The 45,514-nt window shown below is 41.6% G+C and carries 46 protein-coding genes and 1 riboswitch; of the genes, 21 read left to right on the top strand and 25 right to left on the bottom strand.

Annotated elements, in window-relative coordinates:
* The first annotated feature begins 109 nt into the window (after positions 1 to 109).
* Together VXQ92_RS14090 and VXQ92_RS14085 are read left to right on the top strand one after the other, a co-directional pair.
* On the top strand, positions 110 to 451 hold the full coding sequence (locus tag VXQ92_RS14090) for a hypothetical protein (protein WP_104472901.1): 342 nt from the start codon (positions 110 to 112) through the stop codon (positions 449 to 451).
* A 115-nt stretch (positions 452 to 566) separates the two neighbouring features.
* Positions 567 to 1,163, top strand: a complete 597-nt coding sequence (locus VXQ92_RS14085; RefSeq protein ID WP_064095446.1) for a hypothetical protein — start codon at positions 567 to 569, stop codon at positions 1,161 to 1,163.
* A gap of 432 nt (positions 1,164 to 1,595) precedes the next feature.
* Here VXQ92_RS14085 and VXQ92_RS14080 read toward each other — a convergent pair whose 3' ends face one another.
* The 3 genes from VXQ92_RS14080 to VXQ92_RS14070 all read right to left on the bottom strand — a co-directional run bounded on the left by VXQ92_RS14080 (position 1,596) and on the right by VXQ92_RS14070 (position 5,030).
* Complete coding sequence (locus VXQ92_RS14080) at positions 1,596 to 2,645, bottom strand: 3-deoxy-7-phosphoheptulonate synthase (RefSeq protein ID WP_416682210.1); 1,050 nt, start codon at positions 2,643 to 2,645, stop codon at positions 1,596 to 1,598.
* Between the two features lie 522 nt (positions 2,646 to 3,167).
* Positions 3,168 to 3,698 carry a hypothetical protein gene (locus tag VXQ92_RS14075; RefSeq protein ID WP_416682209.1) on the bottom strand — a complete coding sequence of 177 codons (531 nt, stop codon included), beginning with the start codon at positions 3,696 to 3,698 and terminating at the stop codon, positions 3,168 to 3,170.
* A gap of 219 nt (positions 3,699 to 3,917) precedes the next feature.
* Complete coding sequence (locus VXQ92_RS14070) at positions 3,918 to 5,030, bottom strand: S-(hydroxymethyl)glutathione dehydrogenase/class III alcohol dehydrogenase (protein WP_064095363.1); 1,113 nt, start codon at positions 5,028 to 5,030, stop codon at positions 3,918 to 3,920.
* A gap of 122 nt (positions 5,031 to 5,152) precedes the next feature.
* Between VXQ92_RS14070 and VXQ92_RS14065 the strand changes: the two genes are divergently transcribed.
* From VXQ92_RS14065 to VXQ92_RS14055, 3 genes are all read left to right on the top strand, one after another.
* The gene (locus tag VXQ92_RS14065) at positions 5,153 to 6,709 is read left to right on the top strand and encodes a phospholipase D family protein (protein ID WP_416682207.1); all 1,557 of its coding nucleotides are present in this window, start codon (positions 5,153 to 5,155) and stop codon (positions 6,707 to 6,709) included.
* 273 nt (positions 6,710 to 6,982) lie between these two features.
* Positions 6,983 to 7,420 (top strand): hypothetical protein, encoded by a 438-nt coding sequence (locus VXQ92_RS14060; RefSeq protein WP_416682205.1) that lies wholly within the window; start codon positions 6,983 to 6,985, stop codon positions 7,418 to 7,420.
* A gap of 158 nt (positions 7,421 to 7,578) precedes the next feature.
* The gene (locus VXQ92_RS14055) at positions 7,579 to 8,055 is read left to right on the top strand and encodes a pyridoxamine 5'-phosphate oxidase family protein (RefSeq protein ID WP_416682203.1); all 477 of its coding nucleotides are present in this window, start codon (positions 7,579 to 7,581) and stop codon (positions 8,053 to 8,055) included.
* Positions 8,056 to 8,149: 94 nt separating this feature from the next.
* Here VXQ92_RS14055 and VXQ92_RS14050 read toward each other — a convergent pair whose 3' ends face one another.
* The 7 genes from VXQ92_RS14050 to VXQ92_RS14020 all read right to left on the bottom strand — a co-directional run bounded on the left by VXQ92_RS14050 (position 8,150) and on the right by VXQ92_RS14020 (position 14,938).
* Entirely contained in the window at positions 8,150 to 8,734 is a 585-nt protein-coding gene (locus VXQ92_RS14050) for a uracil-DNA glycosylase family protein (RefSeq protein WP_416682202.1), read from the bottom strand.
* Positions 8,735 to 8,766: 32 nt separating this feature from the next.
* On the bottom strand, positions 8,767 to 9,477 hold the full coding sequence (locus tag VXQ92_RS14045) for an SGNH/GDSL hydrolase family protein (RefSeq protein WP_416682200.1): 711 nt from the start codon (positions 9,475 to 9,477) through the stop codon (positions 8,767 to 8,769).
* 206 nt (positions 9,478 to 9,683) lie between these two features.
* Positions 9,684 to 10,742, bottom strand: a complete 1,059-nt coding sequence (locus tag VXQ92_RS14040) for a fatty acid desaturase (RefSeq protein WP_416682198.1) — start codon at positions 10,740 to 10,742, stop codon at positions 9,684 to 9,686.
* Between the two features lie 292 nt (positions 10,743 to 11,034).
* Positions 11,035 to 11,778, bottom strand: coding sequence for an SDR family oxidoreductase (locus VXQ92_RS14035; protein ID WP_064102935.1), 744 nt, complete (start codon positions 11,776 to 11,778; stop codon positions 11,035 to 11,037).
* A gap of 47 nt (positions 11,779 to 11,825) precedes the next feature.
* On the bottom strand, positions 11,826 to 12,524 hold the full coding sequence (locus VXQ92_RS14030) for a histidine phosphatase family protein (protein ID WP_064102936.1): 699 nt from the start codon (positions 12,522 to 12,524) through the stop codon (positions 11,826 to 11,828).
* Positions 12,521 to 13,642, bottom strand: a complete 1,122-nt coding sequence (locus VXQ92_RS14025) for a phosphotransferase family protein (protein ID WP_064102937.1) — start codon at positions 13,640 to 13,642, stop codon at positions 12,521 to 12,523. The genes VXQ92_RS14030 and VXQ92_RS14025 overlap by 4 nt, the downstream gene beginning before the upstream one ends.
* Positions 13,643 to 13,696: 54 nt before the next feature.
* Positions 13,697 to 14,938 carry an acyl-CoA dehydrogenase family protein gene (locus VXQ92_RS14020; protein ID WP_416682196.1) on the bottom strand — a complete coding sequence of 414 codons (1,242 nt, stop codon included), beginning with the start codon at positions 14,936 to 14,938 and terminating at the stop codon, positions 13,697 to 13,699.
* 94 nt (positions 14,939 to 15,032) lie between these two features.
* On the opposite strand from VXQ92_RS14020, the gene VXQ92_RS14015 reads away from it, so the two are divergent.
* Together VXQ92_RS14015 and VXQ92_RS14010 are read left to right on the top strand one after the other, a co-directional pair.
* Positions 15,033 to 15,950: a LysR family transcriptional regulator gene (locus tag VXQ92_RS14015; protein ID WP_416682194.1), complete on the top strand. Its 918-nt coding sequence runs from the start codon at positions 15,033 to 15,035 to the stop codon at positions 15,948 to 15,950.
* Positions 15,951 to 16,178: 228 nt separating this feature from the next.
* Positions 16,179 to 16,733, top strand: a complete 555-nt coding sequence (locus VXQ92_RS14010; RefSeq protein WP_416682192.1) for a thermonuclease family protein — start codon at positions 16,179 to 16,181, stop codon at positions 16,731 to 16,733.
* 89 nt (positions 16,734 to 16,822) lie between these two features.
* Here the strand turns inward: VXQ92_RS14010 and VXQ92_RS14005 are convergent, their stop codons facing one another.
* From VXQ92_RS14005 to VXQ92_RS13995, 3 genes are read right to left on the bottom strand one after another with little or no spacing between them, the layout of a single operon-like run.
* On the bottom strand, positions 16,823 to 16,930 hold the full coding sequence (locus VXQ92_RS14005) for a DUF2474 family protein (protein WP_144724873.1): 108 nt from the start codon (positions 16,928 to 16,930) through the stop codon (positions 16,823 to 16,825).
* Between the two features lie 9 nt (positions 16,931 to 16,939).
* The gene (gene cydB, locus VXQ92_RS14000; protein ID WP_416682190.1) at positions 16,940 to 17,944 is read right to left on the bottom strand and encodes a cytochrome d ubiquinol oxidase subunit II; all 1,005 of its coding nucleotides are present in this window, start codon (positions 17,942 to 17,944) and stop codon (positions 16,940 to 16,942) included.
* Positions 17,941 to 19,386 carry a cytochrome ubiquinol oxidase subunit I gene (locus VXQ92_RS13995; RefSeq protein ID WP_064095351.1) on the bottom strand — a complete coding sequence of 482 codons (1,446 nt, stop codon included), beginning with the start codon at positions 19,384 to 19,386 and terminating at the stop codon, positions 17,941 to 17,943. The genes cydB and VXQ92_RS13995 overlap by 4 nt, the downstream gene beginning before the upstream one ends.
* Positions 19,387 to 19,642: 256 nt before the next feature.
* On the opposite strand from VXQ92_RS13995, the gene VXQ92_RS13990 reads away from it, so the two are divergent.
* Positions 19,643 to 20,083, top strand: coding sequence for a MarR family winged helix-turn-helix transcriptional regulator (locus VXQ92_RS13990; protein ID WP_416682189.1), 441 nt, complete (start codon positions 19,643 to 19,645; stop codon positions 20,081 to 20,083).
* Entirely contained in the window at positions 20,083 to 21,285 is a 1,203-nt protein-coding gene (locus VXQ92_RS13985; protein ID WP_416682216.1) for an MFS transporter, read from the top strand. Before VXQ92_RS13990 ends, VXQ92_RS13985 begins: the two co-directional genes overlap by 1 nt.
* A 6-nt stretch (positions 21,286 to 21,291) precedes the next feature.
* On the opposite strand, the gene VXQ92_RS13980 is transcribed toward VXQ92_RS13985, so the two are convergent.
* Positions 21,292 to 22,272 carry a GlxA family transcriptional regulator gene (locus VXQ92_RS13980; RefSeq protein WP_416682188.1) on the bottom strand — a complete coding sequence of 327 codons (981 nt, stop codon included), beginning with the start codon at positions 22,270 to 22,272 and terminating at the stop codon, positions 21,292 to 21,294.
* 78 nt (positions 22,273 to 22,350) lie between these two features.
* On the opposite strand from VXQ92_RS13980, the gene VXQ92_RS13975 reads away from it, so the two are divergent.
* On the top strand, positions 22,351 to 24,174 hold the full coding sequence (locus tag VXQ92_RS13975) for an acyl-CoA dehydrogenase (RefSeq protein ID WP_416682214.1): 1,824 nt from the start codon (positions 22,351 to 22,353) through the stop codon (positions 24,172 to 24,174).
* A 54-nt stretch (positions 24,175 to 24,228) separates the two neighbouring features.
* Here the strand turns inward: VXQ92_RS13975 and VXQ92_RS13970 are convergent, their stop codons facing one another.
* The gene (locus VXQ92_RS13970) at positions 24,229 to 25,443 is read right to left on the bottom strand and encodes an alkane 1-monooxygenase (RefSeq protein ID WP_416682187.1); all 1,215 of its coding nucleotides are present in this window, start codon (positions 25,441 to 25,443) and stop codon (positions 24,229 to 24,231) included.
* 188 nt (positions 25,444 to 25,631) lie between these two features.
* Between VXQ92_RS13970 and VXQ92_RS13965 the strand changes: the two genes are divergently transcribed.
* Complete coding sequence (locus VXQ92_RS13965; protein ID WP_416682186.1) at positions 25,632 to 26,582, top strand: AraC family transcriptional regulator; 951 nt, start codon at positions 25,632 to 25,634, stop codon at positions 26,580 to 26,582.
* Between the two features lie 5 nt (positions 26,583 to 26,587).
* Here the strand turns inward: VXQ92_RS13965 and lpxB are convergent, their stop codons facing one another.
* Positions 26,588 to 27,757 carry a lipid-A-disaccharide synthase gene (lpxB, locus tag VXQ92_RS13960; RefSeq protein ID WP_416682184.1) on the bottom strand — a complete coding sequence of 390 codons (1,170 nt, stop codon included), beginning with the start codon at positions 27,755 to 27,757 and terminating at the stop codon, positions 26,588 to 26,590.
* A gap of 387 nt (positions 27,758 to 28,144) precedes the next feature.
* On the opposite strand from lpxB, the gene VXQ92_RS13955 reads away from it, so the two are divergent.
* The 3 genes from VXQ92_RS13955 to VXQ92_RS13945 all read left to right on the top strand — a co-directional run bounded on the left by VXQ92_RS13955 (position 28,145) and on the right by VXQ92_RS13945 (position 30,843).
* Positions 28,145 to 29,035: a sulfite exporter TauE/SafE family protein gene (locus tag VXQ92_RS13955; RefSeq protein ID WP_416682182.1), complete on the top strand. Its 891-nt coding sequence runs from the start codon at positions 28,145 to 28,147 to the stop codon at positions 29,033 to 29,035.
* A 127-nt stretch (positions 29,036 to 29,162) separates the two neighbouring features.
* Positions 29,163 to 30,254, top strand: coding sequence for a 3-deoxy-7-phosphoheptulonate synthase (locus VXQ92_RS13950; protein WP_191731298.1), 1,092 nt, complete (start codon positions 29,163 to 29,165; stop codon positions 30,252 to 30,254).
* A gap of 64 nt (positions 30,255 to 30,318) precedes the next feature.
* Positions 30,319 to 30,843, top strand: coding sequence for a protein tyrosine phosphatase family protein (locus VXQ92_RS13945; RefSeq protein ID WP_416682181.1), 525 nt, complete (start codon positions 30,319 to 30,321; stop codon positions 30,841 to 30,843).
* Between the two features lie 2 nt (positions 30,844 to 30,845).
* On the opposite strand, the gene ispF is transcribed toward VXQ92_RS13945, so the two are convergent.
* Positions 30,846 to 31,334 carry a 2-C-methyl-D-erythritol 2,4-cyclodiphosphate synthase gene (ispF, locus tag VXQ92_RS13940; RefSeq protein WP_064095367.1) on the bottom strand — a complete coding sequence of 163 codons (489 nt, stop codon included), beginning with the start codon at positions 31,332 to 31,334 and terminating at the stop codon, positions 30,846 to 30,848.
* Positions 31,335 to 31,434: 100 nt separating this feature from the next.
* On the opposite strand from ispF, the gene VXQ92_RS13935 reads away from it, so the two are divergent.
* Entirely contained in the window at positions 31,435 to 32,088 is a 654-nt protein-coding gene (locus VXQ92_RS13935) for a hypothetical protein (RefSeq protein ID WP_416682179.1), read from the top strand.
* Between the two features lie 287 nt (positions 32,089 to 32,375).
* On the opposite strand, the gene VXQ92_RS13930 is transcribed toward VXQ92_RS13935, so the two are convergent.
* The 7 genes from VXQ92_RS13930 to VXQ92_RS13900 form a co-directional block, all read right to left on the bottom strand.
* Positions 32,376 to 33,620, bottom strand: coding sequence for a D-amino acid dehydrogenase (locus VXQ92_RS13930; RefSeq protein WP_416682177.1), 1,245 nt, complete (start codon positions 33,618 to 33,620; stop codon positions 32,376 to 32,378).
* 135 nt (positions 33,621 to 33,755) lie between these two features.
* Positions 33,756 to 33,843, bottom strand: a riboswitch (glycine riboswitch).
* Between the two features lie 320 nt (positions 33,844 to 34,163).
* Positions 34,164 to 35,072, bottom strand: coding sequence for an AEC family transporter (locus VXQ92_RS13925; RefSeq protein WP_064095340.1), 909 nt, complete (start codon positions 35,070 to 35,072; stop codon positions 34,164 to 34,166).
* Positions 35,073 to 35,228: 156 nt separating this feature from the next.
* On the bottom strand, positions 35,229 to 35,663 hold the full coding sequence (locus tag VXQ92_RS13920; RefSeq protein WP_416682176.1) for an Imm44 family immunity protein: 435 nt from the start codon (positions 35,661 to 35,663) through the stop codon (positions 35,229 to 35,231).
* 70 nt (positions 35,664 to 35,733) lie between these two features.
* A complete protein-coding gene (locus VXQ92_RS13915) occupies positions 35,734 to 36,234 on the bottom strand; it encodes a GNAT family N-acetyltransferase (RefSeq protein WP_064102949.1) in 501 nt (166 codons plus the stop codon).
* Between the two features lie 64 nt (positions 36,235 to 36,298).
* On the bottom strand, positions 36,299 to 37,393 hold the full coding sequence (aroC, locus tag VXQ92_RS13910) for a chorismate synthase (RefSeq protein WP_144724904.1): 1,095 nt from the start codon (positions 37,391 to 37,393) through the stop codon (positions 36,299 to 36,301).
* Positions 37,394 to 37,405: 12 nt separating this feature from the next.
* Positions 37,406 to 38,416, bottom strand: coding sequence for a 50S ribosomal protein L3 N(5)-glutamine methyltransferase (gene prmB, locus VXQ92_RS13905; protein ID WP_004647103.1), 1,011 nt, complete (start codon positions 38,414 to 38,416; stop codon positions 37,406 to 37,408).
* A gap of 204 nt (positions 38,417 to 38,620) precedes the next feature.
* Positions 38,621 to 39,007, bottom strand: a complete 387-nt coding sequence (locus VXQ92_RS13900; protein WP_064102951.1) for a lysozyme inhibitor LprI family protein — start codon at positions 39,005 to 39,007, stop codon at positions 38,621 to 38,623.
* A gap of 200 nt (positions 39,008 to 39,207) precedes the next feature.
* Between VXQ92_RS13900 and VXQ92_RS13895 the strand changes: the two genes are divergently transcribed.
* The 6 genes from VXQ92_RS13895 (at position 39,208) to VXQ92_RS13870 (ending at position 45,117) form a co-directional block, all read left to right on the top strand.
* Positions 39,208 to 39,516 carry a hypothetical protein gene (locus tag VXQ92_RS13895; protein WP_064095336.1) on the top strand — a complete coding sequence of 103 codons (309 nt, stop codon included), beginning with the start codon at positions 39,208 to 39,210 and terminating at the stop codon, positions 39,514 to 39,516.
* 160 nt (positions 39,517 to 39,676) lie between these two features.
* On the top strand, positions 39,677 to 41,053 hold the full coding sequence (locus VXQ92_RS13890) for an ABC1 kinase family protein (protein WP_064102952.1): 1,377 nt from the start codon (positions 39,677 to 39,679) through the stop codon (positions 41,051 to 41,053).
* Between the two features lie 242 nt (positions 41,054 to 41,295).
* On the top strand, positions 41,296 to 42,582 hold the full coding sequence (locus VXQ92_RS13885; RefSeq protein ID WP_416682212.1) for an acyl-CoA dehydrogenase family protein: 1,287 nt from the start codon (positions 41,296 to 41,298) through the stop codon (positions 42,580 to 42,582).
* 23 nt (positions 42,583 to 42,605) lie between these two features.
* Positions 42,606 to 43,805 (top strand): acyl-CoA dehydrogenase family protein, encoded by a 1,200-nt coding sequence (locus tag VXQ92_RS13880; protein WP_416682173.1) that lies wholly within the window; start codon positions 42,606 to 42,608, stop codon positions 43,803 to 43,805.
* Between the two features lie 112 nt (positions 43,806 to 43,917).
* Entirely contained in the window at positions 43,918 to 44,409 is a 492-nt protein-coding gene (locus VXQ92_RS13875) for a GNAT family N-acetyltransferase (RefSeq protein ID WP_416682171.1), read from the top strand.
* A 126-nt stretch (positions 44,410 to 44,535) separates the two neighbouring features.
* Positions 44,536 to 45,117 carry a lytic transglycosylase domain-containing protein gene (locus tag VXQ92_RS13870; protein WP_144724910.1) on the top strand — a complete coding sequence of 194 codons (582 nt, stop codon included), beginning with the start codon at positions 44,536 to 44,538 and terminating at the stop codon, positions 45,115 to 45,117.
* 113 nt (positions 45,118 to 45,230) lie between these two features.
* Here VXQ92_RS13870 and VXQ92_RS13865 read toward each other — a convergent pair whose 3' ends face one another.
* The gene (locus tag VXQ92_RS13865) at positions 45,231 to 45,440 is read right to left on the bottom strand and encodes a hypothetical protein (protein WP_416682169.1); all 210 of its coding nucleotides are present in this window, start codon (positions 45,438 to 45,440) and stop codon (positions 45,231 to 45,233) included.
* Positions 45,441 to 45,514: the final 74 nt, after the last annotated feature.

Genomic DNA, 45,514 nt, shown 5'->3' with positions numbered 1-45,514 from the left:
ATGGTATGAGCCCAGAAGCATTCGAGACAGCTTCAAAATGAGGCTATCTCATGTCTAAGATACTGGGAGCAGTCCATTATGTTAATTTTAGGGAAATTAAAGAGTAGAAATGAACTTAAATCTAAATAATAAAAAATTTGTAAATGCTAAAAATACATCTAATGGAGAAGTATCTCACGAGACTATTTTTAATTATTACCAAGTAGGTGAACGTATAGAAGCTACCTATTCTGGTGGCAGTATTACCAATGGACATTTACTAGGTTTCATGACTTCTGAAAAAACTTTCACTATGGCATACCACCACATCAATGAGATGAATGAATTACGTATAGGTGAATGTAATACTGAGATTGAGATCCAAGCCAATGGAAAAATTAAGTTAATTGAAAATTGGCAATGGCGTAATGGAGACTGTTCTACAGGCGAATCAATACTTGTTGAAATGTAAGGTAGAAATAAATAAAGCCCAGATCTTAGATCGGGGCTTCGTATAATCCGTATTATGTTAATTTTAGAAAAACTGAAATAAGATCAATCTAACTCGTAGCACGACAGGAGGTGATATGAATAATGATATAAGTGAAGCCCCCTATCACCCAGATAAATTACTGATGAAAATTCTTGATGAATTATCCCCTTATCGGTATTTTTATTTACATTTATTTTCCTTAGTTTTTATTGTTGCTTATATTTTTGGGTTCTCTATTGAAGGTTATTCTGGGATTACGAACTTTTCCCAATCGATGATTTTGGCATCACCACAAGTAAAACTGGTTAATGATGTTACGTTAATATTTGAGATATTTATTTTTTTAATTATGTTTTCAAAGTATACCTTTTGGGGGCTAGACATTAGAACTAAACATCTATTTAAAAGATATGAAAGATATTATCAGAGCATTCATGAGATTAAAGATAATAGATCTTTAGTTTTACTAGTATGTTTTTTAACTCTAATAATTATGATTTGTTTTAGATATCAAATGTTTATTTTTACCGATGGTGGGAATATATCTTCAATAAGAAAACTTTTAAATGAACCTAATTTTTTTGTGTATTTGTATATGATTTTAGGTTTTTTAATGAATTTTTTTCTATTTATATGTGCAATTTTTAGTCTAGAGTTAAGAAAGCATGTTAGAAACAGATATTTTAATTAATCATTTGGAAAACTAAGCTTATTTAACATAATGGGTATTATACAAAATTCCTTTTTAAATAGTGTTATTTATCAAATACTTAAATCAATAAATCCAAAACCCCAAAGATCAAAAAACACACGTTTTCACAACTCGTGTGTTTTTTGATCATATTTGTAATATTCTGCTTATAAAATTGATTATTTTTTAATCAAATCGAAGATTTTTTCAATGTTTCCGCTCTTTCCAGGGCAAAAACTATCCCCAATTTCTGGGGATAAAATTTAGACATATATTATGCATATCTTAGTAAAAATTAATCTCGACCTTTGCATCTATTTATTCATTATATTTTTAAACTGTTTAATGAACAATTTTAAACATCAAGGTAAATTACCTCATTAGCTTCTTCTGCCTTCCCCCAATGACTTGGAGAAAGCCAGAACCTGATTTTTAAGCACTACGCCTTAAACCTTCAAGTCGTAGTGAGTCAGTCATATTTAACAGCATCTGTTCGGTTTTAGCCCAACCCAGACATCCATCAGTGATTGATTGACCATAAGTCATTTGCTCAGAAATTTTCTGATTCCCATCAACCAGATGGCTTTCAAGCATTACACCACGAACCTTGGTATGTAAACGTTCTGCCAAGATCTGTTTCAGCACTTCAGGTTGTAGCATCGGATTTTTTGAGCTGTTGCCATGACTACAGTCAATCACCAGTGCCGGCAATTCCATCTGATGTTTTGCCTGTATTTTCTCGATTTCAGCCAACTGGTAATTAGGTCCACTATTTGAACCACGTAAAATTAAATGCGCTTTAGGATTACCTTGAGAATGTAAAATACATGGCAAACCGGACTGGCTCATACCCAGGAATTGATGCGGATGAGAGGCAGACTGAATAGCATCTAGGGCAATCTGGATCGAACCATCAGTACCATTTTTGAAACCAATGCTATATGGCATATGACTTGAGATTTCACGGTGAATTTGTGATTCGCTGGTACGTGCTCCAATCGCGCCCCAAGCCAGCAGATCATCGAAATAAGCGGTTGCCATCGGGCTGAGAATTTCCGAAGCGATTGGCAGACCCATTTCAATAATTTTAAGATATAAGTCACGGGATTTTTCCAGACCCAATTGCATATTGGATGAACCATCCAGATTCGGATCGTAAAGGAAACCTTTCCAACCTACCGTAGTCCGCGGTTTTTCAATATAAGCACGCATGACCAGAAAAATCTGATCAGAAACCTGAGTTTGTAGCTGTTTTAATTTTTCTGCATATTCTAGCGCGGAAGCTTCATCATGAATGGAACATGGACCTGTAATCACCATTAATCGATGATCTCTGCCTTCTAATATATTTTGAACAGTTTGACGATGTTCAGCGACCTGGCTAGCCAATTGCGGAGACAGTGGCAATTGCTGCTTAAGTTGCTGGGGTAAAGTTAAAATGCTTTCAGCATGATGTTGTTGTGATGTATTTGGGGTATTCATGACTTTAATCCTGGGACTGAAAAGCAGTCCAAACTTTTATTTGAGCGTTATGGGTCTAATCGAAACTGTCTTGAGGGTCATTAGCTGACTAAAATAAGACCAATAAAAGCTATTAAAGTATGAATAGTTAAATGTTGTCATGATTGTCTCCAAAATATTCTTAAAAATTAAAGGCATAAAAAAACCTGATCAGGGTTGCCGATCAGGTATAAACTGGTGGGCAACCATTTCATTGCCCAAACGCATTCAGGCAATTATCTAAACTGCCAGAAATAAAAATATGCGTTTGAAATGAGAGGTTGCGTTAACATATTATGTCTTTCATAAAATATGAATCTGAAATTAAAATACGCGCTCTAGGGTCATTTGACAAGTATTAAATATAAAAAAATATTTATTAACTTTTCTACTTTTTTTTTATGATTTTATCACACAGTTAAATATATCAATAAAAATGGCAAAACCCACAGAAATGTAGATTTTGCCAACAGTACTTCACTTCATTTTCATGAAGATGAATAATTAACGTGAAACACGATTCCAGGCATCACGTACTGCAAATTTCGCCTGTTCCCAGTTTAAACGAGATTCGCCTTTCATTTGTTCCCATTTTAATTTCAGATCTTGTTCTGCATCTTCAAAACGGGTGTGGGCATCATAGCTGCCCCGGTTTTCATAACCTACGCGGTAAGCAGTATCGTAATCGCGGTCATAATCCAGATCGCTGTATGTGGTACGGGCATCTGAATAGTATGGGGTATTTACAGAATTATCACGCCAGTAAGCCTGTTCTTCGGTTGGATTTACTGCTTCGCCTATACCTTTACCGGCCAGACCACCGACCACAGCACCCACAACACCACCTACAGCAGCACCAACAGGACCACCTGCTGCACCAACTGCTACGCCTGCGGCTGCACCGCCTGCAGCACCCAAACCTGTTCCTACAGGATGTGCACCAGGTTCACCAGTAATCGGATCTGCATTTAAATCGTCGCGGACATCTTTTGGAGAGTTCTTAATAACATCACGATCAAAATTATCATTCGACATAAAACTTATCCTTATTTTTTAAAATGGTTTCAATCACGTATGTTGATACGTTCTATTTAATATAAACATCTGGAATGTAATGACCTTAGTTTGCTTGTGTTCTTTGGGTGAGTCTGTGTGATGCTTTAATGCACTAATGTATCCTGAATCAAGTGAAATCCGCATAAAAAAGACCGGTTTAATACCGGTCTTTTTCTCTCTTAAGCCTACGATAATCATTTATTCAAAATGAATGACCGTACGGATTGATTTACCTTCATGCATCAGGTCAAAAGCTTCATTGATCTGATCTAATGGCATGGTATGAGTTACAAAAGGTTCAAGCTGAATTTCACCTTTCATTGACTGCTCTACCATTCCTGGTAATTGTGAACGGCCTTTCACGCCACCAAAAGCGGTACCCATCCATTTACGCCCTGTGACTAACTGGAATGGGCGGGTTGAAATTTCTTTACCTGCACCGGCTACGCCAATAATCACCGACTGGCCCCAGCCACGGTGCGCGCATTCCAGTGCTGAACGCATGACATCAACATTACCGATACATTCGAATGAATGGTCTACACCCCAACCGGTCATTTCCACAATAACCTGCTGGATTGGTTGATCATAGTCTTTTGGATTAAGGAAATCTGTCGCACCAAACTGTTTCGCCAGTTCAAACTTATCTGGATTGGTATCTACCACAATAATACGGCCTGCTTTTGCCTGGCGGGCGCCCTGTACCACAGCAAGACCAATACCGCCTAAACCAAATACAGCAACACTATCACCTTCCTGTACTTTGGCAGTGTTATGGACAGCACCAATGCCTGTCGTCACGCCACAGCCCAGCAGGCAGACATGCTCATGGTTAGCTTCAGGATTAATTTTTGCCAAGGATACTTCAGCAACTACGGTATATTCAGAGAATGTTGAACAGCCCATGTAATGGTAGATTGGCTCGCCGTTATAAGAAAAACGCGTAGTTCCATCTGGCATGACACCTTTACCTTGGGTCGCCCGTACAGCAACACACAGGTTGGTTTTTCCAGATTTACAGAACAAGCACTCACCACATTCAGCAGTATAAAGTGGAATTACGTGATCACCTGGTTTCAGACTGGTGACACCTTCACCCACTTCAACCACTACACCTGCACCTTCATGACCCAAGATTGCAGGAAATACACCTTCAGGGTCTTCACCAGACAAGGTAAATGCATCTGTATGACACACGCCTGTATGGCTAATTTTCACCAGTACCTCACCTGCTTTTGGTGGAGCAACATCCACCTCAACAATCTCTAAGGGTTGGCCCGGACCAAACGCAACCGCTGCACGTGATTTCATGTAAAACTATCCTTTTTTTTGCTGGTTTACAGATGACTAACAGTAACCTCTTTCTATTCGGAGATTCAACTATTAACATCGGGAGTTAAGGAATAAAAAATCCTATAATCAATGGAAGATCAATGATTAAACCTTCACCGTTTATCTGTTTAAGTGTTTTTACTTTAACCCTCATGATTTCTGGCTGCGAACTGGCTCCCAACACTGCCAAAGATGCAGAAATTACTCCAGCCCAACCCGCGCAATGGATAGAGGGTCAATTTTCAAAACAGCAGATTCATGAAGGGAAAACTGCTTTTTTACCCTTATATGACGGCTTTATAAGCATGGCGGCACGTGTGTACCTGATTAATAAGGCCCAACACCATCTTGATCTGCAATATTATATCTGGAAAGATGATTATATCGGTAACATGATGTTGGCCCAACTGTTAAAAGCTGCGGAGCGTGGAGTCAAGGTACGGTTACAGATTGATGATCAGAATGGTACGCAGCTAGATGACAAATTGCTGGCCCTAAGCCAGCATCCAAATATTCAGGTAAAGCTTTTTAATCCCTATAAATTTCGTAAATTACGTGCACTTGATTATGGTTTCCGGATGAAACAGGTTAATCATCGCATGCATAATAAACTGATCATTGCTGATGGGACTGCAGCAGTGACTGGTGGTCGTAATATCAGCAGTGAATACTTTGATGCCAGTGAAGACTTCCAGTTTACCGATGTCGATATCTTTTTTACAGGTCAAAGTGTAAATGCTGCGAATCAGACCTTTATCAAGTTTTGGAATGATGATCTTAGTTATAATCTTCAGCAGGTGCTAAATGATGCAGGCAATCCTGAAATGCTCAAAAAACTCAAAACTGAGTTTGCGCACGAAGATGTTGATGAAACTGAATTAAAACGCCGGGTCGGAATAGCCGAGAAACAAGTCGAACAGCAATTGAAAAAACAGCCCATTCAGTGGGCACCTGCTTATTTCGTTGCGGATACTCCCGCTAAAGCACGTCCCCATGCAAAAAATGGCGATTATATTTATACCCATATGCTCGAACTCATGGGTGAGCCCAAAAAACATCTGGAACTGGTGTCTTCATATTTTATTCCAACACAAGAAGGCACCGACTATTTAACTCATCGTGCTCAACAGGGCGTCAAAATCAGAATCCTGACCAACTCTTTTCAGGCCAATGATGTGGCTCTAGTATATGCCTATTATCAACAATATCGTCAGCAGTTACTGCAAAACGGCATCGAACTCTGGGAATTTAAACCTTATATTGTCCGGCCTGAACGTACCTGGTATGAAGTCATGACTGGAAATATTATTCCGGCAAAGAATAAAAATAGCTCAAGTTTGCATGCCAAATTCTTTGATCTGGATGGCATGGTATTTATTGGTTCCTTTAATTTTGATCCGCGTTCAGCTTTTTTGAATACTGAAGTCGGCCTCGTGATCCAGTCGGAAGATTTCCAGAAGGAAATTACTTACGCAATGGATCAGTATTTGCCACGTATCGCTTATCAGCTCAAGCTGAATGAAAAAAATGAAATCATTTGGCTGGAATATCAAAAAGATGGTCGTATCATTAAACATTTACATGATCCGGACACTACAAAATTCCAGCGCTTCATGATGAATCTTGTGACCAAATTTCCAGGCGAATGGTTAATGTAATGACAAAAAAATTACGTTTTAATTACACAAATTATTTTAATGATTAAAAATCATAAATGAAATTTCATTTTTTGAGTAATCTCCTTCTTATCATTCCAGTCTATTCCCTATGGAAGGAGAGATTTTCAATATTAATTAAATTCTTATACTTATATTTATTAGTTTTTTTCTTATACATTAATCAGCTCAATCACGACAAAGCTTTTACCTCCTCCCTCGATTGCTTTAAAATTACACTTTTCCAATCTTTTGCGATTATTCGCCCTCACTCCCATGCAATTTTTTGATTTAAGTCGCCAGTTTAAGTTTAGTGACATTCTAACGCCTGTTAAAACTCTCCATGATTTATCCCAGCAAGAGTGGTATCTGGCCAAGATTCGGGTAGAACATAACTGTCTGTCTGAATCCGTTACGGTCGAGGGTCAGGTAGTTTTAAAATCGAATGAAAATATCCAGCTCGAACTGGAATGGCTGATTCAGGATAATGGCTATGAGTTACAGGTTTTATTTAAAGGTGTAGAAACTGAAGCTACTGATGAGGCCGGCATTATATTAAAAGGTGCTCAGCTGGTCGATGAACAGCAGCAAGCTCTCTCTGCACAAGCTTTGAGCTTATGGATTGATGGTAGTTTATTACCGATGTTACCTGAAATCCGCCGAGAGATTAAAGCACGTTTAAACTTGTGGGATTATGTCGAATACGATGGCTAATCGCCTGCTGCCATTTTTCAAAGAGCCATTTAGCTCTTTTTTATAATCTGAAACATATTTTAGATTGGTAAAGCTACCTGTTTTCAAGGTTTTTTCAGACAATGCCATATGGAAAAATTTACTATAAGCTTTATAAAAAATAATAAGAGAATCAATACATGATTTCTGATAGTGAATGGCAACAGATTCGCCAGATCGTTGCTGATGCACAACGTACTGCCATGCATTGCTCTATTGCAACAGTCAATTCCAAAGGCCTTCCTAGCATTACCCCGATTGGAACGGTATTTTTAAATCAAAAGACCAGTATAGGTTTCTTCTTTGATACTTATTCCGCTACCTTTACTGAAAATTTACAGCATCAGCCACTGGCCTGCATACAAGCTGTGAATACTAGTAAACTGTTTTGGTTGAATGCGCTGCTTAAGGGGAAATTCAAACGTTATCCAGGAGTACGTCTATATGCAGAAATTGGCCCTTTACGTTCAGCCACATCTGAAGAAATACAGCAGGTGGAATCTCGTATTCGAGTTTTAAAATGGACTAAAGGCAGTCAGTTAATCTGGTCTAACTTTCATCATGTTCGGGATATTCAAATTTATAGCTATCGTTGGGTCGAATATCCAAATATGTGAATAATAAAAAACCAAGTTACTAAGCGTAAGTTAATTTCATATTTACAGCTTTAAATTTTTCTAGCTATTTTTCATCTGAATATTGAATTAAATATTAAATCAACCCCACATGCTTAAACATTAATCTGTAACTTTCGGCTTTTTTCTCTAAAGAAACCGGATAAGCGCGGGAAGATGAAGGCATACGATATAAATACAGATCACGTCCGGCAAAATGAGCCTGACTTGGGTGATCAATGCTCGGTTTGACCGTACCTTCAGGCATGGACAACATCATAGTATCTGTAGCCTTATCTCCAGTAGTCATAATATGATTGCACTGCGGCATTTGACTAAGCAGTTGCTCGATATTGGTGGGTACGACAATTTCCAGAAATTTGTCTGAGGCATTACCTTTTAAACGCCGGATCTGATAACCACTGTCAAAGATTGCAATTCCCCTTTGTGTCAAAAACTCCCGGATTAAATTTTCCTTAAATTTTTTGTTGGGTAGATCTAAAAAATAATCTTTATTATTAAAAAAAATCAGTCCAAAAATCCGCCACATATCATTTTGATAATTTGGATAATAAAAATTCATTTTCCAGCGTGTAGCAGGTGGCGGAAAACTACCCAACATCAGTAATTTGGCATTGGGCGGTAAAAATGGAGGTAACGGATGGGTTTCAATATCGGACATAGGATTAACTAAATTGAGAGCTTTTTACTATTTTAGAATGCCTTCTGAATCTTGCCAGCGACTTCTTGTCCCCAAAGTGTATAAACTTCCTTGCTCGGGTGAAAACCATCTGCAGCCATTTGTAAATTCATGGCACGGTATTTTTCAATATCATATTCAATCCATTGCATATTCACCTGCTGATTTACAAATTTTTCCAGTTGCCGGTTCATCTGTTTGGCATATTGGCCAAATAACCAGGCTAAAGGATTCGGTAGCGCTGGGAACATATTCATGGGGGGAACACCGGCAGCAATAACCAGCTTCGGACTAAATTTTTGCTTAATTTTGCTATAAAGTTGTTGCTGTTTCTGAATCCAGACTTCTGCAGACATGAGCCTAGTTACATCATTGACCCCAACTGAAGTAACAATTACATCATAATGCTGGACTTCCATCTGGTCCAAAGTACGCAGTACATTTGAGGTGGTATCACCGGTTTTGGCTTGCAACTTCCATTCAACCTGAAAGTCACTTTTCAGTTCATGCAGAATTGCACCCAGTAATGCATCATCCTGATGTTCTACGCCTACACCTGCCGCCGCGGAATCTCCTAGAATGAGCAAGGACAGTTTTTTGCCTGTTCCGATTTTTCCTTTACGTACACCTTCGGGTTCCGGAAGCCTTAAGGTATTTTTCTTAACGCGACTACCTTGAATGACAAGTGCAGGAATCAAGGCAATGGTGGCGGCTTTCAGCAACATAGCGGGCTATTTTATATAGAGATATGCTTAATTTTACCTGAGTTTGTTCTTTTGAACTATTTCCTCAGCAGTCACTTTAGATGAATAATCACCTAAATTTGACTGAGACAGGATTCTTACAAAATATAGGCTTAGATATCTTTATTTTATCTTCGATAAATAATAAAAAATCCCGCTAAAAAGCAGGATTTTTACAAGCTCACTTATCAGGTTTTATAATCATTCCAGCGATTCATACGCTTGAAGGTTCCAACATCATTGAAACGTACACCTACTTCTTTCATCACTTTATGCGCCGTTTTGGATGTCAGTTGACGGATATAAAATGGCTCCTTGACCACAAAATGATGAATGGCATGAGTTGAACCAAAATTACAGCAGAATAACTGGAATGGGATCAACCACCATGGATTGAGCACCTGGGTTTGTTTGATCACATCACGTGGATCGATATCGCCATAGTAATGCATATTTGAACTGACGAACTGCAAGCTAAAAGAACGGATAAAGTTCGGAATCACCCAGATGACTACCAGCAGATTTACGATCGGCATAGCATCGACAATGCCTTGCGACCAGAGCATCTCATAACCGAAGAGTGGTGCAATTGCATTTAAACCATGAAAGACCACAAACAGATAGCACAATCCATAATAAATAATGCTGAGTGGCAAAAAGCCGAGTAACTGGGAGATCATGGCAATTTTACGTTCTTTTTCAGGCTGTTTTTCCAGAAAAAGATGAATCATTTTAAACATCTGAAATGGACGCAGATACACTGACATTAACTGGTCACTAATCACCAGAATTCGGCGAATGCCCCAAGGCATACCATTACTGATGCCACGTTCTTCCAGGTCATGTTCAGTGCCTGAATATTTATGATGATGCAAATGTAAACGACGACGTGCCCAGGGACTAATCGTGTTTGGACGCGCCAGCCAGACCAGTGCCAGCATCAGATGATGGGCCCAAGGCGTTTTCTTGAAATACATATAATGAATCAGGTCATGTTCCAATTCATGCGTTAAAGATGCAAAAATCGCGATTAAAGGAATGGTAAACCATGCTGAGAGATAACCCGTTCCATATGCTACTGCGCATGTAATCATACCTGCCCACGCCAAGCCTAGAATACTTGCACCGATAAAATTCTGATGTTTAAGTATGGGATAACGAGCACGCACCTCTTCCCCAGCCTGAATAACGATACTTCTAACCTTGGAGATTCGCTGCTGGTCAGTCATATCGGAAGATGTAGACATATGGACAACCTTTGATTTTTGAACAGTTGTACATTAAAGGAAATTCTAGAAAAAAGAAGTTATCTTTCCACTTTTGAAGCGAGTATGTCTAAGTTTTGGACAGTTGAGAAAGTTCTTTAAATTGGAGGGAATTATGAAAAGTGAGAGATTATCTTTTTCATGAAATTAACAGTCAAAATTAGTCGAATTAACTGATCATTAATCATTAAAATTTTTTAAGGTTTGGCTGTAATATCGTTATCATAAAAAGAGAAGCATTCTCGCTTCTCTTTTCAAATATCTAAAATTGCTTTTAGCCCAACTTATTTACCAGTTTAAGTGGTAATACCTTCATGGCTAGACCGAGTGGCAACCACGGCCATTTCGGTACATAGGCTTTAACTGGCGCTTTTTCAATTTCTGCTGCCAATAAACGTGAACCGGTTTTCTCATCTACTTCAAAAGGCAGCTTTTTCGCGCCTTCATTGATTTCAGTCCGAATATATCCTGGGAAAATTGTAGTGACTTTAATTGGCGTATCCATCAGCTCAGCACGAATGCCTTCCGCTAAATGAGCCACGCCGGCCTTACTTGCGCCATAAGCAGTCAAATGTTTTGGCATACCACGCATGGCACTCATGGATGAGATCATGACCAGATGGCCAGAGTTTTGGGCGCGGAAAATTTCCACTGCAGCTTCACATTGTGCCAATGCCGAAATAAAGTTGGTTTCCACTGTAGCTTTATTGATGGCGAAATTACCTTTACCGATGCGGCGACCTTCACCCACACCTGCATTCACGATAATCCGGTCAATGGTGCCGAAGTCTTCTTTAAAAGCGCGGAAAACTTCAAAAACCTGATCGTAATCGGTGACATCCAGTGTTTTGGCAATGACTTTAATATTATATTGGCTTTCCAGTTCCTGCTTTAAGGTTTCCAGACGATCCAGGCGACGTGCACAAATCGCCAGGTTATAGCCTTTCTTGGCAAATTCACGTGCCATACCGGCACCGATCCCTGAACTTGCACCGGTAATTAAAATTGTTTTAGCCATGGGTTTACCCTATTCCTTTATTTTTTTACAGTAGTATTCGATATGATTTAGATCCAGGTCAGCAATTCCGGATGCTGTGCCTTGATAAAATGATGTTCATTTAAACTGAGTAGTTGCGGTTCATTACCTACCAGCCGCAGTGTCGTAATACTGGTATTGGTAATCGCCCAGTTCAAAGCAAAGGTTTTTTCTGGGCTAAGGCCCAAAATTTTGCCTACAGCCACAGAAATCACGCCGCCTGAGGTATAAACGACTGCATAACGTGGGCGGCTTTTGGCCAGCTGGTCACACAGATTTTGCAAACCGGTTTCCACACGGTCTTTAAAATTCGGCCAGGATTCATCATATTCATGGTGGTAATCATCGCCGGTCCAACGTGCAATCGCACCGGTAAAAATTTTGCTGAGGTAATCCCGAGGATTTGCATGCTCTGACACGTCCTGTTTGAGCAATTCAGGCTGATTAAAACGCGGTTCATAACGTGCAAATACCTGCTGATGATTAAATTCATTCCAGGCACTATCCGTCAGAATCTCACTTTCCGGAAAACATTCTTCCAGAGATAATTTTGCTGTCTGTTGATGACGCTGCATGGAACCTGCAACCACATACGGTGCTTCTTTCAGAATTTCATCAAAATAGCGGCCCAAAAGCTTTGCCTGTAACTCGCCATTGGGCGAAAGCTGATCATAACTTTCTGCGCCAAAAGAGGCTTGGCCATGCCGGATCAGGTAAATAGTGGTCATTTTGGCATTATCTCTTTAAATTTCAGAATATATTTCTGTGCGATCTCATTAGCTTCCAGTTTTTGGCTGCCAATCAGTTTTAAAGCACGAATATGCAAGGCATGAATTATCACCCAGAAATCCTTAAAGGCCGGATTATTGGTTTGTTTGTGGTAATAACGATAATAAATTTGCTGGGCAATGACCGCGAGACGGAATACACCAAACACCTCATAAAATGTCCAGTTCTCAGGCTGCAAACCGGTTTTTTCAAGATAGTAATCTACGACCTCTTTACGGGTAAACATACCTTTTAGATTGGTCGGCTGACGACGAGTCGCTTTAAAAATGGCATTATCGGTATCTTCTACCCAATAGGCCAAGGCAGAACCCAGATCCATCAGCGGATCGCCGAGAGTGGCCATTTCCCAGTCCAGTACACCAATCACTTCAGTCGGATTCTCTGGATCCAGAATGAGATTGTCAAAACGCCAGTCATTATGAATGACGCAGGTTTTAGAGTCGGAAGGAATATTTTCATTAAGCCAGTTGCGTACATATTTAAAAGATGGAACATTTATGGTCTTGGCTTTCTCATAACGATTATCCCAACCTTCTACCTGACGGCGGCAATAACCCTCACCTTTGCCCAACTTTTCCAGCTCGGTGCCTGTATAAGGAACCTGATGCAATTCGATCAGTTTATCAATCATATTGATACATAATGTCCGAATATCAGACTCAGTCAGTTGCAATTCAGGTGGCATTTTGGCGCGTGGAATAATGCCTTCGATGCGTTTCATCACATAGAAGTCACAGCCAATCACCGATTCATCCTGACAAAGCGCGACCATTTCAGGTACGACCGGATAGTACCCAGCCAAAGCTTTCTGCACATGATATTCACGTGCCATATCATGGGCTGATTTGGCTTTGGTGCCTTGTGGCGGGCGACGTAAAATTAGATCGGCATTGGCATACTTTAGACGATAGGTCCAGTTTGAAGCCCCACCTGAATATTGAGTCACTTCAACGGGGCTTTCAACATTGTTACCGTTTTGGATTAACCATTCGGTAATGGCCTGTACATCCAGTTCTTCACCTTGACGAACTCTTCCACCAACATCAATAACCGCCATAATGTTTCCTCAAAATTTTTTAATACGTTTCAATCTTCTTGTTAAAAAACCAGATTACTTTTTGCGACGAGTACTGTAGCCACGTTTTGCCAGTTCCAGTTTGGCAATCATGCCTTTATGCACTTCATCCGGGCCATCGGCCAGACGTAAGGCACGTGCCTGAGCAAAGAATCCTGTCAATGGCGTATCCCGAGAGACTCCGGCACCGCCGTGGATCTGGATCGCCATATCGACCACTTTTTCCAGCACACTCGGCGCAACGACTTTAATTGCAGAAATTTCAGTCAATGCAGCCATATTCCCTAAAGTATCCATTTTATAGGCAGCATACAAGGTCAAAAGACGCGCCTGATCAATTGCAACCCGTGCTTCCGCGACACGCTCCAGGTTGCCGCCAAGTTTTAAAATCTCTTTGCCAAATGCGCTGCGGCTCATACCACGGTCTATCATCAACTCCAAAGATTTTTCCGCCGCACCAATACAGCGCATGCAATGATGAATACGACCTGGTCCTAAGCGACCTTGAGCAATTTCAAAGCCCTGACCGGCACCACCAATAAAATTTGAAACAGGGACACGGACATTATCAAAACTGATTTCGCCGTGGCCATGTGGTGCATCATAGTCACCAAACACTGGCAGCATACGTTCGATTTTAACGCCGGCAGTATCTACCGGGACCAGAACCATCGAATGCTGATGATGACGGTCTTTTGTTTCATCTGGAGTATGCGCCATAAAAATAATGATTTTAGCATTCGGATCACCCAGACCTGATGACCACCATTTACGACCATTCAGAACAATCTCATCACCTTGAATTACCGCCGTTGCCTGCATATTGGTGGCATCACTGGATGCAACTGCAGGTTCAGTCATACAAAAGACCGAACGGATTTTTCCTTCTAAAAGTGGCATCAGCCATTGCTGTTTCTGTTCTTCAGAACCATAACGCCATAAAACTTCCATATTGCCGCTATCAGGAGCATTACAGTTAAATACCGTTGGCGCAATCAGGCTATGGCCGGAAAGTTCCGCGATATGCGCATATTCCTGAACCGACAGGCCTTGACCAAGTTCTGGACAAGGAAGAAACATATTCCAGAGGTTTGCAGCTTTGGCTTTGGCTTTTAAATTTTCCAGTTCTGTAGGCCATTGCCATTTGGTCCAGTCTCCACCTTGGTTTAACTCGTGAACCTGCTGCCAGAATTCAGCTTCGACCGGTTCAATTTCTTCACTAATAAACTTTTTAGTTCTGTTTAAATAATCCTGTGCATGTGCTGACAGTTCAAACATTGATTCATCCCTCTAAATATTCTAATTCATACGCTTTACAACACCTTAACCCAAATTATATTATGAATAAAATGATTTTAATCCATACAATATTATGCATAGTATTCATTCTAAAACCGTGATGGATCTTCGAAATTTCCATCGTATTGACATTAACCTTTATCCACTTTTTATTGCGATTTATGAGCAAAATAGTATTTCTAAAGCTGCACAGATTTTATCAGTTAGTCAGTCTGCTGCCAGTCATGCGTTGCAACGTTTAAGACAGCATTTACAAGATGATTTATTTGTACGCACCGGTAGCAAAATGCAGCCCACCCCATTTTCAGAACAGATATATCCTGAAGTAAAAAACGCACTTTTTGCGATTCAAAATATTTCGATTCAGCATCAGCAGTTTAACCCTGAGATGATCCAGAGCCTGAAGATTGCGGTTCATGATGAAATTGAGCCGATGATTTTCCCTAAACTGGTTCAGCACTTTCAGCAGCTTAGCCTTGATATTCAACTTAGCAGCATGAAGCTGGATCGTAAAAATATTGCAGCAGATCTGGCCTCTCAGCAGGTCGATTTCGTCATAGATCTGGAACAAAATATTGCTGAAAAAATCCAGTTTGAGCGCCTGGTACAAGATGAATTTGTAGTATGTACACAATTGACAGAAATGAGTGAACAGATTTATCTTGCCTCTCCTCATATTGGCGTGTCCTCACGTCGTACTGGGGTTTTAGTTGAAGATATTTATTTAAATCGGAAACAGTATTCACGGCAGATTTTTTTACGTTGTCAGCATTATTCAACTGCACTACAAATTTTAGAGCAACAAAAGACAGCTATGTTGACTATTCCTAAAAATGTATTGGCACATTTACAACTGGCTGCTTGTCTGAATATTTTTAAAGTTCCTGTAGAACTGCCTGAAATTAATATGGGTATGTATTGGCATAAGGATTTACAAGAGAATAAGAGACATCAATTTTTAAAAAGTGAAATTTATAAAATTTTTGCTTAGGCTATTTATAAAGGAGTTTAAATCTGCTTAGGCTATTTGAAATATTAATTTTTGATGCCCGTGGATTTATCTTATCAGCATAAAAATATACTTAGGCTATTTTAGTCGGTACAAAACTAAACACTGAGTGATTAGCTTTTAATCCGTAGATCTACTGGCTTTGCTCTAAAATGACCCAACTTTTAGCTGTGTTCTCGCAGCTGTATCTTGCTGATTTGGATCTCGCCCTTGTTAAATCTCTCCACCAGCTGGCAAATTGTGCTGGGTCTAGTATTGTTGTGTTTTTCCTATTATCTACTGCACAAAATTACGGTCTATTTAAAAGACATATTCCGTCCCTTTAAGAAAGGGAAAAAATATTGGTGCCGCGTAAAAGCCGTGAGTGATGGGGATACACTCACCTGCTACCGTTTTAATATCCGTCGCTCTGAAACCAAATTACGCTTTGCTTTTGTAGATGCACCAGAATCTAGTCAGGCCTATGGCAAGGAATCACAGCGACTAGTCAAAAGTATGGTGCATAATAAAATGGTTCGGGTAAAGATTACCGACATTGACCGTTATGGCCGTTGCGTCGGGGTGGTCTACCGCTATCGTAAAAATATCAATGAAGAGATTGTTAAACGTGGTGCAGCCTGGGTTTATGAGGAATACATCAAAGATAAAAACCATTTACGCTATATGATTGGACTGCAAGATAAAGCTAAGAAGCAGAAGAAAGGCCTTTGGAAACATACTCGTCCTGTACGTCCAAGTGTTTATCGCAAACAGTTAAAATCCTAAATTTAATTTTTTTATAATAGATCAATTGCAGCTAAGAAAAGTGATCAGGATATCCAGATCACTTTTCTTTTCATATTGATTTTATTAATTTAGTAAGCTAAATGCACCATAAAGCGGAATGCGCCGGCAATCACTGCCAGCGTTAAAAATCCCGCTAGCCATAATCCTACAAACCATAATACCTGTTTGCCTTTCATGACCGCTCCTTAATGATAGCCATCATCGCCAACCCTGACCTTATGCCGGAATACCCAATAGGACATACCCGTATAAATCACAATAATCGGGATCAGGATCAACGCACCAATCAAAGTGAATAACTGGCTATTTTCATGTGCTGCTGCCTGCCAGATGGTCACGCTTGGCGGAATAATATATGGCCACAGGCTGATTAAGAAGCCAGTATAAGCGAGGAAAACCAGCACCAGCATATAGGTAAATGGACCTAATTCACTGCGTCTCTTACAGGCACGCAAAGCCAGCCAGGTAAACAGCAGAACCAGAATTGGAACCGGCATAAAATACGTAAGTTGAGGCTGGCTAAACCAGCGTTCAGCAATTTGCGGATGGGTTAACGGCGTATATATACTTACACCGGCCAGTATAACCAGTAAGGCAATAATCAGCTTTGGCATCAGTTTAAACATTCGATCCTGCAAGTCATCTCCAGTTTTATAGATCAGCCAACCACAACCCAATGCTGCATAGAGGACTACCACACTAATACCGGTAAAAATACTAAATGGACTAAGCCAGTCTAGACCACCTCCGACATAAACACCGTTCCGGGTCTCAATACCCTGAATATAGGCTCCTAGAATCATGCCTTGCAGAAAACTGGTAAGTACAGAACCGCCTATAAAGGCTTTATCCCACCAATGCTTGCTACGGTTTGCCTTGAAGCGGAATTCAAAAGCCACGCCCCGGAAAATCAGAGCAATCACCATCAGAATAATTGGCATATATAATGCCGAGAGTACGGTTGAGTAAGCAAGGGGGAAAGCTGCAAATAGCCCGGCACCGCCCAACACCATCCAGGTTTCATTACCATCCCAAACCGGAGCAACAGTATTCATCATGACATCACGTTCATCCTGATGCGGGAAAAAAGGAAACAAGATGCCGATTCCCAGATCGAAACCATCAAGAATGGTATATACCAGTACACCAAGACCAATAATCGCAATCCAGATTAGTGATAAATCAATCATTTTTTATCCTCCTGATCCGGTTGTTCAGGAACTTCTTCAATACGCTCGCGAATACTACTTAATGGTCGACGCGAAGCCTGAACCACATCGCTATCTGTTTCATGATGTGGTCTGGAATGAATGAACTCTGGACCTTTGTGCATAAGACGTAACATGTAGTAGATCCCGATGCCAAATACCACACAGTAGACGACTACAAAAATTATCAGGGTTAGCCCCACCTGTTCGGCGGATACCGGTGACAGTGCATCCTTGGTCCGCATGATGCCGTAGACTACCCAAGGCTGACGGCCGACTTCCGTCGTAAACCATCCAGCCAGCAAGGCAATAAATCCGGAGGGACCCATAATCAAGGCAAAACGGTGTAATGCGCGGGACTCATAAAAACGACCTCGGTTACGTGCCCACGCCCCCCATAATGCCAGTAACAGCATGAGGACTCCCAGACCGACCATGATCCTGAAGCTCCAGAAAACGATTAATGAATTAGGCCGGTCTTCAGGTGCAAAATCTTTGAGTCCTGTGACCGTTCCATCCATTGAGTGAGTCAGAATCAGGCTCCCCAAGTTCGGAATTCCGATTGCATATTTGGTTTCTTCAGCTTGCATATCGGGAATCCCAAAAAGATATAAAGGCATGCCTTCATCATGATTGGTTTCCCAGTGCCCTTCTATTGCGGCCAGTTTCGCTGGTTGATGCTCAAGAGTATTAATACCATGCATATCACCAATAACCACCTGCAATGGCGCAAGTACCAGAATCAACCACATTGCCATAGAGAATGAAGTTTTAACCAGTGGATCACGACGTCCCTTGAGCAGATGCCAGGCTGCTGCAGAAGCTACCAGCAAAGCAGAAACCAGAAAAGCAGCTGTACCCATATGTGCCAGACGATAAAGGAAAGAAGGATTAAATATGATAGCAATCCAGTCTTGCGGGATAATCAGGCCATTTTCTATTGCAAAACCGTGTGGAGTCTGCATCCAGCTGTTGGAAGATAAAATCCAGAACATGGAAATACAGGTTCCAAGCGAAACCATCAAGGTCGAGAAAAAATGTGCCTTCGGTCCCACTCGTCCCCAGCCAAATAACATGATGCCGAGAAATCCGGCTTCCAGAAAGAAAGCGGTTAAAACTTCATAGGCCAGTAAAGGTCCGGTGACACTACCCGCCACCCGTGAAAACTCACTCCAGTTCGTTCCGAACTGATAGCTCATGACCACGCCTGAGACTACACCCATCCCGAATGCAACAGCGAAAATTTTCACCCAGAATTTGAACAGATCCTGAAAAATCGGGTTTTTGGTTTTGAGCCAGCGCCATTCCAGAATAGCCAGAAAACCGGCCAGCCCAATTGAAATGGCAGGAAAAATGATATGAAAAGATACAGTAAAGGCGAACTGTATTCGTGCTAACTCTAATGCAGTTAAACCCAGAGTCATAAGCTTCACCTATGTATTGTTATTTGGCATCTTTGCCTTACAATTTTTAAGTCATGAATTCTTCTAGTGACATGGCTAGCTTAGGCGCGACCATTATAAAAAGTATGTATTCTTTTGTTGGTTATTTTTTAATCATGTTAAACCATGTAACTATAGCTAGCAAAAAGAACATGCTTAATCATTTTAAAAATCCCCCCTTGAGCTTTAGATAAAACAGGCGTAAATTAAGCAAAAATTAGTTACCCAGGTTAACTATATGTTCTATCAGACTTCCAGATTTCGTTCCTTGTTGTTGCGGTGCGCACGACTCATGAGTGATGAGATCAATACTATTTTATTATCCTCTCAGCTCAATTACTCCCTATGGCAAGTGCTTTACATCATTCAAGCCCACCAACAATGTACATTGGTTGATATTTCAAGCTATTTGAATGTGTCGAAGCCCAGTATTACTAGGCGGATTCAGCAACTGGTGGAGCTGGATCTGATCGCCCAGATCGAAACTGAAGATAAGCGTCAAAAACTATTCAAACTGAGTGAACAAGGCATAGAAACCTTTGCCATGTGTTCCAAGCAGATTGATGCATTTGAAGATCAGTTACTTGAACAGATTGAGGCAAATGATCTGCAAAAAAGTAAAACTACCCTGGTACAACTTATTCAGCAGTTACAACCTACTTCTCAGGAAAACTCATGATGAGCCAAGAAGAAGAAGCGCCTTTATGGACGCCCAACTTTATCCTGATCAGTCTGGTAAATTTTCAACTGGTTCTGGTGTTTTACTTGCTAGTAATTGTCATCGTCGGTTACTCAGTTGCTGAGTTAAGCGCGTCGACTGCTCAAGCCGGTCTGGTATCGGGTCTGTTTATTGTGGGTACGTTATTTGGACGATTATTGATTGGAAAATTACTGAACCGTCTGGGTTTGAAAAATACTCTTGTTATTGGTTTGACTGGTTTCCTTCTTTTTTCCGGACTGTATTTGATTCCGGCCAAGCTGGAGGTTTTATTAGGGATCCGGCTGATACACGGTTTTATGATGGGTATGGCTTCTACTGTACTGGGTACCGTGATTGCACAGACCATTCCTGCCACCCGGCGTGGTGAAGGGATTGGCTATTACAGCATGAGCAGCACCCTTGGCACAGCGATTGGTCCCTTTGTCGGAATCTGGCTGATGACAAATTTTAATTATCAGGTAATTTTCATCTTTACCAGTATAGTTGCGCTCAGCTGCCTGATTTGTGGCTTGTTCATCCAGCCACCACGCCTTAAGGCAGGTCATTCATCAGCAGATTCTACTTCGCAAAGCACCAGTAAACTGGCTCAGTATATTGAACCGAATGCCCTACCGATTGCATTGATTGTACTGCTGGTGGCTACTTCTTATTCAGGTGTACTGTCCTTTATTCATTTTTATGCCAAAGACATTAATCTGGTCGAAGCAGCATCATTCTTTTTCTTAATGTATGCCTTTGCCATTTTGCTTTCGCGTCCTTTTACCGGCCCGCTGATGGATCGTAAAGGCGAAAATATCATTATCTATCCTGCCATTGTGATTATGGCACTGGGAATATTGCTACTCAGTCAGGCGCAAAACTCTGTGATGCTACTTGTCAGTGCTGCCTTGCTTGGTTTTGGTTTTGGGAATATCCAGTCGGTGTGTCAAACCATTGCGGTGAAAAGTACGACGTTACAGCGTATGGGACTCGCAACCTCAACCTTCTTTATTGCCCTGGATGCCGGTCTTGGTTTTGGCCCTTATTTCTTGGGTATTCTGCTGGATCAGATTGGTTATCGCCAGCTTTATCTATTCTTGGCACTGCTCACCCTGAGCTGTCTGGTCTGGTATTACCTTGTGCATGGCCGTAAAGCAGGAAAAGTACAGCCTTCTCATTAAACACTTTTAAAAGCGCCGGCTAAACCGGCGCCGGTATTCCAACGGCGTCAGACCGGTTTTTTTATGAAATAAACGGCGGAATGAACTTGGATCCTGATAGCCGACATTTTGCATGATCACATCCACAGCTTGATCGGTTTCTTCCAGTCGTTTACGGGCAGCTTCAATTCGGATCGCTTGTAGATACTGATTGGGCGGTATGTCTAAGGCTTGTTTAAAGCGTCGAATCAGGGTTCGGCCAGTCACATTAAACTGCTCTGCCAGCTGGTTCAAACTAAAATCTTCATGAAAATGCTGCTCTAGCCAGTTCTGGATTTTTTGTACCAGTTCATCATGGTGCGGCTGGCCAATATTCAGCAATGAATAAGACAACTGGCTATCACGGCGGTAATCAATTACGAAAGATTTAGCCGATTGCATGGCCACCTCAAAGCCATACAAGCGCTCAATCAGATGCAAACCCAGGTCAAACCAGGCCAGGCCTCCACCCGCGCAATAGATATTCTGATCCCGGCTAATCATCAGATCGGCATTCAGTTTCACCTTAGGATAGCGGGAACGGAACATTTCCTGAAAACCCCAATGCGTTGTTGCAACTCGGTCATCTAAAATGCCTGCTTCTGCCAGAAAGAAATTCCCGGTACAGTTTCCTGCAATTAAAGTCACATCTGCATGTGCAGATTGTAAAAAATGAATCAGTTCTGGATTCTGTTGCAATACATCCTGAATCGGTGCGGCAATAGTCGGCACCACCAGAATATCAGCAGTTTGAATCTCTTGATAAGAAACATGTGCCTGCAACTGCAGCCCATTGATACACCGAATCGGGTGTCCATCCGGACTGGCGATACTCACCTTAAACAAGCGCTTTACATCCTGCTGCTGGATCCGGTTCCAGCTTACGCCAGCCATGGAAAATAAATCGACCACACCTGTAATGGCTGAAGCCAAAGCGCCATCAAAGCCTAAAATCACCACCTGTTGCATATTTTTCTATTTGTCACTTTTCACCCGATTCATGTCATTATTGACAATCCTCCTCAATAAAAGCAACTGCTAGTCTTGATGCTATCTCAAGGATTAAACATTCAGGATAGTACCGTGACTCAACTGATGAACGATAAAGATCTTCATTTCCAGCTTTATGACGTATTCAAACTTGAAGCGCTGACTAAACTGCAACGCTATCAGGATCATGACAAAAATACTTTCGACAGTATTCTGGAAACGGCAAAAGGTATCGCGACTGATTATTTTGCACCGCATAATGCCAAAGCTGATCAGCATGAACCGAACTTTGACGGCAAACAGGTCAAAACCATTGATGAAGTGAAGACAGCTTGGCAACAGTTTGCCGATGCCGGCCTGCTCTGCGCCCAGCATGATTATGCAGATGGCGGCATGCAACTGCCCACTTTGGTGAATATGGCCTGTAATACTTATTTCATGTCGGCCAATCCGTCCACCGTGGCTTATTCTTTTCTAACAGCAGCTGCGGCGAACCTGATACAGGCTTTTGCCTCCCCAGAACAAAAGCAAATATTCCTACCGCATATGTTGAGTGGCCGCTTTGCTGGCACCATGGCCATGACCGAACCGAATGTAGGTTCCTCTTTGGGCGATCTGACCACTAAAGCGATTCCTCAGACAGATGGAATTTATAAAATTAAAGGCCAGAAAATGTTTATTTCGGGTGGCGATCAGGACATTAGCGAAAATATTGTGCATCTGGTCTTGGCGAGGATTCAGGATGCGCCGCAAGGCGTGAAAGGAATTTCCCTGTTTATCGTACCAAAACTCAGAACTCATGAGGATGGTTCCCTCGGTAAAGCTAATGATGTACAGCTGGCTGGCTTACTGCACAAAATGGGCTATCGAGGTACTACATCTACAGTTTTAAGCTTTGGAGAAAATGATAATTGCTTAGGCTATTTAATTGGAGAACCTGGACATGGCTTAAAATATATGTTCAAGATGATGAATGAAGCGCGTGTGGGTGTAGGTCTGGGCGCAGCCATGATTGGTTATCGTGGCTATCTGGAATCTCTGGATTATGCTAAAAACCGTCCGCAAGGCCGGCCAGTTCATGAAAAAACACCTGACTCCAAACCAGTGAATATCATTGAACATACCGATGTCAAACGCATGCTGCTGGCGCAAAAGTCGTATGTAGAAGGTTCGCTGGCACTTTGCTTATTTGCAGCCCGATTAATTGATGAACATCAGGCAGCTCAAGATGAAGATAGTGCCATTCTGCTTGATCTTATCACCCCGGTGGTTAAATCCTTCCCTTCTGCATATGGCCCGAAAGCCAATGATCTGGCTATTCAGGTCCTGGGCGGCGCGGGTTATACCCGTGAATATCCGGTGGAGCAATGTTACCGTGATAACCGGCTCAATCCGATTCATGAAGGTACTTATGGCATTCAATCTCTGGATCTGCTGGGTCGTAAACTCTGGCAGCACAATGGCAAAGGGCTAAATCTGCTCATGCAGCGCATCCAGAAGACCTTGTCAGAAATTCATGAACCTAAGATAGTGGAACTGGCAGAGATCTATAAACAGCATCTTGTCACTGTACAAGAAACTACTCAGGTTTTAGGTCAGGCCCTACATCAAGGCAAAGTCAGTGAAGCTTTGGCCAATTCAGGCCTGTATCTGGATATGATGGGTAAGACCATCCTGTCCTGGCTCTGGCTGGAAATGGCGAATCAGGCTCAACTCAAGTTTGGCACATCTTCGCAGGCAGAAGATCAGACTTTTCTGGCAGGGAAAATTCAGGCAGCTCAATATTTTATTCGCTGGGAACTCCCGGAAGTTGAACATCAAGCCAAATTACTGATGAATCTGGATGATACTTGCCTGAATATGCAAGCCGACTGGTTCTAGGCAGAATTCATCAAAAAATGCGCCTTTATCGGCGCATTTTTATTTTGTAATTCATTAAGCTGCAGAGTCTTTTACACCAAATTTTTTAAACAGTTTGGCACCCTTGGAAGGCAAGATATTGGCCTTGCTTAAATCGCCCTGATAATGCTGATATACCCGCTGATCCATGATTTTGTACCATAAAGGTGGAATCAAGGCTGGAATCAACATGGTTGCATAACCGCTGGGTAATTCTGGCGCTTCATCAAAATGCCGCAACGCCTGAAATGGACGGCTTGGGAAAGCATGATGATCAGAATGGCGCTGTAACTGATACAAAAACAGATTGGTCACGATATTATTATTGTTCCAGCTATGTTCCGGTAAGGTTCGCTCATAACTGCCATCCGCTTTCTGTCCGCGTTTTAGTCCGTAGTGCTCGATATAATTCACAATCTCAAACAGGCTGACGCCATAAAATGCCTGTGTCAGTGTATAAGGAATAATTTTCTTGCCGTACGCCTGCAGCATCAATGCATGATAGCCGGCACTCATGGCCCAGCCATGAAACAGTTCATTTTCCTGATTAAAGAATTTCAGTCCTTTACGCTCGAGCCGTCTTTTTTCAATCTGGATTGCAGATTTTAATCCGCCTATTACTGTACGTGGCCAGAAGCGGTAAAAAGACTCACCCATTTTCGAAGATGCCGGATCTTCTGGTGTCGCCACCCGTTTATGGTGTCCATAAGGATGTTCAATCCGAAAATGGTTATAACCCAAAGGCATCAGGCTGGCATGAGACCAGTAATGGTCTTTTTTCTGGGGACGATGGCTGAGTTCATGTGCGGTATTCACCCCCACACCATTAATCGCCCCCATAGAAACTCCAAGCAGTATCTGATCCAGCAAAGACACATTTGGCCGGCTTACGACATAGCCGGCAAAGGCATTGGCTGCCATTTGCAAGGGAATAAATGCTTTTACAATGCGGTCATAATAAGGATCGTTAACCAGTGCCTTGATCTGCTCATCATTTGGATTATTGGCATCATCGCCAATCAGTGCGTCCAATGTCGGAATGATTACATGCAGTAATAAAGGCCCGCCCATCGCAAAGATTTTTTGAGTGGCTTTGGGACCAAAATGATAACCAGCCAGAATTCCCATTCCGATCACAGGCAGACCTGGGCTGAGCAACCAGCCAAAACGTTTTTTATCCAGCTTTACACCTTTTGGTGCGTACGCTTCCTGCGTAAACTGCGCTTTCTGGATTTGTGCAGGGGCATTCATTGCGACCTTCCTTTTTTATGTTACTCTGCACTTATAGTTGAATATTTCAGCAGTAGCGAACAGTATTCAACGTCCAGAAAAGCTATGTCAGCGTCTTTGGCACATGCTGCCAAATTCTGGCCTAAAATCACAAAGTTAAAAAATTTATTGTCAATTAAATGAAATAAAACAGAAGAATAGAGCTAGGCATGGATGCTTTAAGTAAAATTTTTGATGATATTCATCTGGAAAAATCGGAATATCTTTATCTAAATGTGTTTCATCCGGGCGGCTTTGACTATCAGCATGAGCCTTTTATGCTGGCCTATATCCTGTTACAGGGACAGGCCCAATTAAAGTTCATGAATGGTGATGGGCTGGAGCTGCAACAAGGTGATCTGGTGCTATTACCAGCAGGTTCCGCCCATCATGTTTCCTGCCCAGACAATGCCGATTTTTCTGCACGCTGTGCGATTAATCCTTATTTTCAGAGCCATGCACAGCAATGTGTCGATCTCAATGGGGAAAATTCTACGGAGCATAGCTTCATACTGGCCATTCGTTCCAGCCTGGATATCCAGATGGCCAAACCTCTTTTGAGTGCCTTACCTAAATACCTGCATATTCAGCATATTCTGGGTGATACGGCGCCGGAATGGTTACAGGTCGGCTTGCAGTTTCTGGCACTGGAAACCCAGCAGCTTCGTCCGGGACGTGACAAGATTCTGGATCATCTGGTCAGTATTTTACTGATTGAATGCGTGCGTGATTATATTTTAAACCTGGAAAATGCCTCGAGCTGGCTGAATGCTCTCTCACATCCGGAATTATCTAATGCACTGGCGGCGATTCATGGCAAACCTGAACAGTCCTGGACCGTAGAAAGTCTGGCCGAACAGTGTCATATGTCACGTTCCAAATTCGCCCAGTTGTTTACCCAGATTGTCGGTGAGCCGCCTCTTGCTTATCTGCAACAGCACCGCCTGCGCCTCGCCGCGCAATATTTGAGAAATAGTGGATTTGGTATCCAGCAGATCGCTTATCTGGTTGGTTATTCATCCGAGACGGCATTTAGTCAAAGTTTTAAAAAACAGTTTGAACAGACGCCGACCCAATACCGGCTGAATTCTCAGAAGAATCAGTCTATATTACCAGACTAAAATTACTAGACTAAAGCCAGTACCGCTTTGACCGGGTCTTCACTATTACCAGAAAGCAGCTGCTTGTGCATGGTAATATGCTGCATGACTTGAGTCTGCGCCACTTCAATATCCATTAACTTTTCAATTTCAGCAGCCAGATTTTCCGGGGTAGCATCGGACTGAATCAATTCCTGAATCACTTTTTTGCCAGCAATGATATTTGGCAATGAAAAATAAGGGATTTTTACCAGTAATTTGGCAATTTGATAAGTCAGCCAGTGCAGTTTATAAAAAGTCACCATCGGACGGTGCAGCAACATCGCTTCAAGCGTTGCAGTTCCAGACGCCAATGCGATGATATTCGATGCATTCATCACCTGACGGCCAATTTTGGATTCAGCGCTGGTATTTTCCATCAGACGAATCTGGGCCTTTAGGCTCTCAGGATAAGTGGCCAGTAAACTTTCGATTTGCTGCTTCCGTGCATCATTAATGGCCGGAATCAAAAAGGTATAATCCGAATATTTTTGGTGCAGAATATTGGCGGCATCCAGAACCAAAGGGCCTAAACGTTCAATTTCCCCACGGCGGCTGCCCGGCAATAAGGCAATATATTTCTGATGTGGATCGAGGCCTAATTCTGTTTGAGCATCCAGAATTGGATTTTCAAGCGGTAATTGGCTAGCGAGCGGATGTCCAACAAAAGCTGCCGGTACATCCCATTGTTTGAAAAAGGCTTTTTCAAATGGAAATAAGCACAGTACCAGATCAATACTGGCTTTAATGCCATGCACACGACCTTGACGCCATGCCCAGACCGAAGGACTGACGTATTGCACGGTTTTAATCGGTAACTGTTTTTGTTTAATGGTTTTCGACAAACGCAGGTTAAAATCAGGCGCATCAATCCCGATAAAAATATCGACCGGATCTTTAGTCCAGGTTTCCACCAGACCGTCACGAACAGCAAACAGTTTTTTAATATCTTTTAAAACTTCGACAATGCCCATCACCGATAAAATATCCATCGGATAATAGCTTTTAAAGCCTTCCTCGATCATTTGTGGACCACCGATACCTTCAAATTCAGCATCAATGCCTTGCTCACGAAAACGGCGAATCAATTTTGCGCCAAGCGTATCTCCAGAAACTTCACCGACCACGATTCCAATTTTAAGTTTTCGATTTAGCAAGTGGGTTTCCTCTCAGATCCGCATGGAAATTTATTGAATCGGGATTCTAACATAATCCTGTCGCTATTCCGGAATAAGCTTAAGCATCTTCTAATTTTAAGAAACTCACCGTTTAGAATGACTTAGTCAATGATCGAACTTGCCTAACAAGAATTAAATCGACATTAACAGATACATTAAATTAGACAGAAATGAGGCAAATCGGGCAGTTAAAATCAATCATCATATTCGCACTTTATACATAACCCAGTGAATAAACATGAAAGATCACCTAATATTCTTCACCTAGCTTTATCTTTTTTATGCATAAGTAAATCAATAATCAAGACAACGACTTATATCCAAAAGTCATAAGATATGCTCGTTTTTTGATTTTGGCATATATGCATGTTTGGTCCGATTGAATTTATTTTAGCAGGCGTTCTGGTAGGTTTTTGTGTAGGTGTCACCGGTGTGGGTGGTGGTTCATTGATGACGCCAATTCTCATCAGTTTATTCCGGATTGAACCGCATATCGCGATTGGTACTGACCTGCTCTATGCCGCGATTTCTAAATTCTGTGGCTCGTTTGTGCATGCCAAAAAAATGAATATCGTCTGGCCGATTGTGATCTGGCTGGCCGTTGGCAGTATCCCCGCTTCTTTTGCAACGCATTGGGTTCTTGATAACTATCTGAGCCAATCAACGCATTACAAAGCCGTCCTGACCATGGTATTGGGCTTTATGCTGACCATTACCGGCTTATCTATTCTGTTTCGCACCCAGATCGAAAATCTTTTCAATAAATACAGAAAACAAGAACTGCCTGACATGACGCAGGATCTGGAAAAAATAAAACTGCAAGCTAAAGATAAGCGCATAGCCATTATCATTATGGGCATTATCTTAGGCATATTTGTCACGCTCTCTTCAGTGGGAGCCGGCGCATTTGGTATCATGGCTCTTGTAGTGATGTTCCCGAATCTACCGATGATTCGTATCATTGGCTCAGATGTTGTGCATGCAGTGTTATTGACCCTGGTTGCAGGGCTGGGTCATATGTCTTCAGGCAACGTCGATTTCATGCTACTCATGTGGTTATTGGTGGGATCTATTCCGGCGATTATTGTGGGGACCTTGCTTAGTTCACGTATGCCGGAAAAACTGATCCGGAAAATTTTAGGTATCACCCTATTTGCCCTAGGTGTAAATTTCATGATTAATCCTGTGAAATCAAAACCGGCCCAACCTGCTGAAACAGCAATGATAATCATGAGCCAAAATTCACAATCTGTTTAACTTAACTATCCGATTCATCACTTTTTTTTCAAAGAAATATTCATCTTTTTTATAACAAAGTGACGCATCATTCATGTTATATTCGGGCTATTAAACAACCTTTTGTATGATCGAACCAGTGACGGCAATGAATACACAACAGTCAAATCCTATTTCAGCATCAGATATTGATGACGTGAATATCCACAGCATGATTCCTCTTGTAACCCCTGCCGAGCTTAAAGCAGAATTACCGTTGACTGAAACTGCTTATCAAACCGTACTGCATGGTCGTGAAACGATTCGTAAAATCCTGGATGGTGAAGACAAACGCCTGTTCGTTGTAATTGGCCCTTGCTCTATACATGATCCGGCGGCTGCACATGAATATGCAGAACGTTTAAAAGTACTGAGCGAAAAAGTTAAAGACAGCTTATATATTGTGATGCGCGTTTATTTTGAAAAACCACGTACCACAATAGGCTGGAAAGGCCTGATCAATGATCCGGATATGAATGATTCATTCAATATTGAAAAAGGTCTGCGTATTGGTCGCAAACTGTTACTTGAACTAAATGAAATGGGCTTGCCATGTGCCACTGAAGCACTTGATCCAAACTCTCCACAGTATTATCAAGACCTGATTTCATGGTCAGCGATTGGTGCACGTACTACAGAAAGCCAGACCCATCGTGAAATGTCTTCAGGCCTTTCTTCTCCGGTCGGCTTTAAAAATGGTACTGATGGCGGTTTAACGGTCGCAACCAATGCGATGCAGTCGGTGAAACACGGTCATAGTTTCCTCGGTCTGAATGACCAGGGTCAGGTGGCTGTCATTCGCACCTCTGGCAACCCATATGCGCACGTGGTGTTGCGTGGTGGTAATGGCAAACCGAACTATGATGCAGGCTCGGTCGCAGATGCAGAAGCTGCACTGGCCAAAGCCAAGGTCAGCGGCAAGATCATGATCGATGCCAGTCATGCGAACTCGAACAAAGATCCGTACTTACAACCGCTCGTCTTAAAAAATATTACGGAACAAATTCTTGATGGAAATAAGTCAATTGTTGGTATTATGGTAGAAAGTCACCTGAAAGGTGGCCGTCAGGATATTCCTGCCAATCTATGTGATCTGGAATATGGAAAATCAGTTACTGATGGCTGTATCGATTGGGAAACGACTGAAAAAGTTTTACTCGACATGCATGAGGCATTGAAAGACATTTTACCTAATCGTTAAATGATCTGACAAACGCCATCGCCAAGATGGCGTTTGCATTTCTAGAACAAGGAAATTATATCTGATGAATGACATTGAAACGGCATTAAGCCAGATTGAAAATTTTCAGTTCATACATGAACATCTATTTAGTTCGGGTCAACCGACCATTGCCCAGCTACAGCTGATGAAAGAATACGGCGTGTCTACAGTCATTAACGTAGCATTAACCGATAGCCAGCAGCATCTACCACATGAAGATAAAATTTGTCTTGAGCTGGGGTTAAACTATATTCAGGTTCCACTTTCCTGGGAAACGCCTTCAGACAATCAGTGCTTGCTGGTACTAGACCTGATCGATCACCTGGTAAAAGATCAAATGATCTGGGTACATTGTTCGCTAAATTACCATGTCAGTTGTCTCATGTATCTATATCGTCAATACTATATGGATATTGAACTGCCTCACGCACAACAGCATTTGCATAAAATTTGGGAACCTAATGAAACCTGGACCGGTTTAATGCATGCGGTTGCCCTACAGTTACAAGGCCGTAAAGCAACACAGGAACTGGAACTTTCCCTGATTAATCCGAATCATTTTACTTGAGCTTATTTACTATGGCTCAACAGCACGATTGCCGTGGACATAATTCCTTCCTGACGACCAGTAAAGCCTAACTGCTCAGTGGTGGTGGCTTTAATACTGATCTGTGTCACATCGACATCCAAGACATCCGCGATACTTTGACGCATTGCCAGATTGTGTTTCGCCAGTTTTGGACGTTCACAGGCTACGGTAATATCGGCATTATTCAAAAGATACCCACGATCCAGAATCAACTGATAAACATGTTTGAGCAATACCCGGCTATCTGCGCCTTTAAACTCAGGATCTGTATCCGGAAAATGCTGGCCAATATCTCCAAGCGCCAAGGCCCCCAACAAAGCATCACAGAGTGCATGCAACACCACATCACCATCCGAATGTGCTTTCAGACCATGAGTATGCGGAATTTGAATGCCTGCCAAAGTGACAAAATCACCTTCTTCAAATGCATGCACATCCAGCCCCTGGCCAATACGAATTTGTGCGATCACCTTATACATCCTTTAGAAATAGCCAATTGAAATCTTGTACACTTGCTTTCTATTTCGCTATAGTTAGACCAAGCGTAACACAGTGAAAGTATAAGCGATCATGCTACTGAAAACTGATATAAAAATGTTGAAAATAATTGCGATAATGCTCGGTCTGGGGATGATTTCTACGGGCAGTTCGGCGATTACACTAGACTGTAATAACGACAGTAAAAAAACGGCTGCCATGAAGAAACTCTGTTCAGCAGCACTGGCCGAATCTCGTGAAAAACTTACAGACCAATACTTTACTGCTTTCCTGATTACTGATGCACCTGTACGCTTATTGCAAGATACCCAAAAATTATGGGTAAGCCGCTTGCAGCAATGCAAAACCATAGACTGTTTTAAACAGCAGTTCGAATGGCGTTTAGATGATTTAAATATCTATATTTCGCTGAATCAAAGTTTAACCCAGCATTATATCAAGTTTGAACAGGGGCAAATTGCCAAGCAGCCTGTTCATCTCAAGATTCATCAACTGACCAAAGACCGGATCAAGATTGAAGGCCTGGCATATCGCAATCCGAATAACCGAGCCGAGACGCAGACCATTCCCTTTTTAGCCTATACCACACCTGAAGCAAAAAATCAGATTACCGACAATGAAAATGACTGCCGCTATGAGTTTGACTATAGTAAAGCCATTTTAGCTGTCAGCAGCCAGCAGAAAGGTTGTGAGCGATTTACTGGCATTTATCGTTTATATGATTAAATAGCTAACTAACATAAAGTCATCAAAAAGCGAGCATTAATTAGTATCTAAAGTCCCTTCTCCCTCAGGGATGAGAAGCACTGCTTCCCGGGATAACCAGATATTTATAAGAGCCTCTCCCCAGAGGAGCATGCTCCGCACTCCTATAAAAAGAGGAAATTTCCTTGCTCATTTTGAATGGTTTAAAAATAATTTATGAAAGAACCACACTATTTTAAAGTTCAGATAAACCTTTAAAGATTTTTAAAATTCATCTTTAAAAAATAGCCCGAAAGCGGGCTATCAGTTCAAGCAGGATAATATTGAGCCACTTCCTGACCAATCATGACTGCTGTTGCCGCTGATAAAGTCCAGCCCAGATGACCATGTCCGGTATTGTAAAATACCCGTTCATGTTTGCCACGGCGTACTACCGGCATCATATTTGGCATCATTGGGCGTAAGCCAGCCCAAGGCACGACATGTTCGGTACACAGGTCAAAATTGCGATTGGTCCAATCAATCAGCGGCTGAATCCGGTCCGCGCGAATATCGCGATTATAGCCATTAAACTCGGCGGTGCCTGCAACACGTAAACGGTCCTTGCCTAGACGTGACAAGACAATTTTAGCACTTTCATCTAGCAGGCTGACCCAGGGCGCATTGTTCTGGCTCTGCTCATCATTTAACTGTAAGGTTATGGAATAACCTTTGACTGGATAAACATTGACCCGCTCACCGAGAATTTCAGCCAGCTGATAACTGCCAACACCTGCACATACCACAATGGCATCTGCATTAATTTCCAGAATATCCTCTGGAGAGGAATGGACATTTTCAGTACTGGGTTTGCATTTAACCCGAATATTATGAGCTTGATAATCAACAGCGAAAACATCTTGACCAAACTCAAATTTTACGCCTTTTTGCATACAGGCTTTAGCCAGCCCGGTGCTAAATTTATGAATATCCCCGGTGGCATCGCTCTGGCAGTAAAATCCTGCGTAATAATCGCCCGTTAATGCAGGTTCGATCTGCTTGATTTCTGTATCGGAAATGGCATTTCGCTCCAGACCCCCACTACACAACAAATCATTGACTTTGATCGCAACGTCATAATCTGTCTTATTATGATAAAAATGTAAAATACCGCGTTTTTCCAGATTAAAATCAATATTTTCTGTTTGAGCAATTTCAAACAAACGCGCTCTGGCCAGTAAGGCCAACCGTACCGTTTCTCGGGTATTGGCTTCGTAATGTTTGATATTGCCTAAAAACTCCATGAGCCAGCTGTATTTATGCACACTAAAAGAGGGATTGAGCAAAAGTGGTGCAGTTTTTTGTGACATCCATTTAATGCCTTTCAGCACCGTAGCTTTCTGGTTCCATACTTCTGCGTTACAGGCAGAAAGCTGGCCACCATTGGCAAAAGATGTTTCCATCGCCGGATATAGATGCCGATCCACCACGGTCACCTGATAGCCTGATAATGCCAGCTCATAAGCTGTAGTTACTCCGGTAATACCAGCCCCAATCACCACGACATGACGCATAGACACCTCCTTGATTATATTGATGTCTTTTCCCATCTGTCATGTGTACCTGAGAGCTTCGGTAGATGCATTGCACATCAATGCGGCCACCTTCCCCTTCGGTGAGTGATTGAACACTTCTCTCCAGAGTCTTTATCCATTATCACAGTCCTTTTGCCTGAGAGTTTCCTGGGAACTTGCTCCTTCGGCGAATGCAGAAGCATTTCTCTCCTGCAATAATGTTTTATTATCATGAGCAATTTATATACCATTTTTAAGAAATACGCTGTTTTAATTTATGTTAATTCACGTGAATCAATCTTTAATTGCTTATTTTAATCAATAATTTATTAGTTAAATTGAAAACTTCAACTCTATAGCAGATTTGTATATCTTTCTTCCCACAGTCACTGAGTCGCAGCCCTTTCCTAGGATTTGTAACAGTCTAAGAGTTAAATGATTGAAGCCAGTCAAAAGATCACAATTTGCTTAGGCTATTTTATTCACTTAAAACAGGTATGATCTGGAGCAAAATGTAGACTGTTTCATTATCCATTTAAGAATTTAAATCATCCAGGAAAGCACCAATATTAAGCTTCCTGCTGCGACCACTGTTTGTACGCTGATGATACTGGCCATTAACTCACTATCACCGCCATATACCCGAGTGAGGACATAGGAAGCTGAGGCAGTAGGAAGTGCAAAGAACAAGACCAAGACCTGAGTAGTTAATGCATCAATCTGAAAAGTTTTACATACTAAAAATGCAATGAGCGGCATTGCGAAAAGACGCCCGAAAGTCATCATACCCAGTGGCAACCCCTCACGCTGAAAGCCCTGAAACTGTAGGGCAGCTCCCACACACATTAGTCCTAAGGGTAAACTGCACAGTGCAATCTGTTTAAGAAAGTGTTCTGACCCAATCCAAAGTGACCACCCAGAGAAATTAAATAAACCGCCTACAATACAGCCCAGAATTAATGGGTTTTTAGCCAAGCCGAGAATAATTTTGGTGAGCTGCATTTCGTGACTACGGGTAAATGCCAGTACCGATAAGACATTCACCAAAGGAATACACAGCACCATGATCACCGCGAAAATAGTCATACCCTGCTGCTGAAATAAGGCACTGACAGCAGCAAGGCCAATATAGGTGTTAAAGCGTAGTAAACCTTGGACATACACGCCAAAACGCGCATAAGATATCTGGTAAATATGACGCAAAATATACAATGCAATACTGACCACGGCCATAATGCTAAATACAACTAGCACCACATCTTCAATGACTGCCATTTGAATCTTGGCAGTGGCCAGATTTAAAAATAGCATCACTGGAAAAAGCACATAATAATTTAACTTTTCTGCACCGCGCCAAAAATCATCTTCCAGCCATTTTCTTTGTTTTAATACATATCCCAAGCTAATGAGGCCAATAAGCGGAAACAGTACAGTGAAGATAGTCTGAAACATTGAGCAACTCTTGATATGCAGTTTTGCGGCAATCAACCCTAATTGCCTGTCAAGGAACAAGCATACAACAACCCTCGTATTACCGGATAAAAAAACAATGGAAAAATAAACGGATAATAAATAAGAGCGACTCTATCTGACTAATGAATAAATCGTTTAAATCCAGCTTTCTTCTTTTGCAATATTTAATACATCAACTTTAAGCCTTTCTAACTCTGAGAAAACTTTTGCGTCATATTTCGGACGAACTTTTTCTAATTTAACTTTTAATAAGTCTAAACTTCTTAAAAGCATAGAAAAGATGAGTTTCTTTCGGCCTAGGTCATCTGTTGCCTTGAAGGTGGTCGGATCTATTCTTAAGCGAAAATCCATGTTTTTTCGTTTAGGAGAATAATAAATACGTTCATCAAAATTATCCGTTCCCATTATAACTGAAATACATTTCCACTTATTTATCGGAATATCATAAGACTTATTTTGAAGTTGAGCATTTAAGGCATCTTCAACTGCATTACGTGCTTTACATTCCTGTAGAGTTTGCTCTTCACTTAAAACTTCACTACTCAGCTCAGCACTTAACCATATTTTCATCAATATGTCCTGGTAATAAATTTTATTAAAAAAGCTTTCAATAAAGAATAAAGTCAAATCATTGAAGAATTCAGCTTGAATTTTTTTCCAGAATAACCAGATTTAAATCCACCAGAGGCTTCCCTACATTTTTATTTAAGGGATAATTTTCTATTTCACCTGTCAACCTATAACCACAGCACTCATAATAAGCAATCAATTCAGTACGAACATTGAGCACTGACATTCTGAGTGTTTTTCCCTGAGTATATTGCTCAGCAAACTCTAATAATATCCGACCACGACCTGAATTTTGCTGCAATGGATCTATGGCAAAACTGCCGATTTCAATAGCCTCATCAAATTCAGTCAGTCCAATACATCCGATCAACTGATTCTGGCTTTCCAAGACAAAAAGTTCAAAATTGGAGTGTGCTAAAAGTTCTTTTAACTGAGCCTCACTAGTTCGATCACCTGAGACAATCTCATTTTCATGCGTCCAACCATGACCGGAACGATAAGCCAGATTAATTAGTTCTACAATTTTCTGAATATCGATAATTTGTGCTAAACGAATATTATTATTTTGCATAGTTCAGGTATAAAAAAGCCAGACCGAAGTCTGACTTTAATTTTATTCACTTCTATAAAGCAAATTATTTTGGTTCAATCGGTGCGAACGGCGCAACTACATCCGCATTTTGTGCACGGTGACGCATAAAGTGATCCATCAGCACAATCGCCAGCATCGCTTCTGCAATTGGCGTAGCACGTACACCCACGCAAGGATCATGACGGCCTTTGGTCAGCACATCGGTATCTTCACGATCAATATTAATGGTTTTACCCGGAGTAGTGATTGAAGCAGTCGGTTTCAAGGCAATCGCAACACGAATGTCCTGACCGCTAGAAATACCGCCTAGAATACCGCCAGCATGGTTCGCCAGGAAGCCGTCCGTAGTAAGTTCATCACGGCTTTCATGACCAAACTGTTCAGCGACGCCAAAACCATCACCGATTTCAACACCTTTAACGGCATTAATCGACATCATGGCATGTGCGATGTCAGCATCCAGACGATCAAAGACTGGCTCGCCCCAACCCACAGGTACTTTAGACGCAATGATCTCAAGTTTAGCGCCACAACTGGTACCTTGCTCACGCAAAGACGTCACCAGTGCTTCAAAACGTGGTACTGCATCCACATCGCCACAGAAAAACGGATTGTTTGGAACTTCGTTCCAGTCCAGTTTCTCTGCTTTTTCAGGGCCGATCTGGGTTACATGACCACGAATCTCAATGCCAAATTTTTCGAAAAGGAATTTCTTGGCAATTGCACCCGCTGCAACACGCATTGCTGTTTCACGCGCACTTGAACGGCCGCCACCACGATAATCACGGAAACCATACTTTTGGGTATAGGTATAATCGGCATGACCCGGGCGGAATGTCTGTGCGATATTGCCGTAGTCTTTCGATTTTTGATCCGTATTACGAATTAACAAACCAATTGAAGTACCGGTGGTTTTACCCTCAAACACACCGGAAATAATTTCTACTTCATCAGGCTCTTTACGCTGGGTTGCAAATTTCGATGTACCCGGCTTACGACGGTCCAGATCTTTTTGCAAATCCGCTTCAGTCAGCTCAATGCCGGGTGGAACCCCATCGATGATTGCCATCAGGCCAACACCGTGAGATTCACCACAAGTCGTTACACGGAACAGTTGTCCTATACTATTACCTGCCATGTCAAACGACTCCTATGCTTGAATAGACTGAATAAATAAATCGCGGTAAGTACGGCATTGCTCTGCAGTCAATGCAAAGATACCAGTGCCACCTTTCTGGAATTGTAACCAGTAGAAATCCACCGAATTGAAATTTTGGCGCATTGCCCATTCTGAGTTACCTACTTCGATCACGATCAGGCCATTCTCAGTCAGGTAATCTGCAGCTTGAGCCAGCATTTTACGTACCAGATCCAAACCATCCTGACCTGCAGCAAGTGCAAGCTCAGGCTCATGATGGAATTCTTCAGGCAAATCAGCCATATCTTCCGCATCGACATACGGCGGATTAGATACGATTAAATCGTACTGATTTTCGGCTGGAATTTTTTCGAACAAGTCGGATTCAAGCAATGCGATCTGATATTGCTTGTCATGATGCTCAGTATTGATTTGCGCAACTTCCAATGCTTCTTTCGAAATATCGGTGGCATCTACTTCCGCTTCAGGGAAAGCATAAGCCAAGGCAATCGCGATACAGCCTGAACCGGTACACATATCTAGAATACGTTGTGGTGTCTTCGGATTCGGGTTTTCCGGCAAGTTATTAACCGCCTCACCCATTTGACCATGTTCACCCAGGAAATATGGGGCAAAACGGTTCTGGATCAGTTCAGCAATCGGTGAACGTGGAATCAGCACACGCTCATCAACATAGTAGGGTTTGCCGTCAAAGTAAGCCAGATTCAATAAATATGAAGTTGGAACTTTTTCATTAATACGGCGTTCCAGCAGACTTAAAAATTCGGCTTTTTCACTTGGCAATAATTTGGCATCTAGAATTTCAGCGTCCGCTTTCCATTCTAGTGACAGGGTTTGCAACACTAGCGCTGAACTTTCAGCAAAATAATCTTCTGTGCCTTGGCCCAAATGTGCATCGTATTGACGTAATGCTGTCACACCAAAACGAATAAAATCACGAATGGTGGTTAAATTTTCAGCGGCTTCCTGCATATGTTCAGGGCTAATAGTCGGTCGATCCACTTAAGGCGTCTCCAAGGTCATTTTTTTAAACGCCTTATGATACCTTGTTTTGCGTGCTTTTATAATGCTAAAAGCATGAAAAACACGAATTCTCTACGCCTTCAAAAATTATAAAATTCCTGTTTTTGTGAGTAATTATCAGCATAAATTTTGACTTTATTCGTAAATGTTTCAGTTAAATGCCGATGCTAATACTATGGCATTTTATCTGGAAGCTGATGCATAAGAGCGAGATTGATAAAGATTGGCCTGATCCATAATCAAAGCCAGCATACATTGACCTTGTTGCTGTTTGGCATATTTTCCTGACATTCTAAAATTACATTGCTGAGTCAGTTTACGCTCCCAAAGCACATGCTGACTGCGGATGGCAGCAGTCTGATTCGGATTTAATTTTAGATAAGTTTTATAGTTTTTCTTCAGGCGTTTATTGTGAAATTTTAGCTCTTTATTAAGGCATTTTTCAATTTTAGCAGTATTTCCATAACTGAAATTCATACATTGTGAATATTCTTTGGAATACCCCATAGCAGCCTGTGTTTGAGCGGAAGTACCCACAAAAATTGCAACTAAAAACCACGCAAGACGCATAACATCCCCTTTACCGAAAGCGGTACAATCCCAATAAATGTTTAACAATCAATATTGTTTAAATTATCCACTGATATTAACGTAGTCCGGACAAAAATCCTATGCATTTCTTGGAAAGAAAGATTCCACAGTTCCACAATTGAAAATTGGCCTGTGACGCTCATATAATTCATATTCAATCTTCAAACGAGCCTCTATCTATGAGCTATAAGCACAATAATCTTATGGCGATGCGCCAGAATTACTGGAATGATCAAGCATCCGGTCAGGTGCAGCAAGAAAAGGGATTTTTACAGTCAGCCTTGATACAGCATGGCGTATTTACCGATGCAACGCTGGAAGATGCCAAATATCTGTTCTTTGGCTTGCCAAGTATTGTGATTGTTAAAGGCTATTCTCTGGGCTTCATGCATGACAGCGTACAGCGTCTGATTCATCAACATATTCAAACAAATAAACAACAGTTGCAGCAACGATCTGAATTAAAAATCCAATTTCAAATGGCATAATGCCCTGTCTAAACTGATACTGGTTGGTGAATAATTGAAAGCTTGCCTAGCTTTTACTATGAATTCAGCCGCTTAAACTTTTTTAATACGTGCAGAAACGCTAATATCTCTTACAATGATTTATTCTGCTTCATGCTGATGATGAAAGGATCGAGTTTACATGTCAGATCAGAACGATAAGCTTAAACAACTGAAAACCTCCTCTATGGATCGACGCTTATCGATCGCAAAGGCATCCTTGCTGGCAGGCACACGTTGGGCGGCTTCTAGTGCAAGCTCCATGTTCTCGAGCGAAGAAGATAAAGAAAAGAAACGTAAAAAAGCCATGAAAGAACAGGCTGACTATCTGGTTGCAGAAATCGGTAAGCTCAAGGGTTCTATTGTTAAAATTGGGCAAATGATGGCGCTTTATGGAGAGCATTTTTTGCCTGAAGAAGTCACTCAGGCTTTAAATACCCTGAATAACCAGACAGTTGCACTGGCATGGCCAGCCATCAGAACCCAATTACAGCAACAGCTTGGTTCAAAACTGGATGACCTCACCATTGATCATGAGCCTTTAGGCACAGCCTCTTTGGCACAGGTACATCGCGCTACCCGAAAATCCGATGGTATGGAACTGGTCTTAAAAATTCAGTACCCCGGTGTAGCGGAAGCCATTGATTCAGATATGAGCCTGTTTAAGAACATGCTTAAATTGACGCGTATGGTGCCGCAAACCCGTGAGTTTGACCAGTGGTTCGACGAAGTCCGCGAGATGATGCATCGTGAAGTAGACTATCAGATTGAGGCAGATACAACGCGTCGTTTTGCTGCACGTTTGAAAGATGATCCACGCTATATCGTACCGACGATTATTGATGAATATTGCTCTGATCGTGTGTTGTGCATGACCTTTGAACGCGGTGTGCCAATCAATAGCCCGGTGATGTTATCCCTACCTCAAGAACGCCGCAACCTGTTAGGCGAAGCTTCTCTGGAAATTGCAGTACGTGAAATCTTTGAATGGGGCGAGATGCAAACCGATCCGAACTTTGGTAACTATCTGGTTCGTCTCGGCAATGGCGCTGATGTGCATGACAAGATCGTTTTGCTCGACTTTGGCGCAATTCGTCAGTTTGACCAGCATCTGCTCAATGTTGCGCGCAACCTGATTCAGGCAGGCTATCATCATGACTCGGATATGATGGTCAAGGCCATGACGGGTTATGAATTTTTTGATTCAATTCCACAAAGTATCAAACCCGATATGGCCAAGGTCTTCTTATTAGCTACTGAAGCATTTAGCTCACCACTGAATAATCAGGAGCTGCCAGCCGGCGTAATGGACGAACATAATCGTTATGACTGGAAAAAGAGTCAACTGCATAGCCGTGTCATGCAACAGGCTTCAAGATCTATGGCGTCGCGTTATTTCAGTGTACCGCCAAAGGAATTTATGTTTATTAGCCGTAAATTTATTGGTGCCTATACCTTTATGACCGTCATTGATGCCAAAACCAATGTACGTGCCATGATTAAAAAACATCTCTCTTAAAATAAATACATCATAAAGACCCGGATGATTTTGTCATCCAGGTCAATTTTTATTCATTAAAGATTTTTTTAATTTAGATCTTTCTTCTTATTTTCATTGATTTACATTTTAATTTATTAATCTTAAAAAACCTGAGAATTGACAATTAATCTTGTCACCTACGACATAGTTTTATCCTTGAGCACATGTCAGTATTAAAAAAAATAATGTGACGACACCTTAGGATAATCAGAATGAATAATATGGTGAATAAAGCCCAAGGATTTGGCTTGTCTATATTGACCAAAATCGCGGGAAGCGAAGTATTAGACCAGTTAAAGCTGCGTAAATTTGTAGAAAAATCACTTTATCAAAGTTCAAAAGCAGGATTCAAAACTCTGAGTCAAACCCAGAAAATCCTAAAATCTGGCCAGAAGATTGAAAAACAGCGTCTGCCGCATCAGTCCAAATCCCTATTTGACCTGAACTTGACTGAAGAACAGCAAATGACTTGTGATGCCATGCAGCAATTTGCCCAAGAGGTGCTATATCCTTTAGCGCATGATGCAGATCAACATGAATTATTTCCCCCAGAACTCTGGCACTACAGCACTGATTTAGGCTTGAATCTCTATGCCCTTCCCGAAGCCTTAGGGGGTGTTGCAGCAGAACAGAATATCGTCAGCAATATTTTAATCGCTCAACATTTGGCACAAGGAGATTTCAGCCTGACCGCTGGCTTACTTACGAATTTTAGTGTCATCAATGCGATCACTCGCTGGGGCTCAGAGCAGATTCAGGCAGAATATCTGAGCGCTTTCGCAGAGAATCCTGAGTTGAAGGCCACCTTTGCAGTGCAAGAAGCCACGGCTGCATTTAATCCTTATCAGCTTAAAACCACCGCCATTCATAGTCAGAATCATTATCTCATTAACGGTGAAAAAACCTTGGTAATACTGGGAGAAACTGCGGATATCTATCTGGTCAGCGCCGACCTGCATGGCAAAGCTGACGTGTTTGTCGTGCAACGACATAATACGATGACTGTACAGAAGTCTCCGGCCATGGGCTTAAAAGCCAATGAAACTGTGACGCTTAAATTCGTAAATACCCCGGCTCAACGTCTGGGAGATGAAGATTTTGATTATGCAGCTTTTGTTGATCTGGGTAATTTAATGTGGTGTGCGATGGCAGTAGGCACCTGTAAAGCCATTAAGAAATATTGTGTGCAATATGCCAATGAACGTATCGCCTTTGGCGAACCGATTTCTCATCGTCAGAGTGTCGCTTTTATGATTGCCGATATGGCCATTGAAATTGATGCGATGCAGATGCTGATCCTGAATGCTGCGAGTCTGGCTGAATCGGGGCAAAGCTTTCATCGTGAAGCCTATCTGGCCCGTCTGCTCTGCGCAGAAAAATCCATGAAAATCGGCACCGATGGTGTACAGATTTTAGGTGGTCACGGGTTTACCAAGGAACATCCGGTAGAACGCTGGTATCGAGACCTGAGAGCCACTGCTATTCTCCACTCTGGCTTGCATGCCTGATCAGAAATTAAAGAAGAATAATTATGAATTTACAAAATCCGCCAAAATTCAAACTCTTGATTGATCAAGCACATGAAGTTGCCATCAATTTTTTGCGTCCGATTTCACGGAAATATGACAAGGCTGAACATGCCTATCCAGTAGAGCTAGACATGCTCGCTTCTGTGGTCGATGGTATGAATCATGGTAGTGAAGGCATGAATGCCGGTGCAGCAGTCAATAAACGTGGTGATGCAGACAGCAGTAATAAAAATGGCATTAATATGTCTACCGCCCTGAGTATTATTGAAATGTGTTATGGCGATACTGGACTATTACTCTCCATGCCACGTCAGGGTTTAGGTAACTCAGCGATTGCAGCCGTAGCAAATGAGGAACAATTGCAGCGTTTTCACGAAATTTGGGCCGCCATGGCAATTACAGAACCAGGCTGTGGTTCAGATTCCGCTGCGATCCGTACAACTGCAATCAAAGATGGTACTGATTATATTTTAAATGGTGAAAAAATCTTCGTAACTTCCGGTGAACGGGCAGATGCAGTCGTCGTTTGGGCAACTTTGGATAAAAAACTGGGACGATCAGCAATTAAATCATTTGTGGTGACCAAAGGTACCCCGGGCATGAAAGTTGAACGGCTAGAACATAAATTAGGGATTAAATCATCTGATACTGCCGCCATTAGCTTTATCAACTGCAGGGTCCCCGCAAAAAACTTGCTTGGTCATGCGGAAGTTGATGTCGCCAAAGGTTTTGCCGGCGTCATGGAAACCTTTGATAATACTCGTCCATTAGTCGCTGCAATGGCAATTGGTTGTGCGAAAGCTTCACTAGAACGAATTAAGGAGATTTTTGAGGAAAAGTTAGATGCCACATATGCTACACCGTATTTGCAAAGCTCCAATATCGCAGCACAAATCTATCGTATGGAAGCCGAATGGGAAGCCGCACGCCTGCTCATGCTGAAAGCTGCATGGATGGCGGATAATCGTAAACCAAATTCGCGTGAAGCCTCTATTGCCAAAGCCAAAGCAGGCCGGATCGGTAATGAAATCACCTTAAAATGTGTTGAACTGGCAGCAGCCATTGGTTATAACGAAACTGAACTTCTAGAAAAATGGGCACGTGATTCCAAGATTCTGGATATTTTTGAAGGCACTCAACAGATTCAGCAACTCATTATTGCCCGACGGGAATTAGGGAAATCATCGAGCGAATTAAAATAGTGATTGTTCATTAAATAGTGAATTAAAATCACCTGAATTGATTAAACGATGGATTTTTTAAGGGTTTAAGGCTATAAAAATTCATCTTTTTTTAAAATAAAATCAGTTCAATATGTACTCTATTCGTCCTATTCAGCCTCAAGATAATGCACAAATTGCCAAGGTCATTCGTAAAGTTTCTATAGAGTTTGGTCTTGCCGCAGAGTCCGGCTTTGCAGTAGGTGATTCAATTTTAGATAATTTATATGAATTCTATAACCAACCGTATGCAGCTTACTGGGTTATTGTGGATGAACGGAATCAGGTGTATGGCGGTGGTGGAATTGCTCCCTTAGAAGGTGACGCAAACATTTTAGAAATTCAGAAAATGTACTTTTTACCTGAGATCCGTCAGCAAGGTTTTGCCAAAAAAATCTTAGAACTATCCTTTGAATTTGCACAGGCTCATCAGATTGAGGCAGTCTATTTAGAAACAACTAAAACGCTATGGCAAGCAATAAATCTCTATGAAAAATTAGGTTTTCAACATCTACCTCAGCCTAAAGGCAATACCGGACATAGTAAGGCCTGTGAAATCTGGATGCTTAAAACTCTTGCAACTTAGAACAAGGTTTTATCAGATTTATAAGATTAGTGCAGAAATATAATACTTTTATCTGCACTAGGCTTGACTCTTATATATAGGCTACCTAACATCGAAATAGGTTTATTCAGGCATGGAATCCACAGTTTGTTTTTTTCTTATTTCTTCAATCCAGCTCAATCTCAATCTTCATTATTTCATTCTCATTCTTTTAAATTTTCCTCTATTTTATTGAGTACCTTTCTTTTTGCTGGCTGCTCATCCTTGGGTGGAGGCTCTATAGAAAAACGTGCAGCTAAATTGTCTAAAGGCATTCAAACTGCGTATTCTACTCCTGCGGATACAGCTAATCGTGTTTCTCCTTTGATTGTGCAGCATGCGCAAAATCAGGGTGTAGATCCCCTACTAGTAGCAGCAGTGATTCGTCAGGAATCTACTTATCGTAGCCAAGCGACTTCTCCTGCAGGTGCGGTAGGATTAATGCAAGTAATTCCAAGATACTGGCAACAAACTTGTCCAGGTGATTTATATAGTGAGAACAGTAATATCCAGTGCGGTACTTATATTCTTGCTAAGTATAATCAATCATCTGGCAACTGGAAAAAAGCTCTTGCCTACTATAATGTGGGTCCGTCAGGTTATGAGAATAATCGCAAAATGCGCAAACAGGGTAAACGGTATGCCAAACAAGTGAAACAACATAAAAAAATATTAAAGAACTCTCTTTAATTACTTAATGATAGGAGTCCAATAATCATGCTTAGGCTATTTTAAGTAAATTAAGAAAAATTTTTAATTTCTCATCATAGTGGATTCTAGATTCGTTACTCTGTGTAGTCCATCTATAAGTTATTTCGCAACAACAATGTATGTATATAGCTAAAATAGCCAGCAGTAAAAAACCAGCGAATTGCTGGTTTTTTATTTCCCTGCATTTCAACAGCGGCATCTATACTTTGCAGGCTTGGTAGACTCTTATGAGCCAGATCATTCCGACTTAGGCCAAGCCTCGCAATCATGCCCAAAGCCATGTTATCGGGTTTTGAAATCACGCTCTCTCCCTTAGATTATTCCTTTCAGGAAGCTCTAGCCGCTCCAGTACCTTTTATACATCTAAAAAGTGTCT

It is taken from the genome of Acinetobacter sp. 228, assembly GCF_048147885.1.
The sequence above is the reverse complement of the archived record's forward strand: the minus strand, read 5'-3'. Positions and strand labels throughout refer to the sequence as shown.

Bases quoted from the DNA above. Each gene is read 5' to 3' on its own strand.
- VXQ92_RS14090 (WP_104472901.1), top strand. From the start codon at position 110: ATGAACTTAAATCTAAATAATAAAAAATTTGTAAATGCTAAAAATACA.
- VXQ92_RS14085 (WP_064095446.1), top strand. From the start codon at position 567: ATGAATAATGATATAAGTGAAGCCCCCTATCACCCAGATAAATTACTG.
- VXQ92_RS14080 (WP_416682210.1), bottom strand. From the start codon at position 2,645: ATGAATACCCCAAATACATCACAACAACATCATGCTGAAAGCATTTTA.
- VXQ92_RS14075 (WP_416682209.1), bottom strand. From the start codon at position 3,698: ATGTCGAATGATAATTTTGATCGTGATGTTATTAAGAACTCTCCAAAA.
- VXQ92_RS14070 (WP_064095363.1), bottom strand. From the start codon at position 5,030: ATGAAATCACGTGCAGCGGTTGCGTTTGGTCCGGGCCAACCCTTAGAG.
- VXQ92_RS14065 (WP_416682207.1), top strand. From the start codon at position 5,153: ATGATTAAACCTTCACCGTTTATCTGTTTAAGTGTTTTTACTTTAACC.
- VXQ92_RS14060 (WP_416682205.1), top strand. From the start codon at position 6,983: ATGCAATTTTTTGATTTAAGTCGCCAGTTTAAGTTTAGTGACATTCTA.
- VXQ92_RS14055 (WP_416682203.1), top strand. From the start codon at position 7,579: ATGATTTCTGATAGTGAATGGCAACAGATTCGCCAGATCGTTGCTGAT.
- VXQ92_RS14050 (WP_416682202.1), bottom strand. From the start codon at position 8,734: ATGTCCGATATTGAAACCCATCCGTTACCTCCATTTTTACCGCCCAAT.
- VXQ92_RS14045 (WP_416682200.1), bottom strand. From the start codon at position 9,477: ATGTTGCTGAAAGCCGCCACCATTGCCTTGATTCCTGCACTTGTCATT.
- VXQ92_RS14040 (WP_416682198.1), bottom strand. From the start codon at position 10,742: ATGTCTACATCTTCCGATATGACTGACCAGCAGCGAATCTCCAAGGTT.
- VXQ92_RS14035 (WP_064102935.1), bottom strand. From the start codon at position 11,778: ATGGCTAAAACAATTTTAATTACCGGTGCAAGTTCAGGGATCGGTGCC.
- VXQ92_RS14030 (WP_064102936.1), bottom strand. From the start codon at position 12,524: ATGACCACTATTTACCTGATCCGGCATGGCCAAGCCTCTTTTGGCGCA.
- VXQ92_RS14025 (WP_064102937.1), bottom strand. From the start codon at position 13,642: ATGGCGGTTATTGATGTTGGTGGAAGAGTTCGTCAAGGTGAAGAACTG.
- VXQ92_RS14020 (WP_416682196.1), bottom strand. From the start codon at position 14,938: ATGTTTGAACTGTCAGCACATGCACAGGATTATTTAAACAGAACTAAA.
- VXQ92_RS14015 (WP_416682194.1), top strand. From the start codon at position 15,033: ATGCATAGTATTCATTCTAAAACCGTGATGGATCTTCGAAATTTCCAT.
- VXQ92_RS14005 (WP_144724873.1), bottom strand. From the start codon at position 16,930: ATGAAAGGCAAACAGGTATTATGGTTTGTAGGATTATGGCTAGCGGGA.
- cydB (WP_416682190.1), bottom strand. From the start codon at position 17,944: ATGATTGATTTATCACTAATCTGGATTGCGATTATTGGTCTTGGTGTA.
- VXQ92_RS13995 (WP_064095351.1), bottom strand. From the start codon at position 19,386: ATGACTCTGGGTTTAACTGCATTAGAGTTAGCACGAATACAGTTCGCC.
- VXQ92_RS13990 (WP_416682189.1), top strand. From the start codon at position 19,643: ATGTTCTATCAGACTTCCAGATTTCGTTCCTTGTTGTTGCGGTGCGCA.
- VXQ92_RS13985 (WP_416682216.1), top strand. From the start codon at position 20,083: ATGAGCCAAGAAGAAGAAGCGCCTTTATGGACGCCCAACTTTATCCTG.
- VXQ92_RS13980 (WP_416682188.1), bottom strand. From the start codon at position 22,272: ATGCAACAGGTGGTGATTTTAGGCTTTGATGGCGCTTTGGCTTCAGCC.
- VXQ92_RS13975 (WP_416682214.1), top strand. From the start codon at position 22,351: ATGCTATCTCAAGGATTAAACATTCAGGATAGTACCGTGACTCAACTG.
- VXQ92_RS13970 (WP_416682187.1), bottom strand. From the start codon at position 25,443: ATGAATGCCCCTGCACAAATCCAGAAAGCGCAGTTTACGCAGGAAGCG.
- VXQ92_RS13965 (WP_416682186.1), top strand. From the start codon at position 25,632: ATGGATGCTTTAAGTAAAATTTTTGATGATATTCATCTGGAAAAATCG.
- VXQ92_RS13955 (WP_416682182.1), top strand. From the start codon at position 28,145: ATGTTTGGTCCGATTGAATTTATTTTAGCAGGCGTTCTGGTAGGTTTT.
- VXQ92_RS13950 (WP_191731298.1), top strand. From the start codon at position 29,163: ATGAATACACAACAGTCAAATCCTATTTCAGCATCAGATATTGATGAC.
- VXQ92_RS13945 (WP_416682181.1), top strand. From the start codon at position 30,319: ATGAATGACATTGAAACGGCATTAAGCCAGATTGAAAATTTTCAGTTC.
- VXQ92_RS13935 (WP_416682179.1), top strand. From the start codon at position 31,435: ATGCTACTGAAAACTGATATAAAAATGTTGAAAATAATTGCGATAATG.
- VXQ92_RS13930 (WP_416682177.1), bottom strand. From the start codon at position 33,620: ATGCGTCATGTCGTGGTGATTGGGGCTGGTATTACCGGAGTAACTACA.
- VXQ92_RS13925 (WP_064095340.1), bottom strand. From the start codon at position 35,072: ATGTTTCAGACTATCTTCACTGTACTGTTTCCGCTTATTGGCCTCATT.
- VXQ92_RS13920 (WP_416682176.1), bottom strand. From the start codon at position 35,663: ATGAAAATATGGTTAAGTGCTGAGCTGAGTAGTGAAGTTTTAAGTGAA.
- VXQ92_RS13915 (WP_064102949.1), bottom strand. From the start codon at position 36,234: ATGCAAAATAATAATATTCGTTTAGCACAAATTATCGATATTCAGAAA.
- aroC (WP_144724904.1), bottom strand. From the start codon at position 37,393: ATGGCAGGTAATAGTATAGGACAACTGTTCCGTGTAACGACTTGTGGT.
- VXQ92_RS13900 (WP_064102951.1), bottom strand. From the start codon at position 39,007: ATGCGTCTTGCGTGGTTTTTAGTTGCAATTTTTGTGGGTACTTCCGCT.
- VXQ92_RS13895 (WP_064095336.1), top strand. From the start codon at position 39,208: ATGAGCTATAAGCACAATAATCTTATGGCGATGCGCCAGAATTACTGG.
- VXQ92_RS13890 (WP_064102952.1), top strand. From the start codon at position 39,677: ATGTCAGATCAGAACGATAAGCTTAAACAACTGAAAACCTCCTCTATG.
- VXQ92_RS13885 (WP_416682212.1), top strand. From the start codon at position 41,296: ATGGTGAATAAAGCCCAAGGATTTGGCTTGTCTATATTGACCAAAATC.
- VXQ92_RS13880 (WP_416682173.1), top strand. From the start codon at position 42,606: ATGAATTTACAAAATCCGCCAAAATTCAAACTCTTGATTGATCAAGCA.
- VXQ92_RS13875 (WP_416682171.1), top strand. From the start codon at position 43,918: ATGTACTCTATTCGTCCTATTCAGCCTCAAGATAATGCACAAATTGCC.